At 65.0% G+C, this 55,033-nt stretch carries 56 protein-coding genes and 1 tRNA gene (2 of these 57 running past the window's edge); 34 read left to right on the top strand and 23 right to left on the bottom strand.

Going from position 1 to position 55,033, the window contains the following annotated elements:
• Nucleotides 1-3,639, top strand: partial view of an ATP-dependent RNA helicase HrpA gene (hrpA, locus tag V9K97_RS15420; protein ID WP_443303446.1) — the 3' portion only. 150 nt of this gene lie to the left of the window's left edge; only the last 3,639 of its 3,789 coding nucleotides appear in the window; its start codon lies off the left edge, out of view; the stop codon is at nt 3,637-3,639.
• A 66-nt stretch (nt 3,640-3,705) separates the two neighbouring features.
• On the opposite strand, the gene V9K97_RS15415 is transcribed toward hrpA, so the two are convergent.
• From V9K97_RS15415 to lptF, 6 genes are all read right to left on the bottom strand, one after another.
• Entirely contained in the window at nt 3,706-3,864 is a 159-nt protein-coding gene (locus tag V9K97_RS15415; protein ID WP_157614004.1) for a DUF3309 family protein, read from the bottom strand.
• 132 nt (nt 3,865-3,996) lie between these two features.
• Nucleotides 3,997-5,172: a pyridoxal phosphate-dependent aminotransferase gene (locus V9K97_RS15410; RefSeq protein ID WP_337319069.1), complete on the bottom strand. Its 1,176-nt coding sequence runs from the start codon at nt 5,170-5,172 to the stop codon at nt 3,997-3,999.
• Between the two features lie 31 nt (nt 5,173-5,203).
• On the bottom strand, nt 5,204-6,145 hold the full coding sequence (locus V9K97_RS15405) for a CysB family HTH-type transcriptional regulator (protein WP_337297562.1): 942 nt from the start codon (nt 6,143-6,145) through the stop codon (nt 5,204-5,206).
• Between the two features lie 63 nt (nt 6,146-6,208).
• On the bottom strand, nt 6,209-6,583 hold the full coding sequence (locus tag V9K97_RS15400) for a sirohydrochlorin chelatase (RefSeq protein WP_258506513.1): 375 nt from the start codon (nt 6,581-6,583) through the stop codon (nt 6,209-6,211).
• Nucleotides 6,584-6,599: 16 nt separating this feature from the next.
• Nucleotides 6,600-7,709, bottom strand: coding sequence for an LPS export ABC transporter permease LptG (lptG, locus tag V9K97_RS15395; RefSeq protein WP_258506511.1), 1,110 nt, complete (start codon nt 7,707-7,709; stop codon nt 6,600-6,602).
• On the bottom strand, nt 7,706-8,848 hold the full coding sequence (gene lptF, locus V9K97_RS15390; protein ID WP_258506510.1) for an LPS export ABC transporter permease LptF: 1,143 nt from the start codon (nt 8,846-8,848) through the stop codon (nt 7,706-7,708). The genes lptG and lptF overlap by 4 nt, the downstream gene beginning before the upstream one ends.
• 21 nt (nt 8,849-8,869) lie before the next feature.
• Here lptF and V9K97_RS15385 point away from each other — a divergent pair, with 21 nt between their 5' ends.
• The 4 genes from V9K97_RS15385 (at nt 8,870) to V9K97_RS15370 (ending at nt 12,604) form a co-directional block, all read left to right on the top strand.
• Nucleotides 8,870-10,405 carry a leucyl aminopeptidase gene (locus tag V9K97_RS15385; protein ID WP_337319066.1) on the top strand — a complete coding sequence of 512 codons (1,536 nt, stop codon included), beginning with the start codon at nt 8,870-8,872 and terminating at the stop codon, nt 10,403-10,405.
• Entirely contained in the window at nt 10,402-10,845 is a 444-nt protein-coding gene (locus tag V9K97_RS15380; RefSeq protein ID WP_337319064.1) for a DNA polymerase III subunit chi, read from the top strand. Before V9K97_RS15385 ends, V9K97_RS15380 begins: the two co-directional genes overlap by 4 nt.
• Nucleotides 10,845-11,258 carry a hypothetical protein gene (locus tag V9K97_RS15375; protein ID WP_337297559.1) on the top strand — a complete coding sequence of 138 codons (414 nt, stop codon included), beginning with the start codon at nt 10,845-10,847 and terminating at the stop codon, nt 11,256-11,258. Before V9K97_RS15380 ends, V9K97_RS15375 begins: the two co-directional genes overlap by 1 nt.
• A 140-nt stretch (nt 11,259-11,398) precedes the next feature.
• Nucleotides 11,399-12,604: a branched-chain amino acid ABC transporter substrate-binding protein gene (locus V9K97_RS15370; RefSeq protein WP_258506504.1), complete on the top strand. Its 1,206-nt coding sequence runs from the start codon at nt 11,399-11,401 to the stop codon at nt 12,602-12,604.
• 87 nt (nt 12,605-12,691) lie between these two features.
• On the opposite strand, the gene V9K97_RS15365 is transcribed toward V9K97_RS15370, so the two are convergent.
• The 5 genes from V9K97_RS15365 to V9K97_RS15345 all read right to left on the bottom strand — a co-directional run bounded on the left by V9K97_RS15365 (nt 12,692) and on the right by V9K97_RS15345 (nt 15,232).
• A complete protein-coding gene (locus V9K97_RS15365) occupies nt 12,692-13,084 on the bottom strand; it encodes a response regulator (protein ID WP_126745936.1) in 393 nt (130 codons plus the stop codon).
• A gap of 108 nt (nt 13,085-13,192) precedes the next feature.
• Nucleotides 13,193-13,549: a hypothetical protein gene (locus V9K97_RS15360; protein ID WP_258506501.1), complete on the bottom strand. Its 357-nt coding sequence runs from the start codon at nt 13,547-13,549 to the stop codon at nt 13,193-13,195.
• A gap of 186 nt (nt 13,550-13,735) precedes the next feature.
• Nucleotides 13,736-13,826: transfer RNA gene (locus tag V9K97_RS15355), tRNA-Ser, on the bottom strand.
• A 24-nt stretch (nt 13,827-13,850) separates the two neighbouring features.
• Complete coding sequence (locus tag V9K97_RS15350) at nt 13,851-14,780, bottom strand: SPFH domain-containing protein (protein ID WP_126745910.1); 930 nt, start codon at nt 14,778-14,780, stop codon at nt 13,851-13,853.
• A gap of 26 nt (nt 14,781-14,806) precedes the next feature.
• Nucleotides 14,807-15,232, bottom strand: coding sequence for an NfeD family protein (locus V9K97_RS15345; protein ID WP_337319062.1), 426 nt, complete (start codon nt 15,230-15,232; stop codon nt 14,807-14,809).
• 108 nt (nt 15,233-15,340) lie between these two features.
• Between V9K97_RS15345 and V9K97_RS15340 the strand changes: the two genes are divergently transcribed.
• Nucleotides 15,341-17,644: an arginine/lysine/ornithine decarboxylase gene (locus V9K97_RS15340; protein WP_258506496.1), complete on the top strand. Its 2,304-nt coding sequence runs from the start codon at nt 15,341-15,343 to the stop codon at nt 17,642-17,644.
• 42 nt (nt 17,645-17,686) lie between these two features.
• On the opposite strand, the gene V9K97_RS15335 is transcribed toward V9K97_RS15340, so the two are convergent.
• Both V9K97_RS15335 and fabI read right to left on the bottom strand, forming a co-directional pair.
• A complete protein-coding gene (locus V9K97_RS15335) occupies nt 17,687-18,538 on the bottom strand; it encodes a DNA ligase (protein ID WP_337319060.1) in 852 nt (283 codons plus the stop codon).
• Between the two features lie 54 nt (nt 18,539-18,592).
• Nucleotides 18,593-19,375 carry an enoyl-ACP reductase FabI gene (fabI, locus tag V9K97_RS15330; protein WP_157613990.1) on the bottom strand — a complete coding sequence of 261 codons (783 nt, stop codon included), beginning with the start codon at nt 19,373-19,375 and terminating at the stop codon, nt 18,593-18,595.
• Between the two features lie 37 nt (nt 19,376-19,412).
• Between fabI and V9K97_RS15325 the strand changes: the two genes are divergently transcribed.
• From V9K97_RS15325 to V9K97_RS15270, 12 genes are all read left to right on the top strand, one after another.
• Nucleotides 19,413-21,224 carry an extracellular solute-binding protein gene (locus tag V9K97_RS15325; RefSeq protein ID WP_337319058.1) on the top strand — a complete coding sequence of 604 codons (1,812 nt, stop codon included), beginning with the start codon at nt 19,413-19,415 and terminating at the stop codon, nt 21,222-21,224.
• A gap of 18 nt (nt 21,225-21,242) precedes the next feature.
• The gene (locus tag V9K97_RS15320; protein ID WP_126745904.1) at nt 21,243-22,280 is read left to right on the top strand and encodes a microcin C ABC transporter permease YejB; all 1,038 of its coding nucleotides are present in this window, start codon (nt 21,243-21,245) and stop codon (nt 22,278-22,280) included.
• 58 nt (nt 22,281-22,338) lie between these two features.
• On the top strand, nt 22,339-23,367 hold the full coding sequence (locus V9K97_RS15315) for an ABC transporter permease (RefSeq protein WP_337319055.1): 1,029 nt from the start codon (nt 22,339-22,341) through the stop codon (nt 23,365-23,367).
• Complete coding sequence (locus V9K97_RS15310) at nt 23,364-24,995, top strand: ABC transporter ATP-binding protein (protein WP_337319053.1); 1,632 nt, start codon at nt 23,364-23,366, stop codon at nt 24,993-24,995. The genes V9K97_RS15315 and V9K97_RS15310 overlap by 4 nt, the downstream gene beginning before the upstream one ends.
• Before the next feature lie 18 nt (nt 24,996-25,013).
• On the top strand, nt 25,014-26,213 hold the full coding sequence (locus V9K97_RS15305; RefSeq protein WP_337319051.1) for a YbfB/YjiJ family MFS transporter: 1,200 nt from the start codon (nt 25,014-25,016) through the stop codon (nt 26,211-26,213).
• Between the two features lie 182 nt (nt 26,214-26,395).
• Nucleotides 26,396-27,034, top strand: coding sequence for a ribosome maturation factor RimP (rimP, locus tag V9K97_RS15300; protein ID WP_258506478.1), 639 nt, complete (start codon nt 26,396-26,398; stop codon nt 27,032-27,034).
• 16 nt (nt 27,035-27,050) lie between these two features.
• A complete protein-coding gene (nusA, locus tag V9K97_RS15295) occupies nt 27,051-28,535 on the top strand; it encodes a transcription termination factor NusA (RefSeq protein ID WP_126745899.1) in 1,485 nt (494 codons plus the stop codon).
• Nucleotides 28,536-28,559: 24 nt separating this feature from the next.
• Nucleotides 28,560-31,514 (top strand): translation initiation factor IF-2, encoded by a 2,955-nt coding sequence (gene infB, locus V9K97_RS15290; RefSeq protein ID WP_337297551.1) that lies wholly within the window; start codon nt 28,560-28,562, stop codon nt 31,512-31,514.
• A gap of 21 nt (nt 31,515-31,535) precedes the next feature.
• Nucleotides 31,536-31,907: a 30S ribosome-binding factor RbfA gene (gene rbfA, locus V9K97_RS15285; RefSeq protein WP_126745896.1), complete on the top strand. Its 372-nt coding sequence runs from the start codon at nt 31,536-31,538 to the stop codon at nt 31,905-31,907.
• Between the two features lie 2 nt (nt 31,908-31,909).
• On the top strand, nt 31,910-32,866 hold the full coding sequence (gene truB / locus V9K97_RS15280; protein ID WP_258506474.1) for a tRNA pseudouridine(55) synthase TruB: 957 nt from the start codon (nt 31,910-31,912) through the stop codon (nt 32,864-32,866).
• Nucleotides 32,863-34,698 (top strand): translational GTPase TypA, encoded by a 1,836-nt coding sequence (typA, locus tag V9K97_RS15275; RefSeq protein WP_258506473.1) that lies wholly within the window; start codon nt 32,863-32,865, stop codon nt 34,696-34,698. The genes truB and typA overlap by 4 nt, the downstream gene beginning before the upstream one ends.
• Nucleotides 34,699-34,723: 25 nt before the next feature.
• Nucleotides 34,724-35,650, top strand: coding sequence for a DMT family transporter (locus tag V9K97_RS15270; RefSeq protein WP_337297549.1), 927 nt, complete (start codon nt 34,724-34,726; stop codon nt 35,648-35,650).
• A gap of 67 nt (nt 35,651-35,717) precedes the next feature.
• Here the strand turns inward: V9K97_RS15270 and V9K97_RS15265 are convergent, their stop codons facing one another.
• The 3 genes from V9K97_RS15265 to smpB all read right to left on the bottom strand — a co-directional run bounded on the left by V9K97_RS15265 (nt 35,718) and on the right by smpB (nt 37,189).
• Nucleotides 35,718-36,113 (bottom strand): COG4315 family predicted lipoprotein, encoded by a 396-nt coding sequence (locus V9K97_RS15265; protein ID WP_126745893.1) that lies wholly within the window; start codon nt 36,111-36,113, stop codon nt 35,718-35,720.
• Between the two features lie 128 nt (nt 36,114-36,241).
• Entirely contained in the window at nt 36,242-36,622 is a 381-nt protein-coding gene (locus tag V9K97_RS15260; protein WP_337319049.1) for a COG4315 family predicted lipoprotein, read from the bottom strand.
• A gap of 90 nt (nt 36,623-36,712) precedes the next feature.
• Nucleotides 36,713-37,189 carry an SsrA-binding protein SmpB gene (gene smpB, locus V9K97_RS15255; protein WP_157613979.1) on the bottom strand — a complete coding sequence of 159 codons (477 nt, stop codon included), beginning with the start codon at nt 37,187-37,189 and terminating at the stop codon, nt 36,713-36,715.
• Between the two features lie 62 nt (nt 37,190-37,251).
• Here smpB and V9K97_RS15250 point away from each other — a divergent pair, with 62 nt between their 5' ends.
• A complete protein-coding gene (locus V9K97_RS15250; RefSeq protein ID WP_126745891.1) occupies nt 37,252-37,701 on the top strand; it encodes a type II toxin-antitoxin system RatA family toxin in 450 nt (149 codons plus the stop codon).
• Entirely contained in the window at nt 37,698-38,033 is a 336-nt protein-coding gene (locus tag V9K97_RS15245) for an RnfH family protein (RefSeq protein ID WP_337319047.1), read from the top strand. The genes V9K97_RS15250 and V9K97_RS15245 overlap by 4 nt, the downstream gene beginning before the upstream one ends.
• Nucleotides 38,034-38,043: 10 nt before the next feature.
• On the opposite strand, the gene V9K97_RS15240 is transcribed toward V9K97_RS15245, so the two are convergent.
• Nucleotides 38,044-38,571: a DUF4124 domain-containing protein gene (locus V9K97_RS15240; RefSeq protein WP_258508444.1), complete on the bottom strand. Its 528-nt coding sequence runs from the start codon at nt 38,569-38,571 to the stop codon at nt 38,044-38,046.
• 180 nt (nt 38,572-38,751) lie between these two features.
• Here V9K97_RS15240 and guaB point away from each other — a divergent pair, with 180 nt between their 5' ends.
• From guaB to guaA, 4 genes are all read left to right on the top strand, one after another.
• Entirely contained in the window at nt 38,752-40,221 is a 1,470-nt protein-coding gene (guaB, locus tag V9K97_RS15235; RefSeq protein ID WP_337297545.1) for an IMP dehydrogenase, read from the top strand.
• 166 nt (nt 40,222-40,387) lie between these two features.
• A complete protein-coding gene (locus V9K97_RS15230; RefSeq protein ID WP_337319045.1) occupies nt 40,388-40,636 on the top strand; it encodes a type II toxin-antitoxin system Phd/YefM family antitoxin in 249 nt (82 codons plus the stop codon).
• 11 nt (nt 40,637-40,647) lie between these two features.
• The gene (locus V9K97_RS15225) at nt 40,648-41,067 is read left to right on the top strand and encodes a type II toxin-antitoxin system VapC family toxin (RefSeq protein ID WP_337319151.1); all 420 of its coding nucleotides are present in this window, start codon (nt 40,648-40,650) and stop codon (nt 41,065-41,067) included.
• 13 nt (nt 41,068-41,080) lie between these two features.
• On the top strand, nt 41,081-42,700 hold the full coding sequence (gene guaA, locus V9K97_RS15220; protein ID WP_258506458.1) for a glutamine-hydrolyzing GMP synthase: 1,620 nt from the start codon (nt 41,081-41,083) through the stop codon (nt 42,698-42,700).
• A gap of 412 nt (nt 42,701-43,112) precedes the next feature.
• Here the strand turns inward: guaA and V9K97_RS15215 are convergent, their stop codons facing one another.
• The 4 genes from V9K97_RS15215 to V9K97_RS15200 form a co-directional block, all read right to left on the bottom strand.
• Nucleotides 43,113-43,694, bottom strand: coding sequence for a protocatechuate 3,4-dioxygenase (locus V9K97_RS15215; protein ID WP_337319043.1), 582 nt, complete (start codon nt 43,692-43,694; stop codon nt 43,113-43,115).
• A 157-nt stretch (nt 43,695-43,851) separates the two neighbouring features.
• The gene (locus V9K97_RS15210; protein WP_337319041.1) at nt 43,852-44,478 is read right to left on the bottom strand and encodes a DNA-3-methyladenine glycosylase I; all 627 of its coding nucleotides are present in this window, start codon (nt 44,476-44,478) and stop codon (nt 43,852-43,854) included.
• Between the two features lie 32 nt (nt 44,479-44,510).
• The gene (locus tag V9K97_RS15205) at nt 44,511-44,798 is read right to left on the bottom strand and encodes a YciI family protein (RefSeq protein WP_337319039.1); all 288 of its coding nucleotides are present in this window, start codon (nt 44,796-44,798) and stop codon (nt 44,511-44,513) included.
• Nucleotides 44,799-44,834: 36 nt separating this feature from the next.
• On the bottom strand, nt 44,835-45,431 hold the full coding sequence (locus tag V9K97_RS15200; RefSeq protein ID WP_337297612.1) for a TetR/AcrR family transcriptional regulator: 597 nt from the start codon (nt 45,429-45,431) through the stop codon (nt 44,835-44,837).
• Nucleotides 45,432-45,709: 278 nt separating this feature from the next.
• Between V9K97_RS15200 and V9K97_RS15195 the strand changes: the two genes are divergently transcribed.
• Nucleotides 45,710-46,228 (top strand): 2'-5' RNA ligase family protein, encoded by a 519-nt coding sequence (locus V9K97_RS15195; RefSeq protein WP_337319037.1) that lies wholly within the window; start codon nt 45,710-45,712, stop codon nt 46,226-46,228.
• 19 nt (nt 46,229-46,247) lie between these two features.
• Here the strand turns inward: V9K97_RS15195 and V9K97_RS15190 are convergent, their stop codons facing one another.
• The gene (locus V9K97_RS15190) at nt 46,248-47,162 is read right to left on the bottom strand and encodes a LysR family transcriptional regulator (RefSeq protein ID WP_337319035.1); all 915 of its coding nucleotides are present in this window, start codon (nt 47,160-47,162) and stop codon (nt 46,248-46,250) included.
• A gap of 127 nt (nt 47,163-47,289) precedes the next feature.
• Between V9K97_RS15190 and V9K97_RS15185 the strand changes: the two genes are divergently transcribed.
• From V9K97_RS15185 to V9K97_RS15165, 5 genes are all read left to right on the top strand, one after another.
• Nucleotides 47,290-48,279: a 2Fe-2S iron-sulfur cluster-binding protein gene (locus V9K97_RS15185; protein ID WP_337319033.1), complete on the top strand. Its 990-nt coding sequence runs from the start codon at nt 47,290-47,292 to the stop codon at nt 48,277-48,279.
• Nucleotides 48,280-48,316: 37 nt separating this feature from the next.
• On the top strand, nt 48,317-49,576 hold the full coding sequence (locus V9K97_RS15180; RefSeq protein ID WP_337319031.1) for an aromatic ring-hydroxylating dioxygenase subunit alpha: 1,260 nt from the start codon (nt 48,317-48,319) through the stop codon (nt 49,574-49,576).
• Nucleotides 49,573-50,052 carry an aromatic-ring-hydroxylating dioxygenase subunit beta gene (locus tag V9K97_RS15175; protein WP_337319030.1) on the top strand — a complete coding sequence of 160 codons (480 nt, stop codon included), beginning with the start codon at nt 49,573-49,575 and terminating at the stop codon, nt 50,050-50,052. The genes V9K97_RS15180 and V9K97_RS15175 overlap by 4 nt, the downstream gene beginning before the upstream one ends.
• Nucleotides 50,053-50,082: 30 nt before the next feature.
• Nucleotides 50,083-50,403, top strand: coding sequence for a non-heme iron oxygenase ferredoxin subunit (locus V9K97_RS15170; protein ID WP_126745865.1), 321 nt, complete (start codon nt 50,083-50,085; stop codon nt 50,401-50,403).
• Nucleotides 50,404-50,513: 110 nt separating this feature from the next.
• Entirely contained in the window at nt 50,514-51,005 is a 492-nt protein-coding gene (locus tag V9K97_RS15165) for a RidA family protein (RefSeq protein WP_337319028.1), read from the top strand.
• A 4-nt stretch (nt 51,006-51,009) separates the two neighbouring features.
• Here V9K97_RS15165 and V9K97_RS15160 read toward each other — a convergent pair whose 3' ends face one another.
• Nucleotides 51,010-52,086 (bottom strand): DUF72 domain-containing protein, encoded by a 1,077-nt coding sequence (locus V9K97_RS15160; RefSeq protein ID WP_337319026.1) that lies wholly within the window; start codon nt 52,084-52,086, stop codon nt 51,010-51,012.
• A 62-nt stretch (nt 52,087-52,148) separates the two neighbouring features.
• On the opposite strand from V9K97_RS15160, the gene V9K97_RS15155 reads away from it, so the two are divergent.
• The 4 genes from V9K97_RS15155 to V9K97_RS15140 all read left to right on the top strand — a co-directional run.
• The gene (locus V9K97_RS15155; RefSeq protein ID WP_337319024.1) at nt 52,149-53,660 is read left to right on the top strand and encodes a sensor histidine kinase; all 1,512 of its coding nucleotides are present in this window, start codon (nt 52,149-52,151) and stop codon (nt 53,658-53,660) included.
• Nucleotides 53,657-54,295, top strand: coding sequence for a response regulator transcription factor (locus V9K97_RS15150; protein ID WP_337319022.1), 639 nt, complete (start codon nt 53,657-53,659; stop codon nt 54,293-54,295). The genes V9K97_RS15155 and V9K97_RS15150 overlap by 4 nt, the downstream gene beginning before the upstream one ends.
• A gap of 136 nt (nt 54,296-54,431) precedes the next feature.
• The gene (locus V9K97_RS15145; RefSeq protein ID WP_258506426.1) at nt 54,432-54,935 is read left to right on the top strand and encodes a GlcG/HbpS family heme-binding protein; all 504 of its coding nucleotides are present in this window, start codon (nt 54,432-54,434) and stop codon (nt 54,933-54,935) included.
• 2 nt (nt 54,936-54,937) lie between these two features.
• Nucleotides 54,938-55,033 carry the 5' end (the start) of an ankyrin repeat domain-containing protein gene (locus tag V9K97_RS15140; RefSeq protein ID WP_337319149.1) on the top strand. The gene runs 603 nt beyond the window's last position, so only the first 96 of its 699 coding nucleotides appear in the window; it begins with the start codon at nt 54,938-54,940; its stop codon lies beyond the right edge, outside the window.

The following is a 55,033-nucleotide window of genomic DNA, read 5'->3' as shown; positions in this document are numbered from 1 at the left end:
CCGCGCCGCATTGCGGCAAGCTCGGTGGCCAAGCGCATTGCCGAAGAACTGAAAACGCCGCTAGGCGATGTGGTCGGCTTCAAGGTGCGCTTTCAGGACCGGCTGAGCCGCGACGCGTCGGTCAAGCTCATGACCGACGGCATCCTGCTGGCGGAAACGCAGACCGATCCGCTGCTCAAGGCCTACGACACGCTGATCATCGACGAGGCGCACGAGCGCTCACTGAACATCGACTTCCTACTGGGCTACCTGCGCGAAATTCTTCCGCGCCGGCCCGACCTGAAGGTGATCGTGACCTCGGCCACCATCGATGCGGATCGCTTTGCGCAGCACTTTGCGTCGGGCAAGGGACCTGCGCCGATCATCTATGTGTCCGGACGCACCTTTCCGGTCGAGCAACGCTATCGGCCCTTTGAAGAGTCGCGCGAGCATGACCTGAACGACGCCATTGCCGATGGCGTTGACGAGCTCTGGCGCGATCCGCACAACGCGGGCGACATCCTCGTTTTTCTGCCCGGCGAGCGCGAGATCCGCGAGGCGGCTGACCACCTGCGCCGCCACCTGAGCCACCAGCCGCTGCTGCGCAACGCCGAGGTGCTGCCGCTGTTCGCACGGCTGTCGGGCCCCGAGCAGGACCGTATCTTCGACGGCCACACGGGCCGGCGCATTGTGCTCGCCACCAACGTGGCCGAAACCTCGCTCACCGTGCCGGGCATCCGCTACGTGATCGACACAGGCACGGCGCGCGTCAAGCGCTACAGCTTCCGCAGCAAGGTCGAGCAATTGCTGGTTGAGCCGATCAGCCAGGCCGCGGCCAACCAGCGCGCGGGGCGTTGCGGCCGTGTGGCCAACGGCATCTGCATCCGGCTTTACGACGAGAAGGATTTCGAAGGCCGGCCGCGTTTTACCGACCCCGAGATCCTGCGCTCCTCGCTCGCGGGCGTGATCCTGCGCATGAAGTCGCTGCGCCTGGGCGACGTGGCGCGTTTTCCGTTTCTCGAAGCGCCTTCGCCGCGCGCGATTGCCGACGGCTACCAGCTGCTGAACGAGCTCGGCGCGGTCGACGACGCCAACGAACTCACGGCCACGGGCGCCGAGCTGGCCAAGCTGCCGCTCGATCCGCGCGTCGGACGGATGATCCTGGAGGCGCGCACGCGTGGCGCGCTCGAAGAAGTGCTGGTCATCGCGTCGGCCCTCAGTGTGCAGGACGTGCGCGACCGGCCGATGGATGCGCAGCAGCAGGCCGACCAGGCGCATTCGAAATTCGACGACGAGAAGAGCGAGTTCAGCGGCTACCTGCGGCTGTGGAAATGGATTGCCGATGCGCGCGGTGGGCATGGCGATACGCACAAGCTGAGCAACCGCCAATACGAGCAGCTGCTGCGCCAGAACTTCATCAACATCCGCCGAGTGCGCGAATGGCGCGACATCCACTCGCAGCTGCTCACGGTCGTGACCGAGCACAAGTGGCGCATCAACGCGGAGCCGGCCGGCTACGAACCGCTGCACCTGTCGATGCTGGCGGGTCTGCTCGGCAACGTGGGCTGGAAGCTCGAAGACGACGAGGCATACCTCGGTGCGCGCGGCATCAAGTTCTACCGCCATCCGGGTGCGCACCTGAAGAAAAAGCCCGGCCGCTGGATTGTTGCGGCCGAGTTGGTCGAGACCACGCGGCTCTTCGGCCGAGGCATTGCCAACATCGAGCCGCAGTGGCTTGAACAGGTGGCCGGCCATCTGCTGAAGAAGCAACTGCTCGATCCGCACTGGGAGAAGAAGGGCGCACAGGTTTCAGCGCTCGAGCGCGCAACGCTCTATGGGCTGGTGGTCTACAGCGGGCGCCGCGTCGACTTCACCAAAGTCGATCCGGTGGCGGCGCGCGAGATCTTCATTCGCGAGGCGCTGGTTGGCGGGCAGTGGGAAAGCAAGTTTCCGTTCCTGGCGGCCAATCGCAAGCTGGTGCGCGAGGTCGAGGGGCTGGAACACAAGGCGCGCCGGCAAGACGTGCTGGTGGATGAAGAGCTGATCTTCGCCTTCTACGACGCGCAGTTGCCCGCCGACGTGGCGAGCGGCATCAGCTTCGAGAACTGGTACCGCCATGCCTCGAAGGAGCAGCCGCGCCTGCTGTACCTGACGCGCGAAGAGCTGATGCGCCACCAGGCGGCAGGCATCACCACGCAGTCGTTCCCGCCCACGCTGCGGCTCGGCGGTGTCGATTGCGCCGCGAGCTACCTGCACGAGCCGGGCGACGCGAAGGACGGTCTCACGGTCAGCGTGCCGCTTTTCGTGCTCAACCAGGTGAGCGAAGAGCGCTGCGAATGGCTGGTCACCGGCATGCTCAAGGACAAGATCCAGGCGCTGCTCAAGAGCCTGCCGCAGCGCCCGCGCTCCAGGTTGGTGCCACTGCCCGATTCGGCGGCAAAGCTGGCGGAAGAACTCTCGGCGCCCGAGGTGTTCGGCCACGGCTCGCTGACCGACGTGCTGCTCAAGCGCGTGCGCGATGCCACGAGCATCGACGTGAAGCGCGCCGACTTCAAGCTCGACATGCTGCCGCCGCACCTGTTCATGAACCTGCGCATCGTGGACGAGCATGGGCGCCAGCTTGGCATGGGGCGCAACCTGGGGGCGCTCAAGGCCGAACTGGGCGCGCAGGCGCGCGGTGCCTTTCAGGCGTTGGCGGGGCTCAACGTCAAGGCATCCGCGGAGCGAAAGCCGGCGGATGGTGCCGATGGGCGCGCGCAAGCCAAGGGCAACGCCGCCGCGCCGGCACAGGCCGCGCCGAGCTTGCCCGCCGGCCAGCGCTACACGAGCTGGAGCTTCGGCGAGCTGCCAGAACTGATGGAAGTGCGCCGCGGATCGCAGTCGCTCATCGGGTTTCCGGCGCTGCGCGACGAGGGCGATGCCGTCACCATCGAAGTGTTCGATGAGCCCGCCGTGGCCGCCGCAAAGCACCGCGCCGGCCTGCGCAGGCTGTTTGCGCTGCAGCTGAAAGACGCGCTCAAGTACCTCGAGAAGAACATCCCCGATCTGCAGAAGATGGCGGTGGCCTACATGCCGCTCGGCACATCGGAAGAGTTGCGCACGCAGATCATCGACGTGGCGATCGACCGCGCGTTTCTGCAGGAGCCGCTGCCCACTGACGAGTTTGCATTCAAGCGCCGGCTCGAAGAGGGCCGGGGCCGGCTCACGCTGATCGCGAACGAGGTGGCGCGGCTGGCATCGACCATCCTGGTCGAATACGCGGCAGCCGCACGCAAGATCAAGGACACCAAGATCCAGCCCGAAGCCGTGCAGGACGCCGCCCAGCAGTTGCAGCGCCTGGTGGGCAAGCGGTTCATTGCCGATGCGCCGTGGACGCAGTTGCAGCATTTCGCGCGGTACCTCAAGGCGATCGTGCTGCGACTCGACAAGCTCCGTGCCGACCCCGCGCGCGACGCCGCCAAGCTGGCCGAACTGCGCCCGCAGGAGCAGCGCTACTGGCGCCTGGTGGCGGAGCGCAAGGGCGTGGTGGACGATCGCATGCTCGAATTCCGCTGGCTGCTCGAAGAGCTTCGCGTGAGCTTTTTCGCGCAGGAGCTGCGCACGCCACAGCCAGTCAGCATCAAGCGGCTGGACAAAGCCTGGGCCCAGCTGCAGGCCTGATCGCAGGCCGCAAAAAAGAAGCCCGCTTGCGCGGGCTTCTTCAGGTGCGAGAAATTTCAGTGAGCGCTATATGCGTCCCATGAGCACCAGGATGATCACGATCACCAGGACGAGGCCCAGGCCACCGCTTGGCCCGTAGCCCCAGCTGCGGCTGTAGCCCCAGCTCGGCAGCGCACCGATCAGCAGCAAGATCAGAATGATCAGCAGAATGAACGAGAGGGACATGCTTTTCTCCTGGACGTTGTTGTTACGAGATCGATGCTCGTTGTCCCGGAGCGCAAAACACGACGGAAAGCCGCTCCTTCGGCGGTCAGGACTGTCCTACCGTTGGCGTCGGCCTTGAAGCCGCCTCAGCACTCAAAGGCGGGCGAGACGGTCCAGCGCGGAGATCAGCGTCTCGTCCTTCTTGGCGAAGCAGAAACGGACCACGCGCTGGTCGAAGCCGTTGCCGTAGAAGGCCGACAGCGGAATGGCCGCCACCCCGATCTCGCTGGTGAGCCACAGGCAGAAGTCGGCTTCGGAGAGATCGCTGACTGCCGAGATGTCGACGCACTGGAAGTAGCTGCCTTCGCTGCGCAGCAGCTTGAAGCGGGTCTTTTCGGCGAGCCCTGCGGCAAAAAGGTCGCGCTTGTGCTGGTAGAAGGCCGGAAGCTCGAGGTAAGGCTTCGGGTCGGCCATGTACTGCGCGAGCGCATGCTGCATGGGTGTGTTCACCGTGAACACGTTGAACTGGTGCACCTTGCGGAATTCCGCCATGAGCGGCGCTGGCGCCGCCACGTAGCCGACCTTCCAGCCGGTGACGTGATAGGTCTTGCCGAAGCTGCTCACGATGAAGCTGCGCGCCGCAAGGCCCGGGAAGCGGGCCACGCTTTCGTGCTGCGCACCGTCGTAGATCATGTGCTCGTACACCTCGTCGGCAATCACGAACACGTCGGTCGGCGCGAGCAGCTCTTCGAGCTTGCGCATTTCGGCCGCGGTCCAGATGGTGGCGCTCGGGTTGTGCGGCGTGTTGACGATGATCGCGCGCGTGCGCGGCGAGAGCGCCGCGGCAATCTTGTCGAAGTCGGGTCGGAAGGTACCCGGCGTGAGCGGCACGCGCACCACGCTGCCGCCTGCAAGCTCGATGTTGGGCACGTAGCTGTCGTAGCAGGGCTCCAGCACGATGACCTCGTCGCCCGCGCGCACCACGGCAAGAATGGCCGTGATGATCGCCTGCGTGGCGCCCGCGGTCACCGTGATTTCGGTGGCAGCGTTGTAGCTGTGGCCGTAGAGCGCGGCAATCTTGCCGGCAATGGCTTCGCGCAGTGCGGGAATGCCGGGCATCGGCGGATATTGGTTGTGGCCCGCGGCCATGGCGGCCGTCACGTCTTCGAGCAGCTTCGGGTCGCAGTTGAAGTCGGGGAAGCCCTGGCCGAGGTTCACCGCGTTCTTCTCGGTTGCCAGCGCGGACATCACGGTGAAGATGGTGGTGCCGACGGCGGGCAGCTTGGTGGTGATCTCCGGCGTGCGTGGGGCGGAAAGAACAGTGCTCATGGTCGTGGTCGGAAGCTGGGGCTGCTGAATATCAAAGATCGTAGTCTTGCTGATGCCCGCTCAGGGCCTTGGCAATCAGGTTGCGGTCGAGCCGGTCGGACAGCAACTCGGCAAACTTGAAGACGAAGTTGCGAAGGTAGGCACTGCGCTTGAACGCCACGCGTGCAATGTTCTGGCCGAACACATGGCCCATGGGGCGCACCACGAGGTCGGCATTCGACTCGTCGCGCACCGCCATCTCGGCCACGATGCCAACGCCCAGGCCCAGGCGCACATAGGTCTTGATCACGTCGGAGTCGATGGCCTCGAGCGCGATGCGCGGCGTGAGCTTTTTCTGCGCAAAGGCGTGGTCGATGCGCGTGCGGCCGGTGAACGACGGGTGGTAAGTAATGATGGGCTCGTGCGCCAGGTCTTCGAGCGAGATGCGCTCCTTGGCGGCCAGCGGGTGGTCTTTGGGGAGCACCAGCACGTGCTGCCATTCGTAGCAGGGCAGGGTCACCAGCTCTGCGTAGTCCGCGAGCGATTCGGTCGCAATGCCCACCTCGGCAATTTCGTCGATCACCATGCGCGCCACCTGGTCGGGCGAGCCCTGGTGCAGGCTCACGTTCACCTTGGGGTAAGCCTCGCGGAGCTTGGCCACCGGGACCGGCAGCACGTAGCGCGCCTGGGTGTGGGTGGTGGCAATGGAGAGGGTGCCGCTGTCTTGCGCGCTGAATTGCTCGCCGATGCGCTTGAGATTGCCCACTTCCCGCATGATCAGCTCGATGCTGGCAATGACGTGCTGGCCCGGCTCGGTGACCCGCTTGAGGCGCTTGCCATGACGGGCGAAGATCTCGACGCCGAGTTCTTCTTCGAGCTCGATGATGGCTTTAGACACCCCTGGCTGCGAAGTGTGGAGCGCCTTGGCCGCCTCCGTGAGGTTCAGGTTCCGCCGCACGGCTTCCTGAACAAACTTGAATTGGTGCAGATTCATATCAAATTCCGTCTTATTGCGGAATTCATTATGCCTTCGGAGTCTATCGAAATGCCCGGGAGTTCAAGATTTGGTTGCGATTCTGGCCAGCAGCTCGACCAGTTCAGGCTCTTCGCCCACGATGTTGGCAAGCTGGAATTCGACTTGGGGCCAAGTGCCGCGCAGGGCGTCGAGTTGCAGCGGAAGGTCTTCACGGGCGTGCTTGCCCATGCCCAGGAACAGCGGAACGACCCTGAGCGACTTGGCGCCGCTCGCAATCAACGCTGCCGACGCGGTGCGCAGGTCGGGCGTTGCCAACTCCATGTAGGCGCAAACCACCCGCGCCTGCGGATCGAGCGCCGTGACGCGCGCGGCCACGGCCTCGATGGGCTCGCGCCAGCGCTCGTCGCGCGAGCCATGGGCCAGGAGGATGATGCCCCTTGCATTCACCGTCGTCATGTCCGGCTTCCCGCTTCTATCTTCGAAGAACGAGCCAGCTGAATGCGGCAAGCGACATGACCGAATAGATCAGCCCCGGCGCAGCGGCGGTCAGCCATGGTGACCAGTTGCTCAGGTTGCCGAGATAGCCGAACACGTTGTTCAGCAGGAAAAAGCTGATGCCGATCATCACGCCGCCGAACACATAGGTGGTGATGCCGGTCTGGCGGAAATGCAGGTACGCGAAGGGCAGGGCGAGCACCACCATCACCAGGCACGAAAGCGGATAGAAGACCTTGCGCCAGAACTGGATTTCGTAGCGCTGGGCGGTCTGCCCGTTGGCTTCGAGGTGGCTAATGTAGTCGAACAGGTCGATGGTGCTCATGCGGTCGGGCCGCAAAAGGGCGACCGACACCATTTCGGCCGTGAGGGTGGTCGGCCACTCGATCTCTGGCACCCGGCTGGTCAGGATGTGTGCCTTGTTGGCGTCGCTGCGCGTGTCGTAGTCCTGCAGCTCGACATCCGACAAGACCCAGCGGTCGTCGAGGATCCGCGCGGAAGTTGCGAGCAGCTGCTTGCGCACATAGCCCTTTTCGTCGAACTCGAAGATGCGCGCATTCCGAAGGGAGCCGTCGCGCGAAATGGACAGCACGTTGACGGCGTACGACACGTTGTCGCGCTTTTCCTTGAGCCACGCGCCCGTGTTGCCGACCAGCGAGAAGGTGCCCTGGTAGCGCGACTTGAGCAGTTGGCCCGTGCGCTCGGACGCAGGCGCGATGTAGTCGCCGATGGCAAAGGTCAGGAAAACAAAACCCACGCCCAGCAGCAGCAGGGTGCGCAGCGCGCGCCAGGGGCCAAGGCCGCTGGTGCGAAGAATGGTGTATTCGGAGCTTTGCGCCAGCCGCGCCATCACGAAGATGCAGCCGATCAGCACCGTGATCGGGAGCAGCTCATAAAGGTGGCTCGGAATGAGCAGGGTCACGTAGACCAGTGCCTGCGCCGGGCCGTAGGCCAGGCTTTCGGGCTTGCCGATGGATTGCAGCTCATCGACAAAGTCGAAGAAAAAGAACAGGCTCAGGAAGCCGAGCGTCACGAAGGCCACGGCCTTCAGTGCCTCGACGTAGATCAGGCGTCGGATTGTTTTCACGTGGTCGGGTCGATCTTGTTGGGCTGGGACGGCAGGCCGCCGGCAATGACGCGTTCCGTCCTGCGCCGCCTGCCCCAGTTGTTATTGCGCAAGACCAGCCATGCCACGCCGATCAGCAGCACGCCGCCGTGAAGCAGCAGCATGAAGGAGCCCATGCCGTAGCGGCCCGAGCTGATCCAGCTTTGGCCGAGGTTGAGCATGTTGTAGTAGACGACGAAGGCGAACAGCGCAAACAGCAGGTTGCCGCTGCGCCCCACGCGCGGGTTCACGCTGGAGACGGTCAGTGCGAGCAGCACGAAGTTGATGGCGGCCAGCAGCATGCCGATGCGCCAGGCGAGTTCGCCGCGGTTCGCGTCGCCGGGCTCGCGCAGGAGCTGGAGCGTTGGCTTGGCGCGGGCCGGCGTGGAGTCGGTGGTAAACGAGTCGTTGCCGCCGGCGCGGGTGCCGTAGGTCTCGAACTCGCTGATCTTGAGGCCCGAGGTTGCCGTGGGCAGCAACGGGCGTTCGACCCGCTGGCCGTTGCTCAGCATGAGGTAGCGGTGCTCGCCCACGTTCTCGATGCGGCCGCTGCGCGCCGATGTGGTGATCTGCAGCCCCCGCTCGATGGCCCAGATGAACACGTTGGTGGCCGTGGCGCCGTCGGGCGTGTCCTTGTCGATGAAGAAGACGCGGATCCGGCCGGCCGACTCACGGAATTCGCCGGGCGTGACGCGTTCGATGTCGCTGCGCCTTTCGTACTGCGCGCGCATGCCGATGGTCTGCGAGTTGGCCCAGGGCCAGCCCAGCAGAGCCATGATGGCGATCAGAGCGAGCACCGGCCAGGCAAAGCGGAACAGCGGCTGCACGAAGTCGACCAGGCCTCGCCCGCTGGAGAACCAGATCACCATTTCGCTGTCGCGGTACATGCGCGACAAGGTGCCGACAATGGCAATGAACAGGCTCAGGCTCAGGATGGTCGGCATGTAGCCGAGCACCGTGTAGGCCATCACGAGGAACACTTCGGACGGGTTCACGCTGCCCTTGGAGGCGAGCCCGAGCGTGCGGATGAGCATCATGGTCATCACGATGGTGACCAGGACCACGAGGGTCGCTCCGAAGCTGCGCGACAGCTCCTTGCGTAGGGAAGAATGGAATAACATCGTTCGAGGAAAAAAAGGATTATGGACTTTCAGCTCAAGACCCTCACCGTCGCCCGCGCCGCGGCCGAAAAATCCGACGTTCTGATCGTGCTCGTCGGCAGCGCCCCCATCACCGCCAAGGACCCGCTTTCCGCCCTGATTGCCAGCGCGCGCAAGGCCGGCGACCTGCCCGACAAGGCCGGCAAGCTGCTCGCGCTCTACCATCCGGACGAGGTGGTGGCCTCGCGCGTGGTGCTCGCGGCCATTGGCGACGGCAAGCCCGCGTCTGTGCGCAGCGGCGTCATTGCGGCGGTCAATGCGGCCAAGGCCCATGCGCCCAAGCGGGTGGTGATGGTGTTTGCGCATGAAGCCGACGGCGCGGCGGTGGCCTGCGCCCTTGCCGCGGCGGCCGACGCCAGCTATGTCTACACCACGAGCAAATCGAAGGCTTCGAACGGCGACGGCGGGCGGTCCATCCGCAACCTCACGGTGGGTGTGAGCGATGCCGCGGCTGTGAGCAAGGCCTTCGATGAAGCCCGGGCCACGGTGTCCGGCATCGAATTTGCCAAGGAATGGGGCAACCGCCCGGGCAACTATTGCACGCCCACGCTGCTGGCTGACGCCGCGCAAGGCTTGGCCAAGCTGCCCCGCATCAAATGCGAGGTGCTGGGCCCCAAGGAAGTGCAGAAGCTCGGCATGGGCTCGTTCGCGGCCGTGGCGCAAGGCTCGGCCGAGCCGCTGCGCTTCATCGTGCTGCGCTACCAGGGCGGCCCGAAGGACCAGGCGCCCGTGGTGCTGGTCGGCAAGGGCATCACTTTCGACACCGGCGGCGTCTCGCTCAAGCCGGCGGCCGAAATGGACGAGATGAAGTTCGACATGTGCGGTGCGGCCAGCGTGCTCGGCACCTTCCGCGCGCTGGGCGAAATCCAGCCCGCCATCAACGTGGTGGGCCTGGTGCCCTCGTGCGAGAACATGAACGACGGCCGCGCCATCAAGCCTGGCGATGTGGTCACCAGCATGAGCGGGCAGACCATCGAGGTGCTGAACACCGATGCGGAAGGGCGCCTCATCCTGTGCGACGCGCTGACGTACGCCAAGCGCTTCGACCCCGCCGCCGTGATCGACATTGCCACCCTCACCGGCGCCTGCGTGGTGGCGCTGGGCGGCGTGCGCAGCGGCCTTTTCACGGCCGACGAAACGCTGGCCGCCGCGCTCCAGGCGGCCGGGGAAGAATCGCAAGACCGTTGCTGGCGCCTGCCGCTGGACGACGAATACGCCGACGGCCTCAAGAGCAACTTTGCCGATGTGGCCAATGTGGCGGGCCGTGCCGGCGGCGCCATTACTGCGGCCAAGTTCCTGCAGCGCTTTGCCGGCGATTTTGCGTGGGCGCACCTGGACATCGCAGGTACGGCCTGGAAGAGCGGGGCGGCCAAGGGATCGACCGGCCGCCCTGTGGGCCTGCTGGTGTCTTACCTGATGGAGCGCGCACGCAGCGGTGCGGCCAAGACAGCGCCCGCGCCGAAGGCCGCGCGCAAGAACGCCGGCCCCGCCGCGCGAAAGGCCCGGTCCGCACAGTGACGGAAATCGGCTTTCACTTCAATACGCCGGACAAGGTCAACTACGCCTGCCGGCTGGTTCGAAAGGCCGTGAGCGCGCGCGGGCTGCGCGTGGTGGTGGTGGGCGAGGAGCAGGTGCTAGAGGCCGTGGATGCCGCGCTCTGGCAACTCTCGCCGTCCGACTTCATCGCGCATTGCCGCGGCGATGCGCAGGCGCACATGGTGGCCCGTTCGCCGGTCATTCTTTCGGCCGAGGGCGCGGATGTTGCTTCGCTTCCGCACCGCGAGATGCTCGTGAACCTGGGGCCCGAGGTTCCGGCGGGCTTCGAGCGGTTCGAGCGCCTGATCGACATCGTGAGCGACGAAGCCACGGACCGGCAGATCGGCCGCTCGCGGTGGCGCCACTATGCCGACCGGGGCTACACCATCCAGCCGCACGATTTTGCGAGGAGCGCTTCCTGATGGCCAGCACGCTGCGTACACCGCCCCGGTTCGTTCCTACCCTGACCACCGTGCTCGATCTCCCGGCCGAGCCCGTGGCCGCCGAGGCCGGCAAGCCGCCTGTTCCCGCCAGCACGCCGGCACCGCCGGTCGACCTCGCCGAAGCCGTGGCGTTGCCCCCGGCCGAGCAGCGGTCCGACGCCGAAATCGTGCGTCTCGAAGAGCAGCTCTTGCATCGGGTGCTGCAGCGCGTGGACCTGTCTTTGGAAGAGCGTTTGAGCGACACGGTGTCGGCCGCCGTTCAACAGCAACTCGACTCGATGCTGCCTCGGCTGCGTGAAGAAATCGAGGCCGTTTTGCGTGCTTTGGTCATTGAAGCAATGGCCGCCGAACTCTCGGAAAACACAGGGTCTACGCCAGCTTCCGGAGCATAAAGCTTCAGCTAAACTGCGCCGCAGGTCGGTAGGCGTGAGGGTGCCGCTGGTCCGCGGCGCGAAACTTGCGAGGTCTGCGCGCCCGGATCACACGACCGGTTTCTTGTTTAGTTTTATTTATCCATGTTCTGGAGGTTCTCATGCAATTGAAATGGACTGCGGTCGCACTGGCTGCACTCACGCTTGTGGCTTGCGGCAAAAAAGAAGAAGCAGCTGCACCCGCCGCACCGGCGCCCACGGCAGCGGCCCCGGCACCTGCAGCGCCTCCGGCAGACGCACTGGTCGTCAAGATCGGCCACGTGGCACCCACCAGCGGTCCGATTGCCCACCTTGGCAAGGACAATGAGTTCGGCGCCCGGATGGCCATCGAAGACCTGAATGCCAAGGGCCTCAAGATCGGCGACAAGGTCGCCAAGTTCGAGCTGCTGCCCGAAGACGACGCAGGCGATCCGAAGCAAGGCACGGCAGTGGCCCAGAAGCTGGTCGACAGCAAGGTCAACGGTATCGTGGGTCACCTGAATTCGGGCACCACCATCCCCGCTTCCAAGCTCTACAGCGACGCCGGCATTCCGCAGATTTCGCCTTCGGCAACCAACCCCAAGTACACGCGCCAAGGCTTCAAGACCACGTTCCGCGTGGTGGCCGACGACACGCAACTCGGCGGCACGCTGGGCAAGTACGCTGTCGAAACGCTCAAGGGCAAGAACATTGCCGTGATCGACGACCGCACGGCCTACGGCCAGGGCGTTGCCGAAGAATTCGAAAAGGCAGCCAAGGCTGCCGGCGCGACCATCGTCGGCCACGAGTTCACCACCGACAAGTCGACCGACTTCAACGCCATCCTGACCAAGCTCAAGGCTGCCAAGCCCGACGTGCTGTTCTTCGGCGGCATGGACGCCGTTGGCGGCCCGATGCTCAAGCAGGTCAAGCAGCTCGGCCTGAACGTCAAGTTCATGGGCGGCGACGGCCTGTGCACCGGCGAACTGCCGAAGCTGGCTGGCGATGCCATCGGCGAAGAGATGGTGGTTTGCGCCGAAGCCGGCGGTGTCGATGGCGACTTCAAGCAGCCGCTGGAAGACTTCAAGGCCAAGTTCAAGACCAAGAACGGCGTGGACGTGCAGATCTATGCACCGTACGTGTACGACGCGGTCAACGTGCTGGCCGAAGCCATGGTCAAGGCCGGTTCCGCCGACCCTGAAAAGTACCTGCCGGAAGTCGGCAAGGTGCAATACAAGGGCGTGACCGGCCCGATCGCCTTCGACGAAAAGGGCGACATCAAGAACGGCGCGCTGACGCTCTTCACCTACAAGGGTGGCGTGCGTACGCAAATCGCCGTGGTGCGCTGATCGGCTTCACCGCATGGCGCAGCAATGCGCAAAAAAGAAAAAGGGCCTTCGGGCCCTTTTTTATTGCCTGCCGCCTTACGCCGGTAATCAGGTGAGGGCAGCGTGGCCCGAGGGCCGGTCGGTGTTGCAGTATTCGATGAAGGCGTCGAGATCCCGCGATTTGTCGAAGACCGCGTCGGCGCCCAGTGCCTCGCAGCGGGCGCGGATGTCGGCCGTGACGTAGTTGCTCAGCACCACCACGCGCTGGCCGGGTCCGCGGGTCTTGCAGCCCGAGAGCACACCAAGGCCGGAGCCTTCCTTCAGGAACAGGTCGATGATGAGAAGCTGCCAGTCATGGGGATGGGCGGCAAGCCAGGCGAGCGCGGCCGACTCGGTTTCAGCAAACCCGACGACCTGTCCATTGACAAGGTCCTCGAGGGCCGGAACCAGGTTGTCTCTGATCGTCTTGTTGTCCTCTACGAGGAACGTGATGAGGGCCATGCCGTGGTTTCGCTTTGAGAACCAATAGCGTAGCGTGCCGGATGAGTCCGCAGCGTAGGAGAAGGGATAAGGCGCAATCCATTCGGCCGGGACGGACCGAAAAGACGGTCAGTCCGACGCGCCAGCTCGAATCCTTGCCTTGAGTTCTTCCGCCTCGGCCTGGCTTTCGTCCCGCTCGGCAGTGGCTTCGAGCCGCTTTTCGATTTCTTCGCTCAAGGCCGCGTTGACCTCGGCCAGTGTTTCCGCCGACTTGGCCAGCTTTTCCTCGAGCTGGCTGGTGTGCTCGATGGCCTGGGCCACGTCGCCCACCTGTACTTCTTCAGGCAGCCCCTGTTCGAGAACCGTGTTCACGACCGCAAGGTTGTCCGATGCCCGCTGCACGTCTGCGGCAACCGCTTCGGTCTTCTCCAATGTCTGTTCGAGTGACGTGTCGCCACGCGATGAAGTTTGTTGCTGTCCGGCCATCCGGGCTCCTTTAGCAGGCGTGAAAAGTAAGACCTTTGGATGGTACCGCCAGACGACCTCGGTTGGCGGTGCCGGGCGCGTTGCTGGAGTACAACGGCGCCCACAAAAAAGCCCAAGGTGCCTTGGGGCAACTCGGGCTTTCTTCTTTTTCTGCATGTTCGTGAACGGTTACGAACAATCAATCTCTGGCGGAGCAGGCGGGATTCGAACCCGCGGAGGGCTATTAACCCTCACACGCTTTCCAGGCGTGCGACTTAAACCGCTCATCCACCGCTCCTGAGCCCTCGATTGTAGCAGTCGCTCAGGCCGGATTTTGCGGTTTGCCGGCCTGGACCATGCGCATGGCCGAGGCGATGAGCGCCGCCGTTTCGCTCATGTTGCTCGGCACGATCAGCGTGGTCTTGGAATCGGCCGCCACCTTGCCGTAGGCATCGACGGCGCGCTCGGCCACCTTGAGCTGCACGGCCTGTTCGCCGCCCGGCTGGCGAATGGCCGCAGCCACGCGCTCGATGGCGTCGGCCGTGGCGGTGGCCACCGCCGTGATCGCGGCCGCCTCGCCCTGGGCGTTGTTGATCTGGGCCTGTTTTTCGCCCTCGGAGCGGGCAATGAAAGCCTCGCGTTCGCCGGTGGCGATGTTGATCTGCTCCTGCCGGCGGCCCTCGGAGGCGGCGATGAGCGCGCGCTTGCCGCGTTCGGCGGTGATCTGCGCCTGCATGGCCAGCAGAATTTCCTTGGGCGGCGTCAGGTCCTTGATTTCGTAGCGCAGCACCTTCACGCCCCAGTTGAGCGCCGCCTCGTCGATCGCCGCAACCACTTGCGCATTGATGACGTCGCGTTCCTCGAAGGTCTTGTCGAGCTCGAGCTTGCCGATCACGCTGCGCAGAGACGTTTGCGCCAGCTGCGTCACGGCCACGATGTAGTTCGACGAGCCATAGCTCGCGCGCATCGGGTCGGTCACCTGGAAGTACAGGATGCCGTCGACCTGCAGCTGGGTGTTGTCCCGCGTGATGCAGATCTGGCTGGGCACGTCGAGCGGAATTTCCTTCAGGCTGTGCTTGTAGGCGACCCGGTCGATGAAAGGGATCAGGAAGTTGGGGCCGGGCGTCATGGTGCCGTGGTACTTGCCCAGGCGCTCGCGCACCCATGCGTTCTGCTGCGGTACGAACTTGACCGACTGGCTGATGAAGATGATCGCAATGACCAGGATGATGATGGGAACCGAAAATTCCATGATGTTTCTCCTCTTGAATTCTGTGTTTAGGTCTTTTCGACCACGAGGCGGCTGCCGATGACTTCGACCACGCGGTGCTCTCCGGCCGACGGGACGCGGCCCGCGCGCTGCACCACCATCCACTGGGCGCCACGATAGCGCACGGTGGCGGTGCCATCGGGGCTCCATGCCTCCACGTGGATGATTTCGCCGATGTCCATGTTCACGTCGCGATTTGCCTCGGTGGGCGGGGCGGCCGGCCGCCTGCGCTGCACGGCGTACCAGACCAGCACCGCACCCACGCCGACCACGGCCGCCACGACCAGCTGCGTGACCATGCCCATGCCCAGGTGCGCGGCAATGGCTGCGGCTGCAAAGCCGGTGGCCAGCAGCAACAGGTAGACCGTACCCGAGAGCAATTCGAGCACGATCGCGGCTCCCGCTATCAGCCACCAGATGGTGGAATTCGCCATGTCTTCTCCTCTTTGATGGACGCTCGACATTCTGAGTCAAAAGCTCACGCAATCCTTCATCCGAATTCCGTACACTTCGCGCCTCATTGCCTGTCCGGAGCCCTGCTCATGAAATTTCGCTTCCCCATCGTCATCATCGACGAGGACTTCCGCTCCGAAAACACCTCGGGCCTCGGTATTCGCGCGCTTGCGCAGGCCTTCGAAAGCGAGGGCTTCGAGGTGCTGGGCGTCACGAGCTATGGTGACCTGAGCCAGTTTGCCCAGCAGCAAAGCCGTGCCAGCGCGTTCATCCTGTCGATCGACGACGAGGAATTCACCGTGGGTCCCGACCTGGACCCGGCCGTGCTCAGCCTGCGGAACTTCATTGGCGAAGTGCGCCGCAAGAACGCCGATGTGCCGATCTATATTTACGGCGAAACCAAGACTTCGCGCCATATTCCGAACGACATCTTGCGCGAGCTGCACGGCTTCATCCACATGTTCGAGGACACGCCGGAGTTCGTGGCGCGCCACATCATCCGCGAGGCCAAGAGCTACCTCGAAGGCGTGCAGCCGCCGTTCTTCAAGGCGCTGATCGACTACGCCGAAGACGGTTCGTACTCGTGGCACTGCCCGGGCCACTCGGGCGGCGTGGCGTTCCTGAAGAGCCCGGTGGGCCAGATGTTCCACCAGTTCTTCGGCGAGAACATGCTGCGCGCCGACGTCTGCAACGCGGTGGAAGAACTCGGCCAATTGCTCGACCACACCGGCCCGGTGGCGGCCAGCGAGCGCAATGCAGCGCGCATCTTCAACGCCGACCATTGCTTCTTCGTGACCAACGGCACCAGCACCAGCAACAAGATGGTGTGGCACCACACGGTCGCGCCCGACGACGTGGTGGTGGTCGACCGCAACTGCCACAAGTCGATCCTGCACGCGATCATCATGACTGGCGCGATTCCGGTGTTCATGAAGCCCACGCGCAACCACTTCGGCATCATCGGCCCCATTCCGAAGAGCGAGTTCGAGCAGAGCGCCATCAAGGCCAAGATCAAGGCCAACCCGCTGCTCGCCGACGTGGACCCGAACAAGGTCAAGCCGCGCGTGATGACGCTCACCCAGTCGACCTACGACGGCGTGATCTACAACACCGAGACCATCAAGAACATGCTCGACGGCTACGTCGACACGCTGCACTTCGACGAGGCGTGGCTGCCGCATGCGGCCTTCCACCCGTTCTATGGCGCCTACCACGCCATGGGCAAGCGCCGCGTGCGCCCGAAGGAATCGCTGGTGTTTGCCACCCAGTCGACCCACAAGCTCTTGGCGGGCATCAGCCAAGCCAGCCACGTGCTGGTGCAGGACTCGCAGAACCGTGCGCTCGACCGCGACCTGTTCAACGAGGCCTATCTCATGCACTCGTCGACCAGCCCGCAGTACGCGATCATCGCGAGCTGCGACGTGGCCGCCGCCATGATGGAGCCGCCCGGCGGCACCGCGCTGGTGGAAGAGAGCATTCTCGAGGCGCTCGACTTCCGCCGCGCCATGCGCAAGGTGGAAGAAGAGTTCGGCAAGGACGAATGGTGGTTCAAGGTCTGGGGCCCCGAAAAGCTCGTCGACGAAGGCATCGGCCGCGCCGAAGACTGGATCATGACGGGCGAGAAGAACGGCAAGCCGAGCAAGAGCAAGAAGTCGCCGCGCAACTGGCACGGCTTCGGTGAGCTGGCCGATGGCTTCAACATGCTCGACCCGATCAAGTCGACCATCGTGACGCCCGGGCTGGACCTCGAGGGCAACTTTGCCGAAACGGGCATTCCCGCGAGCGTGGTGACCAAGTTCCTTGCCGAGCACGGCGTGATCGTCGAGAAGACCGGGCTCTACAGCTTCTTCATCATGTTCACCATCGGCATCACCAAGGGCCGCTGGAACACGCTGCTCACTGCCCTGCAGCAGTTCAAGGACGACTACGCGCGCAACCAGCCGATGTGGCGCATCCTGCCCGAGTTCTGCCAGCAGCACCCCGGCTACGAGCGCCTGGGCCTGCGCGACCTGTGCCAGCACATCCATCAGCTGTATGCGCGCTACGACGTGGCGCGCCTCACGACCGAGATGTACCTGAGCGACCTGACGCCGGCCATGAAGCCCAGCGACGCCTTTGCCCACATTGCGCACCGCAAGACCGAGCGCGTGGAAATCGACGAACTCGAAGGCCGTATCACCACCAGCCTGATCACGCCGTACCCGCCGGGCATTCCGCTGCTCATTCCGGGCGAAGTGTTCAACAAGAAGATCGTCGACTACCTCAAGTTCTCGCGCGAGTTCAACCTGCAGTGCCCGGGCTTCGAGACCGACATCCACGGCTTGGTGGCGCGCATCGACGAAACCGGCAAGAAGCGCTATTACGCCGACTGCGTGGCCGCGCCGAAGAAATAACAAAGAGCCGAGGAAGCACGCGGCACGCTCGGCGTGCTGCGTTCAAGAGGGCAGGTCGATCCGCGCCCGCATGAAACGGGCGAACCTCGGCAGGCCGCTGGCGTTCATGCCATTGAAGCGGTAGGTCACCCAGCTGCCGACCGCGGGCGGATTGTCGCGCTCGGCATCGGTCAGGCCGGTGCCGAGCTTGAAGCGCTTGCCTTCGGGCGTTTCGACCAGCAGCGCACCCAGCCGCCCGCCGTGCCTGCCTTTGCCCGGCACATGACCCACCACGCGGGCATCCGCGTCTTCATGGGGCTTTACCTTGAGCAGGTCGTTGTTGCGTTCCGCGCGATAGAGCGATCCGCCCCGATGCAGCATGAGGCCTTCGCCGCCCATCTTCACCGTCTTGTCGAGCAGTGCCTGCAGGTCCGCATGCGTGGTGGCCCGCTCTTGTGGCACGGCCACGATCCAAGGGGCATCGGTGATCGGCAGCAGCTTGCGCAGCGCCGCCAGCCGCGCGGTGAAATCACCGCCCTGGCTCGGCAGGTCGAACACCATGAAGCGCATGCTGTGCCAGGCGCCGTCGTTGGGCGTCTGGCTGCGCGCGGTAGAAACGGCGTGCGCAAACTGGCCCCGGCCGGCCCACAACTCGCCGTCGAGCGGCTGCTTGGGCAGCGGCGCGGTAAACCAGGCGGGCGCCGCCACCGGCTCGCCGCCGCGCGTCCAGAGGCGCTTGCCGTCCCAGTAGCCGCGCACCCCGTCGTACTTTTCGCTGACCCAATAGTCGGCCAGCGACATGCCGGGGCGATAGACCTCGGCCAGCATCAGCGCCGGAGCGACGGCGCGCGCTGCGGCCGCATTGGCCGCCAGCGCGCCGATCCCGGCGAGCAAGAGGGAACGTCGGGTTAGCAAGAACTCGTTGCCAATCGATGAAGGAATGTTCTGTCGAAGCCGGGAGCCAGTCCCTTATTCGGCCATTCCCGCCACGACGTTGCTGAAGCCGCCATCCACGTAGGTGATTTCGGCCGTGACGCCGCTGGCCAGGTCGCTCAGCAGAAAGGCGGCCACGTTGCCGACTTCTTCGATCGTCACGTTGCGGCGGATCGGAGAGGCGTCTGCCACGGCGGACAGCATCTTGCCGAAGCCCTTGATGCCGCTGGCCGCCAGCGTCTTGATCGGGCCGGCGCTGATGCCGTTGACCCGCATGCCCTTGGGACCAAGCGAAGCCGCGGTGTAGCGCACCGAAGCTTCGAGCGAGGCCTTGGCCAGGCCCATGGTGTTGTAGTTGGGCAGCGCGCGTTCGGCGCCCAGGTAGGTCAGCGTCAGCAGCGCCGACTTGTCGTTCAGGTAGGGCAGGGCTGCCTTGGCCATGGCCGGGAAGCTGTAGGCGCTGATGTCGTGCGCAATCTTGAAGCCCTCGCGCGAGAGCCCTTCGAGAAAGTCGCCCGCGATGGCTTCGCGCGGTGCAAAGCCGATGCTGTGCACGAAACCGTCGAACTTGGGCCAGGTCTGCGCCAGATCGGCAAAGAGCTTGTCGATCTGCGCGTCGTCGCCCACATCGCAGTCAAAAATCAGCTTGGAGTCGAAATCGGCGGCGAATTCGGTGATACGGTCCTTGAACCGTTCGCCGACATAGCTGAAGGCGAGCTCGGCGCCTTGTTCGTGGCAGGCCTTGGCGATGCCGTAGGCAATGGAGCGATTGCTCAACACGCCGGTGATCAACAGTTTTTTGCCGGAAAGAAAGCCCATGAAGTTGCCTCGTGAAAATCTTGGGCAGAATTCTCGCATGCGGTTTACCTGGGCTTGGTTATTGACGTTGTGCGCTGTTCCCGCATGGGGAGCGCACGGATATGCACTTTGGGACGACCTGAAATACGCGCCCAGCTTCCAGTCGTTCGACTACGTCAACCCCGATGCACCCAAGGGCGGCGAGCTCCGGCTCGTGAGCAACCAGCGCTATTCGACCTTCGACAAGTACAACCCCTTCACCATCAAGGGCGCGCCGCCGGCCTACCTGGACGGCCTGCTGTTCGACTCGCTGCTGACCGGATCGATGGACGAAACCGCCTCGGGCTACGGTTTGCTGGCCGAAGACGTCGCGGTTGCACCGGACCGCCTCAGCGTGACGTTCCGGCTGCGCCCGGAGGCCCGCTTCCACAACGGCATGCCCGTGGAAGCCGCCGATGTGAAGCACAGCTACGACACGTTGATCGGCCCCTTCACCTCGCCCGGGTACAAGACCATGTTGCAGGAGGTGGAGGGCGCCGACGTGCTGGACGCCCGCACGATCCGCTTCCGCTTCAAGACGCCAAACCGCGAATTGCCGTTGATCGTGGGCGGACTGCCGGTCTTCAGCCGTGCCTGGGGCATGGAGAACGGCAAGGCCAAGCCTTTCGACCAGGTGGTGATGGACATTCCGATCGGCAGCGGGGCCTACAAGATCGGGCCCGTGCGCTTCGGCAAGGACATCACCTATGTGCGCGACCCCAACTACTGGGGGCGCAATCTGGCGGTGAACCGCGGCGCGCAGAACTTCGACCGCATCACCATCAAGATCTACAAGGACAACACGGCCCGCCTCGAGGCGTTGAAGGCCGGGGAGTTCGACATGATGAGCTTCTATTCGGCGGGTGACTGGGCGCGCCGCGTCACGGGCAAGCGCTTCGACTCCGGTGAGCTCATCAAGCGGGAGTTTCCGCACAAGAAGCCTTCCGGGTTCCAGAGCTTCGTGCTGAACAGCCGCCGCGACAAGCTGAGCGACCCGCGCGTGCGCGAGGCGCTGGGCCTGGCGCTGGACTATGAGTGGATGAACCGCCAGATGTTCTACAACGGCTATCCACGCGTGAAGGACCTGTTCGGCAACACCGACTGCGAAGCCCAAGGCTTGCCGTCCGCCGAAGAGAAGGCGCTGCTCGAGCCCTGGCGAGGCAAGATCCCGGAGGCGAGCTTCGGCCCGATGTATGCCCCGCCCACCACCGAAGGCGCCGGGCAGTCGCTGCGCAACAACCTTCGGCGCGCCCGCGACCTGCTGAAAGCCGCCGGCTGGGAATACCGGGACGGCGCACTGCGCAACGCCAAGGGCGAGGCGATGACGCTGGAATACTTGGACAGCAAGGAAGGCGGCGTGCGCACGGTGTCGCCCTGGATGCGCAACCTCGAAAAGCTCGGCGTCTCGCTGAACTTCGCGCCGGTCGACTTCGCGCTCTACCAGGAGCGCCTCGACCGGTTCGAGTTCGACATCACCACCATCAACTTTCCAGGCACCAACAATCCGGGCCAGCAGCTTCTCGAGATCTTCGGCAGCAAGGCCGCCAAGACGGAGAGTTCGGGCAACTACATGGGCGTGTCCACGCCCGCGGTCGATGCGCTGCTGAAGAAAATCGTGGAAGCCGACAGCAAGGCCGAACTATTGCCCGCGTGCCGCGCACTGGACCGGGTGGTCATGCACAGCCACTACCTGATTCCGCAATGGACGCTGACGTCGCACCGCGTCGCCTACGACGACCGCCGGCTGGCGTTCAAGGCCCCGATGCCGCCGTATGCCGGTGCCGAAGCCTGGGTCATGGGAACCTGGTGGGCCAAGCCGCAGAAACAATAGAAGAGAAGGAAACGAACCGTGCTCTCCTATGTACTCAAGCGGCTGTTGCTGTTCATTCCCACGCTGCTGGGCGTTTTGCTCGTCACTTTCCTGGTGATCCAGTTCGTGCCCGGAGGGCCGGTAGAGCAATACCTGGCCGAGGCAAAAACCGCGGGCGCCGGTGGTGGTGGCGGTTTTGAATCGGGCGGCGGTTCCTACCGGGGCAACCAGGGTGTCGACCCGAAACGGCTCGAACAGATCAAGGCGCTCTACGGCTTCGACAAGCCGCCGCATGAGCGCCTCTGGCAGATGCTCGGCCAGTTCGCGCGCTTCGACCTCGGCAGGAGCTTCTTCCAGAACAAGGATGTATGGACGCTGATTCTGGAGAAGCTGCCGGTGTCGATCAGCCTGGGCCTATGGACGTTCTTCATCAGCTACGGTGTTGCGGTGCCGCTGGGCGTCGCCAAGGCGGTCAGGGCGGGAACGCGCTTCGACCTGATCAGCACGCTCATCGTGCTCATCGGCTATGCCATTCCGGGCTTTGTGCTCGGGGTGGCGCTGCTGGTCATTTTTGGCGGGCAGCTTCAGTGGTTTCCATTGCGAGGATTGACCTCGTCCAACTGGGATGAACTGAGTTGGGGCGCACGCATCGTCGACTACCTCTGGCACATCACGCTGCCTGTCACCGCCATGGTGCTCGGCAGCTTTGCGGTAACGGCCATGCTCACCAAGAACGCCTTTCTCGAAGAAATCCGCAAGCAATACGTTCTCACCGCCCGCGCCAAGGGGCTGGGTGAGCGGCAGGTGCTGTGGAAGCATGTGTTCCGCAATGCGCTCATCCCGATCATCACCGGCTTGCCGTCGGCCTTCATCGGCGCATTCTTCGCGGGCTCGCTGCTCATCGAGACCCTGTTCTCTCTCGACGGGCTGGGCCTGCTTGGCTATGAGAGCGTGATACGGCGCGACTACCCGGTGGTGCTTGGCACCCTGTACCTCTTCACGCTGATCGGCCTGGTGACCAAGCTGATTTCCGATCTCTGTTATGTCTGGGTGGACCCGCGTGTCAAATTCGACTGAAAGCGCGATGTCCGTCGCGGTGCCGGCTGGCCAGAATGCCAAGGCGGTACCCACTAGCATGGCGCATGTTTCTCCCAGCCGCCGTGCGTGGATACGCTTCAAGCGCAACCGCCTTGGCTACTGGAGCCTGGTGATCTTCACCGCGATGGTGGTGCTGAGCCTGTTTGCCGAAGTGCTGTCTACCGACAAGCCGCTGGTTCTGCGCTATGAGGGCCGCACCTATTTCCCGGTGCTGCGCGACTACTCCGAGAAAACATTCGGCGGCGATTTCGAGACGCCGGCCGACTACCTCGATCCCTTCATTCGCGAGCGCATCACGCAAGGCGGTAACTGGGCGATCTACGCGCCCAATCCCTACGGCCCCAAAACGCTCAACTACTTCGCCAAGGCGCCAAGTCCGGCGGCTCCCACGGGCGACAACTTCTTTGGCACGGATGACCGCGGGCGCGACCTCCTGGCACAGCTGATCTACGGTTTTCGCGTGAGCGTGCTGTTCGGGCTGGCGCTCACCGCCATCGGCACGGTGCTTGGCGTGATCGCAGGCGCGGTGCAGGGCTATTTCGCCGGAAAGGTCGACCTGGCGTTCCAACGCTTCATCGAGATATGGAGTTCGATGCCCGAGCTGTATCTGCTGATCATCTTCAGCGCGATCTTCGCGCCCAGCGTTGCGTTGCTGCTGATCCTGCTCAGCCTGTTCGGGTGGATGGGCCTGGCGGACTACGTGCGCGCCGAGTTCCTGCGCAACCGGCAGATGGACTATGTGCGTGCCGCCCGCGCCCTGGGCGTCGGCAACCTGCAGATCATGTGGCGCCACATCCTGCCCAACAGCATGGTGCCGGTCGTCACCTTCCTGCCGTTTCGCATGAGCGCGGCCATCCTGGCGCTGACCTCGCTCGACTTCCTTGGCCTGGGTGTGCCGCCGGGCACGCCGTCGCTCGGCGAGCTGCTGAGCCAGGGCAAGGCCAACATCGATGCCTGGTGGATTTCGCTTTCCACTTTCGGGGTGCTGGTCGTCACGCTGATGCTGCTGACGTTCATGGGCGATGCACTGCGAGATGCGCTCGATCCACGAAAGGCCGACAAATGAGCGAAATGCCCCATCAGCCGCTGCTCGACGTAAAGGGCCTGCGCGTCGCCTTCGGTGGCAAGAGCGTGGTGCACGGCGTCGACTTCCGCATCGCCGCGGGCGAAAAGCTCGCACTTGTCGGCGAATCGGGCTCGGGCAAGACTGTCACGGCCCTGTCGCTGCTGCGGCTGGCGCAGAACGCCGAAGTGACCGGCTCCGCCAAATTGTTCGACGCGCGAAGCGGCTCGAATGCGCGCGACCTGCTGTCGATTCCGGAGCGTGAACTGCGCGGCATCCGCGGCAAGGAGATCGCGATGATCTTCCAGGAGCCGATGACGGCGCTCAATGCGCTCTACAGTGTGGGCGACCAGATTGCCGAGGTGCTGGAACTGCACGAAGGGCTTTCCGCGCGGGAAGCGCAGGCGGCTGCCGTCCGGTTGCTTGCCGACACCGGAATTCCCGAGCCGGAGCGCCGGGCGAGGTCGTTTCCGCACCAGCTTTCGGGCGGCCAGCGCCAGCGCGCCATGATTGCCATGGCGCTCGCCTGCAAGCCACGCCTGCTGCTGGCGGACGAACCGACCACTGCGCTCGACGTCACAGTGCGCGCGCAAATCCTCGACCTGCTTGCCGACCTTCAGCGCAAGCACGGCATGGCCGTGCTGTTGATCACGCACGACCTCAACCTGGTGCGCCGGTTTGCCGACCGCGTCGCGGTGATGGAAAACGGCCACATCGTCGAGCATGGCGCTGTCGGCACCGTGTTCGAAGCGCCGCAGCATGCCTACACGCGCAAGCTGATCGACAGCCATCCGGAGCGCGACGTCTCCGCGGTGGCCGTGGGCGCGGGTGCGAAGCCGGTGCTCGAGGCCACAGGCCTGCGGGTGAGCTATCCGGTGTCCAGGCCGGGCATTGCGGGCTGGTTCCGCAAGGGTGAATTCATCGCGGTGGAGAACGCCGATTTCCGCATAGCGCCCGGCGAAACGCTGGGCGTGGTCGGCGAATCCGGTTCGGGCAAGTCCACGCTGGCGCTGGCCGCGCTCGGGCTGTTGAAGTACCGCGGCGCGCTGAAGGTGGACGGCAAGGGGTGGGCGGTCGACCGCGCGTCCGACCTGGCCCTGCGCCGGGTCATGCAGGTGGTTTTCCAGGACCCGTTTTCTTCGCTCTCGCCCCGCATGACGGTTGAGCAGATCGTAGGGGAGGGGTTGCGAGTGCACGCACCCGAACTGGGCACGGTGCAGCGGCGGGCGCGAGCTCTTGCAGCATTGGCCGACGTGGGGCTGAGCGAGGCGCAGTTTCCGTCGTTGCTCGACCGCTATCCGCACGAGTTTTCGGGCGGGCAGCGGCAGCGGCTCGCAATTGCGCGCGCATTGATCGTCGATCCGCAACTGCTGGTGCTCGACGAGCCCACCAGTGCGCTCGACGTCACGATCCAGAAGCAGGTGCTGGGATTGCTCCAGCGCCTGCAGCGCGAGCGTGGCCTGAGCTATTTGCTCATCACGCACGACGTCGAGGTGATCCGCGCCATGGCGCACCAGGTCATCGTGATGAAGGACGGCGCCATCCTCGAAACCGGCCCGGTCGAGCGCGTGCTAGATACACCCGAGCACCCCTATACAAAGAAACTGGTGGCCGCCGCGCTGCTGGAATAACAACGGAACTGAAGAAAAATGTCGGGAGTCGGACAAAACCGGCGCGGTGCCTGGCGCGCGGCGCTGGCCTGCATGGTCACTTTGGCTGTGGCCATGGGCCTGGGTCGTTTCGCCTTCACGCCCATGCTGCCGATCATGCTGCACGAGGGAAAGCTGCAGCTCGAGGCCGGAGGCGTGCTGGCTTCACTCAATTACCTGGGTTACTTTTTGGGCGCGGTCAGTTGCGCGGCCATCGGCGTCAAGGCCAAGAGCATGGTGCGCGGCGGGCTGGCCGCCACGGCGGTGCTGCTGATCGGCATGGGCGTGCTCCACAGCTTTACCAGTTGGGGCATCCTGCGCACGGCCGCCGGCGTGATGAGCGCCTGGGTTTTCGTCTTTGCATCGGGGTGGGGCCTCCGGCGATTGGCCGAAACCAATTCCCCGGCTCTGGCCGGCGTGATCTACACGGGGCCGGGCATTGGCATTGCCATGACAGGCCTGCTCGGCGGCGCATTGGGCCGCTGGGGTTCGGAAGCGGGATGGATCGGTCTGGGCGTGCTCGCGGTGGTGCTGGTGGCGCTGATCTGGCGGATATTTGATGACGGCGACCTGCCCGCCGCCAGCGGTTCCACGGCGGCACCTCCGGCTGCAGCCGGGCCGGCTGCTTCGGCGTCGGCGCGCAGCGACGCGATCTGGCTGGTTGCGCTGTATGGCCTGGCCGGCTTCGGCTACATCATCACCGCGACGTTCCTTCCGGTGATCGCCCGCCAGGCCCTGCCGGGTTCGCCCTGGCCCGACTTCTTCTGGCCGCTGTTCGGGCTGGCCATCATTCCAGGCGCGCTGATCGGCGCCCGCGCGCCCGTCCACTGGGACAACCGTTTGCTGCTGGCCGTGGCCTACGCGCTCCAGGCGCTGGGCGTGGTGCTGTCGGTCGCATGGCCGACGATCACGGGCTTTGCCCTTGGGAGCCTGCTGCTCGGCATGCCGTTCACGGCCATCACGCTTTTTGCCATGCGAGATGCCCGCCGCTTGCGGGGAAATGCCGCGGCCGGGCTGATCGGCTACGCGACGGCTTCCTATGGGGTCGGGCAGATCATCGGGCCGCTGTTTGCGGCGCCGCTGGCCCAGCGGACCGGGTCTTTCCAGCTGCCGCTGCTGGTGGCCGCCGCCGCATTGGCGCTTGGTTCCGTGCTGTTTGCGCTGGTCTGGTTCAGATCCCGGCGCCGGCAGGCGTTTTGAGCCGCTCCAGCCACTTCATTTATCACAGGAATAGCATATAATTCGAGGCTCACGACCAAACGGGCGGGTACCAACCGCCCGTTTTTTTTGGTCTATGCATTTTCAATGCGTGGCATCCGTGGCGGGCGGGTGGCGCGTACAAGCATTTCGCACAGGCATTTTTACAAGGCGTTTTCGAACACGTGGCATTGCAGCAGATTGTGGAACAAACCGTAGCCGGACTCGGCTACGACCTGGTCGAGATCGAACGGTCGGCCGGGGGATTGCTGCGCGTGACGATTGATTTGCCCTGGACGGCCCCCACATCGGAAGCTGTGGCTGCCGGTATTCCCGAGCCTTTCGTGACCGTCGAAGATTGCGAAAAGGTCACGCGGCAGCTGCAATTTGCGCTCGAGGTCGATGGTGTCGATTACAAGCGGCTCGAGGTTTCCTCGCCGGGTATTGACCGTCCGCTGCGCAATGAGCAGGATTTCGAACGTTTCGTGGGCGAGATCATCGACATCACGCTCAAGGCGCCGATGGGTGCCGCGGCGGCGGGGCAGGTGTCTGCTACCCGCAAGAAGTTTCGCGGCACGCTGGAGCGCGTGGAAGGGGCCAACGGAGCCCCGGGCTGGCAAATCGTCTGGAGCGATGCGCCCGAGCCCAAGCCGGGTCAAAAAGTGAGCAAGAAGCGCGCGCCTGCAACGTTGCATGCGCTCGGCTTCGTGCTGGACGAGCTGCGCGATGCGCGGCTTGCGCCGATTGTGGATTTCAAGGGCCGCAAGGCCAAAACCCAACCGGGTTTTTCGGATATTGACGACGGAACGAATGTTCCGGACTGACTAGAGGAGTGGTGGCATGAATCGCGAAATGTTGATGTTGGTGGATGCGATCTCGCGCGAGAAGAACGTCGAGCGCGACGTGGTTTTCGGCGCGGTCGAGTCCGCACTGGCGCAGGCCACCAAGAAGCTCCACCAGGGCGACGTGGACATCCGCGTCTCGGTCGACCGCGACAGCGGCGACTATGAAACCTTCCGCCGCTGGCACGTCGTTCCGGACGAGGCCGGCCTGCAGCTGCCCGACCAGGAAATCCTCCTGTTCGAAGCCCGGGAAGAAATGCCCGACATCGAAGTCGACGAATACATCGAGGAAGCGGTTGAATCCGTGCCCATCGGCCGTATCGGCGCCATGGCGGCCAAGCAGGTCATCCTGCAGAAGATCCGCGACGCCGAGCGCGAGATGCTGCTCAACGACTTCATGTCGCGCGGCGACAAGATCTTCGTGGGCACCGTCAAGCGCCTGGACAAGGGCGACATCATCGTGGAGGCCGGCCGCGTCGAAGGGCGCCTGCGCCGCAGCGAGATGATCTCCAAGGAAAACCTGCGCAACGGCGACCGCGTGCGGGCCATGATCATGGAGGTCGACCTGACACTGCGCGGCGCGCCGATCATCCTATCGCGCTCGGCGCCCGAGTTCATGATCGAGCTGTTCCGCCAGGAAGTGCCCGAAATCGAACAAGGCCTGCTCGAAATCAAGAGCTGCGCCCGCGACCCGGGTTCGCGCGCCAAGATCGCCGTGCTCTCGCATGACAAGCGTGTCGACCCCATCGGCACCTGTGTCGGCGTGCGCGGCACGCGTGTCAACGCCGTCACCAACGAGCTCGCCGGCGAGCGCGTCGACATCGTGCTGTGGAGCGAAGACCCAGCGCAATTCGTGATCGGCGCCCTGGCTCCGGCCAACGTATCGTCGATCGTGGTCGACGAGGAAAAGCACGCCATGGACGTGGTGGTCGACGAGGAAAACCTCGCCATCGCCATCGGCCGCGGCGGCCAGAACGTGCGCCTGGCTTCTGACCTCACCGGCTGGAAGATCAACATCATGGACGCCAACGAGTCTGCGCAAAAGCAGGCCGTCGAAACCGATGCCAGCCGCAAGCTCTTCATGGAAAAGCTCGACGTCGACGAGGAAATCGCCGACATCCTGATCTCCGAAGGCTTCAACAGCCTCGAGGAAGTGGCCTATGTGCCGATCTCCGAAATGCTGGAGATCGAAGCTTTCGACGAAGACACCATCAACGAGCTGCGCACGCGCGCCAAGGATGCGCTGTTGACCATGGAAATCGCCAAGGAAGAGGGCGTCGAGACCGTCTCGCAGAATCTGCGCGACCTCGAAGGCCTCGACCCCGAGCTGATTCCCAAGCTGGCCGAGGCGGGTGTGCACACCCGCGACGACCTCGCCGACCTCGCGGTCGATGAACTCACCGAGATCACCGGCCACAGCGCCGATGACGCCAAAGCCCTCATCTTGAAAGCCCGCGAACATTGGTTCGCCGGCCAAGAGTGATGGTCATGGAGGCACGAAACCAATATGTCCAGTACCACTGTCGCCGAGTTCGCGAACGAGCTCAAGAAGACTCCCGAAACCTTGCTTGACCAGCTCAAGAGCGCAGGCGTGCCCAAAGCGGCACCCACCGATGCACTCACCGAGGCTGACAAGCAGCGCCTGCTCGGCTTTCTCAAAGCCAGCCACGGCACCGCCGAGCCCGAGCGCAAGAAGATCACGCTGACGAAAAAGTCGACCAGCGAGATCAAGCAGGCCGACGCCACCGGCCGCGCCCGCACCATCCAGGTCGAAGTGCGCAAGAAGCGCACCTTCATCCAGCGTGACGACGGCCACCCGGCCGTGCCCGAAGCGCAACCTGTGGCCGAAGCGCCCGCCGCGGCACCCGCCGCACCCCGCATCGACGAGGCCGAATTGGCCCGCCGCGAGGAAGAGGCGCGCCGCCAGGCCGAGCTGATCCGCCGCCAGGAAGAAGAACTGGCCGAGAAGCGCCGCCTGCGTGAAGAAGCCGAAGCCCGCGAACGCGAACAGGCCGAAAAGGCCGAGCGCGCCGAACAGGCCGAGCAGGAAGCCGCCCGCGTCGCCGCCGAGAAAAAGGCTGCTGCCGAAGCCGCCGCCGCGCCCGCCAAGGAAGCGGCCAAGCCGGTGGCAGCACCTGCGGCCGCCGCAGCCGCTGCCGCGGAGCAGCAAGCTGCAGACACCAAGCTGGCCGCCCAGACCGCCGCCACGCAAGCCAAGGAAGACGCGAAGGCCAAGGCCGCCGCTGAATCGAAGGCCCGTGCCGACGAGGAAGCCGCCCGCGCCAAGGACCTCGACGAGCGTCGCCGCAAGGCACTCGCCGAAGCCGAAGCCATTCGCGCCATGATGAACGCACCGGCCCGCGTGCTGGTGCCGCACAAGGCGCCCGAGAAGCCGCAGCCCGAAAAGGCCGCGGTCAAGGGCACGCTGCACAAGCCGGCCGCGCCCGCGGCTCGCCCCGGTGCGCCCGCCGCAGCCGGAGCTCCCGCAGCGCCTGGCGCCGCCGGTGCCGGCAAGGAAGTCAAGTCGGCCAAGCTCTCGTCGAGCTGGGCTGGCGATCCTGCCAAGAAGAAGGAAATCAAGACCCGCGGCGATGCCAGCGGTGGTGTCGGCCGCGGCAACTGGCGCGGAGGCCCGCGTGGCCGCCGTGGCAGCAATGACCGTGGAGGCCACGAAGAGCATGTGCAGGCCGCACCGGTCGAGGCGCGCATTCTTGAAGTGCACGTGCCCGAAACCATCACAGTGGCCGAGCTCGCGCACAAGATGGCCGTCAAGGCGCAGGAAGTCATCAAGCAGCTCATGAAGCTGGGCCAGATGGCGACCATCAACCAGTCGCTCGACCAGGACACCGCCATGATCCTGGTGGAGGAAATGGGCCACAACGCGGTGGTTGCCGCGCTGGACGACCCGGAAGCCTTCACCGACGAGGACGTGGGCGCGCAAACCGCCGAAGCGCTGCCGCGCGCACCGGTCGTGACCGTCATGGGCCACGTCGACCACGGCAAGACCTCGCTGCTGGACTACATCCGCCGTGCCAAGGTTGCCGCGGGCGAAGCCGGCGGCATCACGCAGCACATTGGTGCGTACCACGTGCAAACCGAGCGCGGCATGGTGTCGTTCCTCGACACCCCGGGTCACGAGGCCTTCACGGCCATGCGTGCCCGCGGTGCGCAGGCCACCGACATCGTCATCCTGGTGGTGGCGGCCGATGACGGCGTCATGCCGCAGACCAAGGAAGCCATCAAGCACGCGAAAGCTGCCGGTGTGCCGATCGTGGTTGCCATCAACAAGATCGACAAGCCCGACGCCAGCCCGGACCGCGTGAAGCAGGAACTGGTGGCCGAAGAGGTCGTGCCTGAAGAGTACGGCGGCGACGTGCCGTTCGTGCCGGTGTCCGCCAAGACGGGCCAGGGCATCGACGACCTGCTCGAACAGGTGCTGCTGCAGGCCGAAGTGCTGGAACTCAAGGCGCCGGTGGATGCCGCCGCCAAGGGCCTGGTCATCGAAGCCCAGCTTGACAAGGGCCGCGGCCCGGTCGCAACCGTGCTGGTTCAGTCCGGCACGCTCAAGACCGGCGACGTGGTGCTGGCCGGCTCGACCTATGGCCGCGTGCGCGCCATGCTCGACGAAGACGGCCGGACCATCAAGACCGCGGGTCCGTCGATCCCGGTCGAGATCCAGGGCCTGACCGAAGTGCCGCAAGCGGGCGACGAGTTCATGGTGATGAGCGACGAGCGCCGTGCGCGCGAAATTGCCACCTACCGTGCCGGCAAGTTCCGCAACACCAAGCTGGCGAAGGCCCAGGCCGCGAACCTGCAGAACATGTTCACCGACCTTTCGGCCGGCGAAGTGCAGACGCTGCGCATCATCATCAAGGCCGACGTTCAGGGCTCGCAGGAAGCGTTGGCCCAATCGCTGCTCAAGCTGGCGAACGAAGAGGTCAAGGTGCAGATCGTGTACGCCGGCGTCGGCGGCATCAGCGAAAGCGACATCAACCTCGCCATCGCCTCCAAGGCCATCGTGATCGGCTTCAACGTGCGTGCCGATGCCGGTGCGCGCAAGCTGGCCGAAGGCAATGGCGTGCAGCTGAACTACTACAGCATCATTTACGACGCTGTGGACGAGATCAAGGTTGCGATGTCGGGCATGCTGGCACCGGAGCGCCGCGAGGAAATCATCGGCTCGGCCGAGATCCGCACGGTGTTCGTGGCCTCGAAGATCGGTACGGTCGCGGGTTCGTACATCACCTCGGGTTCGGTCAACCGCAGCGCGCATTTCCGCCTGCTGCGCGACAACGTGGTGATCTACACCGGCGAAGTCGACTCGATCAAGCGCATGAAGGACGATGTTCGCGAAGTCCGCGAAGGCTTCGAGTGCGGTATCAAGCTCAAGAACTACAACGACATCAAAGAGGGCGATCAGCTCGAGTTCTTTGAAATCAAGGAAATCGCCCGTACGCTGTAAGCGTTCGACGCGAGAGAGTCCATGCCGAAAAGAAAAGCCGCCGCCCCCAACCGCGCGTTCAAGGTTGCCGATCAGATCCAGCGCGATCTGACGGAGCTGATCGCGCGCGAGTTGAAGGATCCGCGCGTGGGCATGGTCACGATCCAGGCGGTCGAGGTCACGCCCGACTATGCGCATGCGAAGGTGTTCTTCAGCGTGCTCACAGGCGACGTGGACGAAACCACCGAAGCGCTGAACCAGGCCGCGGGGTTCCTCCGCAATGGTCTGTTCAAGCGCCTGCACATCCACACCGTGCCAACGCTGCACTTCCTGTTCGACCGCACCACCGAGCGTGCGGCCGACATGAATGCGCTCATTGCGCAGGCCGTCGCTTCGCGTTCGAAAGACGACTAGCCATGAACGCGCCACGCACAAGGGTGCAGCGGCGCCCTGTGCATGGGGTGTTGTTGCTCGACAAGCCGCTGGGACTTTCCAGCAACCAGGCCCTGCAAAAGGCCAAGTGGTTGCTGCGCGCCGAAAAAGCGGGCCATACCGGCACGCTCGATCCACTCGCGACCGGTGTGCTGCCCCTGTGCTTTGGCGCAGCCACCAAGTTCAGCCAGTTGCACCTCGACGCAGACAAGACCTACGTGGCCACAGCCCGCCTTGGCGTGAAGACCGCCACCGCGGACGCCGAGGGCGAGGTCATCGCCGAGCGCCCGGTGCACGTCACGCCTGAAGACCTGGCCCGTGTCGAGGCGCAGTTCACCGGCCCGATCCGCCAGGTTCCGCCGATGCACAGCGCGCTCAAGAAAGACGGCAAGGCGCTGTACGAATACGCGCGCGAAGGCATTGAAATAGAGCGTGCGCCACGCGACGTGGTCATTCATCGGCTGAGCATCACGCGAACGGACGAAACCGCCCTGCGGATCGTTGCCTCGGTGAGCAAGGGCACCTACATTCGCACCTTGGGTGAAGACATCGGCGAAGCCCTGGGTTGCGGCGCGCACCTGACCTCGCTGCGCCGCACGGCAACCGGCGGCTTCGGCGAGGCGCAGTGCGTCACGCTCGAGGCGCTCGAGGCCATGGGCGAGGAAGAGCGCCTGGCACAACTCCTGCCTGCCGAATCCCTGGTGGACGGCCACAGCCGCGTCATGCTCGGCAACGAAGATGCGGCACGTTTTCTCTCGGGCCTGCGCCGCCGCGGCAGCTGGGCCGATGCCGACGAGGTGGCGGTGTTCGGCATCGAACCGCCGGCCTTCCTGGGAACGGCCCACATCACGGCCAACGAATTGATTCCGGGGCGCTTGCTGAACCCCATCGAAATCCAGCAAATTCTTTTGAACGCACAACAGACCGAAGCGACACCATGAGTACCAAGCAAATCCGCAATATCGCCATCATTGCCCACGTGGACCATGGCAAGACCACGATGGTCGACCAGCTGCTGCGCCAGTCGGGCACCTTTGCCGAGCACGAGAAAGTGGTCGACACGGTGATGGACAACAACGCCATCGAAAAAGAACGTGGCATCACCATCCTGGCCAAGAACTGCGCCGTGACCTGGGAAGGCACGCACATCAACATCGTCGACACCCCCGGCCACGCGGACTTCGGCGGTGAAGTGGAGCGCGCGCTGTCCATGGTCGACGGCGTGGTGCTGCTGATCGACGCACAAGAAGGCCCGATGCCCCAGACCCGCTTCGTGACCAAGAAGGCGCTGGCCCTCGGCCTCAAGCCGATCCTGGTCGTGAACAAGGTCGACAAGCCGGGCGCCAACCCCGACAAGGTGGTCAACGCCGCCTTCGACCTGTTCGACAAGCTCGGCGCGACCGACGAACAGCTCGACTTCCCCGTGGTCTACGCCTCGGGCATCAACGGCTGGTCGTCGCTGGAAGAGGGCGCTCCTGGTGAACAGTGGGGCCCCGACATGTCGGCCCTGTTCAACACCATCCTGAAGCACGTTCCGTCGCAAAAGGGTGACCCGGACGCGCCGCTGCAGCTGCAGATTTCCGCCCTCGACTTCTCGACCTTCGTCGGCCGCATCGGCGTGGGCCGCATCAGCCAGGGCACGCTCCGGCCCATGACTGACGTGCTGGTCATGGAAGGTCCGGACGGCAAGACCGTCAAGGGCCGCGTCAACCAGGTGCTGACTTTCCAAGGCCTGGACCGCGTGCAATCGACTGAAGCCGGCCCCGGCGAAATCGTGCTGATCAACGGCATCGCCGACATCGGCATCGGCGTCACCGTGACCGACAAGGACAAGCCCGCGCCGCTGCCCATGCTCAAGGTCGACGAGCCGACCCTGACCATGAACTTCTGCGTGAACACCAGCCCGCTGGCCGGACGAGAAGGCAAGTTCGTCACCAGCCGCCAGATCTGGGACCGCCTGCAGAAGGAGCTGCAGCACAACGTTGCGCTGCGCGTGAACGAAACCGACGAAGAAGGTATTTTCGAAGTGATGGGCCGCGGTGAACTGCACCTGACCATCCTCTTGGAAAACATGCGCCGCGAAGGCTACGAAATGGCCGTGTCGAAGCCGCGCGTGGTGTTCCGCACCGTGAACGGCGAGAAGCACGAGCCCATCGAGCTGGTCACGGCCGACATCGAAGAACAGCACCAGGGCGGCGTGATGCAGGCACTGGGCGAGCGCAAGGGCGAACTGGTCAACATGGAACCGGACGGCCGCGGCCGTGTTCGTCTCGAGTACCGCATTCCGGCGCGCGGCCTGATCGGCTTCACGAACGAGTTCCTGAACCTGACGCGCGGCTCGGGCCTCATCAGCAACATCTTCGACAGCTACGAACCGCACAAGGGTGACATCGGCAGCCGCAAGAACGGCGTGCTGATCTCGATGGACGACGGTGAAATCTTCACCTACGCCCTGGGCAAGCTGGACGACCGCGGCCGCATGTTCGTGAAGGCCAACGATCCGGTGTACGAAGGCATGATCGTCGGCATCCACAGCCGCGACAACGACCTCGTGGTGAACGCCACGCGTACGAAGCAGCTGACCAACTTCCGCGTGAGCGGCAAGGAAGATGCGATCAAGATCACGCCCCCGATCGACCTCACGCTGGAATACGGCGTCGAGTTCATCGAGGACGACGAGCTGGTCGAAATCACGCCCAAGAGCGTGCGCCTGCGCAAGCGTTTCCTGAAGGAAAGCGACCGCAAGCGCGCCAGCCGCGAAACGGCGAGCTGATCGCCGGCACCGACACCGACCACCGATGCTGCGCCTGACGCACGGAGGGGCCGTGTGGATGATGGTCGCCGTGACCCTGATGTGGGCCACGGCGGGCGTCGTCACGCGGCACCTTGCGCAGGCGCACAGTTTCGAGATCACCTTCTGGCGCAGCCTCTTCACGCTGCTTGCGCTGCTGGTGATCTTGCCGCTTTGGCGGGGCCGGGCGGTGTTTTCGCAGATACGGCGCGGCGGCCGCGCGCTGTGGATTTCGGGCGTCTGCTGGACGGTGATGTTCACCGCCTTCATGGTGGCGCTCACGCTGGCTTCCACTGCCAGCGTGCTGGTGACCATGGCGCTCGGGCCGTTGTTCACGGCGTTGGCCGCGCGCATTTTCATCGGCCACCGGCTGCCCGTTCGAACCTGGCTCGCCATCGTGGTGGCCGGGCTCGGCATTGCGTGGATGTACGGCACGCAGCTGGTGCAGGGCGGGGCGGCGGGCGGATCGCTGCTTGGAACCCTGGTGGCGCTTTGCGTGCCACTGGCCGGTGCCACCAACTGGACGGTGGTTCAGCATGCGAATGCCAAGGGGCAAGACATCGACCTGGTTCCCGCGGTGCTCATCGGCGCGGCGCTCAGCGCGCTGTTCACACTGCCCTTTGCGCTGCCTTTTCAGGCGAACGCGCACGACCTCGGCCTGCTTGCCTTCCTGGGCGTGTTCCAGTTGGCAATTCCGTGCGTGCTTTCGGTGCTTTGCGCGCGGGTGCTGAAGGCGCCTGAGGTCGCCTTGCTCGCGTTGCTCGAGGTGATCTTCGGCATTGCGCTGGCGTGGCTCGGTGCCGGCGAAACGCCCGCGCCCAGTGTGCTGACCGGTGGCGCGCTGGTCATTGGCGCACTGGTGTTCAACGAGCTGCTCGCATTGCGCGGACGGCGCACCACGGCGGCGGACAGCGTGCTGCCCAGCGCGCACTAGGCGAACCCTAAAAAGAAAAAGGCCCCGACTTTCGCCGGGGCCTTTTGCATTCAGCGGATGGCTGGCCTCAGGGGCGGGCAACCTTCCAGGCGCCGTTCAGGACGCCATCGCCGGTCTTGTCGCCCGGCTTGCTGTCCTTCGTCCAGTAGTAGAGCGGAGAACCCTTGTAGGCCCACTGCCTCTTGCCGTCTTCGCGCACGATGATGGTGTAGCCGCCCATGGGCTTGGCGGTTTCGGCCACGGGGAGCGGCGGCCAGTTGGCGGCGCACTGGGCGTTGCAGGCGGAGGTGCCGGCGCCGGGCGTATCGCGGGCGAAGGTGTAGAGCGTCATGCCGTTCGGTCCGACGAGCACGCCGTCGGCGGTGCGAGTGGGGGTGTCGGGTGCGCTGGCGGTCTTGTTGGACATGCCACCGCAGCCGGCGAGCAATGCCGCCGCGAGGATCGAGGCGCTGAGCAATTTCATGCAGTTTCTCCTTCAGTTGAAAAATCGCGAACACAAGCCAGTTGGATGCGCGAGCCGGCAGTTTATGCCGGCCTCAAGGCAAATCGCGGTAGGCGGGCGTCGCGAGTTCAGCAAAACATCACGTGCACTCAGGGCTTGGCGGTTTTCCAGGCCCCGCCAACGCCGTCGCCGGTCTTGTCGCCCGGCTTGGTGTCCTTGGCCCAGTAGTAGAGCGGCCAGCCCTTGGCAGCCCACTGCTTCTTGCCGTCGTCCCGCGTGACGAGGGTGAAGTCGCCGGCCGGCTTGTCGGCGTCCGTGGCCATGAAGGGTGGCCAGTTGGCCGCGCAGCCCCCATTGCATGCCGACTTGCCGCTGCCAGCCGTGTCCTTGTCGAAGGTGTAGAGGGTCATGCCGTTCGGGCCGACCAGCGCGCCGCCCGCGGGCTTGGGCTGGGCGAGAACGGGAAGTGCGAGCACGCTGCCGAGCAGCGCCGCGGCAAGGCCGGCGGAAGAAACGCGAAGAGGCGACATGGAAGACTCCTGGTTCGGTGCACCGACCATCCGGCGGCACCGCATAAACACCCGCAGTGGCGTTTTATTCCATGCCGCGCAAAAAAGAAACTAGCGGCTGCGGCTTTTCATGGCGCGCTCCACCTCGCGCTTGCCTTCGCGGTCCTTGATGGTGTCGCGCTTGTCGTGCTCGGCCTTGCCCTTGGCGAGCGCAATCTCGCATTTGACCTTGCCCGCCTTCCAATGCAGGTTGAGCGGCACCAGCGTGTAGCCCTTTTGTTCAACCTTGCCGACCAGCCGGCGGATTTCTTCCTTGTGCAGCAGCAACTTCTTGGTGCGGACGGAGTCAGGATTGACGTGGGTCGACGCGCTCTTGAGCGGGTTGATCTGCAGGCCGACAACGAACAGCTCGCCGTCGCGGATCACCACGTAGCCGTCGGTCAGCTGCACCTTGCCTTCGCGCAGGGACTTGACTTCCCAGCCCTCGAGGACGATGCCGGCCTCGAAGCGTTCTTCGAAGAAATAGTTGTACGCGGCCTTCTTGTTGTCGGCAATGCGGGAGGAGGTATCTTGTTTCTTGGTGGCCATGGCTCGGAAAGATGGGGACGCATGGCTTCAATACAATCCGTCGCGCACGCTGTCCCGATTCTATGAAAACCGTCAACAAGTCCGTCCTCATCTGGTACAGCGCCGAAGAGATGTACGCGCTCGTCACCGATGTGGAGAAGTATCCGCAGTTCCTGCCCTGGTGCGACAAGGCCCGGGTCATCGAGGAAGACGAGGCCGGCATGACCGCCGAAGTCGGCCTGGCTTTTGCCGGCCTTCACCAGAGCTTCACCACCCGCAACAGCCACGTACCGGGGCGCGAAGTGCACCTCAAGCTGGTCGACGGGCCGTTTTCCAACCTCGACGGCATCTGGAAGTTTGCGCCCGTGGGCGAGCCCGGCGACCGGGCCTGCCGGGTCGAGCTGCACATGAGCTACGGCTTCAGCAACTTTGCGCTGCAGGCGCTGGTGGGGCCGGTGTTCGACACCGTTGCCTCCAGCCTGGTCGAGGCTTTCGTGAAGCGCGCCGAGCAGGTCTACGGCAAGGAAGGATGATCGAAGTCACGCTGAGCTGCTCGCCCGCGCCGCGCGAGGTGTTCGAGCAAGTGCTGCGGCTGCCGCCCGAGGCCACGGTGGACGATGCCGTGAAGGCCAGCGACCTCGCGCAGCGCTTCCCGCAAATGGATTGGCGCCAGGCCATGACGCCCGGAATCTGGGGCAGGGAAGTCGAATGGAACCAACCGCTCAAGGACGGCGACCGCATCGAGTTATGCCGGCCCTTGGCGGTGGACCCCAAGGTGGCGCGCCGCGAGCGCTTTCAGCGGCAGGGCGCGCGGGGTACCGGCCTTTTTGCAAACCGCCGCAAGGGCGGCAAGGCCGGCTACTGAGTCTTCGAGACTACTTGCAGTCACTCTGGATGATCGACTGAAGGCGCTTCTGCTCGGCGGCGCGAGCGGCATCGTCCATGATTTCGCGCTCGCCCTTGGCGTTGACCTTGGCCACGCGGATGCCGCTATCGAACGTGGCCTTGCCCTGGCGTGCGCGCTCGCAGTTCTCGGCCTTGATCTTGGCGTTTTTCTCAGCCTCGGCGGCCTGCTTGGCTTTTTCTTCAGCCTGTGCCTTCTTGGTCTTTTCCTCGAGCTCCTTGTCGACCGCCGGCGGCTTGGGCGCTGCGGCGGCTTCGCGGGCCTTGGGGGCGGCTGCCTCGTCGGAGGCGGCACCCTCGGCGGGAGCCGAGCCAAAACCGGTGCGGGCCGGGGGCGGCGAGCCTGCGCGGCGCAGGATGTTCTTCTCGGGAATATCGGGCGGCGGTGCCTGGTCGCTGAAGACCTTCTTGCCGCTCTTGTCGATCCATTGCCATTGCGCGCTGGCCGACAGCGGCAGCAGGCAAACACATCCCAGTACGAGCCAATGCGCGAATTTCATGCGGCGAGTTTAGCTGGGCCTTACGTTTTGCAACACGAAAGGCCCACGCTTTCCACGCCGCCGAGTTGGGAATTGGCGACGTTTGACGCTCTCGCAACCCGCGCCGATATCGGTCGAAGCCCCCTCAGGGGGCGGGTAAGTACCGGGCATCGTTACAATCCGTCTTTTGGAGCTTCACCCATGCGCCTTCTCGGCAAAGCGCTCACCTTCGACGACGTGTTGTTGGTGCCAGCGTTCTCCCAGGTCCTGCCCAAGGACACCTCCCTCGCCACCCGCTTCTCCCGCAACATCGCGCTCAATCTGCCGCTGGTTTCCGCCGCGATGGACACCGTGACCGAGGCTCGCCTCGCGATCGCCATTGCGCAAGAAGGCGGCATCGGCATCGTGCACAAGAACTTCACCGCGGCCGAGCAGGCTGCGCAGGTTGCCAAGGTGAAGCGCTACGAATCCGGCGTGCTGCGCGACCCGGTGGTGATCACACCCACGCACACGGTGCTGCAGGTCATGCAGCTGTCCGACGAGCTGGGCATCTCGGGCTTTCCGGTGCTCGACGGCGGCAAGGTGGTGGGCATCGTCACGGGGCGCGACCTGCGCTTCGAGAGCCGCCTGGACGTGCCGGTGAGCGAGATCATGACGCCGCGCGAAAAGCTCATCACGGTGCCCGACGGCACCACCCTTGCTGAAGCCAAGGCGCTGCTCAACAAGCACAAGCTTGAACGCCTGCTGGTCATCAACAGTGCGTGGGAGCTCAAGGGCCTGATCACCGTCAAGGACATCACCAAGCAGACCAGCTTTCCCAATGCGGCGCGCGACCCGAGCGGCCGCCTGCGCGTGGGCGCGGCAGTCGGCGTGGGTGCGGGCACCGAAGAACGCGTCGAGGCGCTGGTCAAGGCCGGCGTCGATGCCATCGTGGTCGACACCGCGCATGGCCACAGCGCCGGCGTGATCGAGCGCGTGCGCTGGGTCAAGAAGAACTATCCGCAGGTCGACGTGATCGGCGGCAACATTGCCACCGGCGACGCAGCGCGTGCGCTGGCTGACGCCGGCGCGGACGCCGTCAAGGTCGGCATCGGCCCGGGTTCTATCTGCACCACGCGCATCGTTGCCGGCGTGGGCGTGCCGCAGATCATGGCCGTGGACAACGTGGCCACCGCGCTGCAGGGCACCGGCATTCCGCTGATCGCCGACGGCGGCATCCGCTATTCGGGCGACATCGCCAAGGCCATTGCCGCGGGCGCAAGCACCGTGATGATGGGTGGCATGTTCGCGGGCACCGAAGAAGCCCCCGGCGAGATCGTTCTGTTCCAGGGCCGCAGCTACAAGAGCTACCGCGGCATGGGCTCCATTGGCGCCATGCAGCAGGGCAGTGCCGACCGCTACTTCCAGGAGTCGACCACCGGCAATCCCAATGCCGACAAGCTGGTGCCTGAGGGCATCGAAGGCCGTGTGCCGTACAAGGGCTCGATGGTTTCCATCGTGTACCAGATGTCGGGCGGCTTGCGTGCCAGCATGGGCTACTGCGGCTGCGCCACCATCGAAGAGATGAAGAACAAGGCCGAGTTCGTCGAGATCACCACCGCCGGTATTCGTGAGAGCCACGTGCACGACGTGCAGATCACCAAGGAAGCGCCGAACTACCGCGCCGAGTGATTGTGGCCCCCACGCTCCCCCACTGCGTGTGGGTCGCTGCCCCCCGAGGGGGCCGCAGGCCGGCTTGGGGCGGCCCGGCGCCCGCCTAAGCTCATTCTGGCCAGATCTTGAAAGTCAGGCCAGATTGGGATTAGAATTTGGGCCAGATTCAAACTTTCTGGCCCAAATGCAATCCATCGGCATCGCCGAAGCCAAGAACAACTTCTCTGCCCTGATCGACATGGTCGAAAAGGGCGAGGAGGTTCGCATCACCCGCCACGGCAAGGAGGTGGTGCGCATGCTGCCGGTGCGGCGCAAGCCCGTCATCACCGACGAGCAGATCGAACGCGAACTCGGCCAGATCGACGTGCTGCACGCCAGCATCAAGCCCGGCCAGCCCGTGCGCGCGTTGCTCGACGAAGGGCGCCAATCGTGACAGCCTTCGTCATGGACGCTTCCGTCACCGCCGCCTGGCTGCTGCCCGACCACGCCAGCGAACACACCCGCAAGCTCTACGCCGCCATTCGCCGCGACGAGGTGGAGCCGCAGGCGCCCAACGCCTGGCAATGGGAGTGCGCCAACATCCTTGCCAACGGCGTTCGCAGCGGCCGCATTCCTCCTTCGGCCGTCGAAGGGCTGTGGAGCGTGCTCGATGCCATCCGCCATCGCGTCGAACTGCACGAACTCGCGCCGGCGCAACACAAGGCCGTGCTCGCCGTGGCCATCGATGTGGGTGTCTCGCTCTACGACGCGGGATACCTCTGGCTCGCACGATCACTCAATCTCCCGCTCGCCACCTTCGACGAGCAACTCATCCAGGCTGCGCCCAAGGCGGGCGTCAGGCTGTTCGACATTTCAACGCTCTGACCGAGTCTTCTCCATGCAACACGACAAGATCCTCATTCTCGATTTCGGCTCGCAAGTCACGCAGCTCATCGCACGCCGCGTGCGCGAAGCACACGTGCTCAGCGAAGTGCACCCTTGCGACGTGACCGACGAATGGGTGCGCGAATACGCAGCCGACGGCCACCTCAAGGGCGTGATTCTTTCGGGCAGCCACGCGAGCGTGTACGAAGAAACCACCGACAAGGCCCCGCAAGCCGTGTTCGACCTGGGCGTGCCGGTGCTCGGCATCTGCTACGGCATGCAGACCATGGCGCACCAGCTCGGCGGCAAGGTCGAGGGCGGCCACAAGCGCGAGTTCGGCTTTGCGTCCGTGCGCGCCCATGGCCACACCGCGCTCTTGAAAGACATTGCCGACTTCACCACGCCCGAAGGCTTCGGCATGCTCAACGTGTGGATGAGCCACGGCGACAAGGTCACCGAGCTGCCGCCCGGCTTCAAGCTCATGGCCAGCACCGAGAGCTGCCCCATTGCCGGCATGGCCGACGAGGCGCGCCGCTACTACGCGCTGCAGTTCCACCCCGAAGTCACGCACACCGTACAGGGCAAGGCGATCATCGATCGCTTCGTGCTCGGCATCTGCGAGGCGAAGCCCGACTGGGTCATGCGCGACCACATCGCCGAAGCCGTGCAGAAGATCCGCGAGCAGGTGGGGGATGAAGAAGTCATCCTCGGCCTCTCGGGCGGCGTGGATTCGAGCGTGGCTGCCGCGCTCATCCACCGCGCCATTGGCGACCAGTTGACCTGCGTGTTCGTCGACCACGGCCTCTTGCGCCTGAACGAAGGCGACATGGTCATGGAGATGTTCGAAGGCAAGCTGCACGCGAAGGTGATTCGCGTCGACGCCAGCGACCTGTTCCTCGGCAAGCTTGCCGGCGTGAGCGACCCTGAAGCCAAGCGCAAGATCATCGGCGGCGAGTTCGTTACCGTGTTCAAGCAGGAAGCCGCCAAGCTCAAGGCGGGCGATGGAGGCCACAAAGGCGCCACCTTCCTCGCGCAAGGCACCATCTACCCGGACGTCATCGAATCGGGCGGTGCCAAGAGCAAGAAGGCCGTCACCATCAAGAGCCACCATAACGTGGGCGGCCTGCCCGAGCAGCTCGGCCTCAAGCTGCTCGAGCCGCTGCGCGACCTCTTCAAGGACGAAGTGCGCGAACTGGGCGTGGCACTCGGCCTGCCGCCGGAGATGGTGTACCGCCATCCGTTCCCCGGCCCGGGCCTGGGCGTTCGCATCCTCGGCGAAGTGAAGAAGGAATACGCGGACCTGCTGCGCCGCGCCGACGCAATCTTCATCGAGGAGCTGCGCAACTTCAAGGACGACGCCACCGGCAAGACCTGGTACGACCTCACGAGCCAGGCATTCACCGTGTTCCTGCCCGTGAAGAGCGTGGGCGTGATGGGCGACGGCCGCACCTACGACTACGTGGTCGCGCTGCGCGCCGTGCAGACCAGCGACTTCATGACCGCCGACTGGGCCGAGCTGCCTTATGCGCTGCTCAAGAAGGTGTCGGGCCGCATCATCAATGAGGTGCGCGGCATCAACCGGGTGACGTACGACGTGTCGAGCAAGCCGCCGGCAACGATCGAGTGGGAGTGAGGCTCGCTTCTCCATAAAAAAGCCGCTGCTCCCAGCGGCTTTTTTTTGTTCCTAGTTGCGCTTCCAGGGGTTCCACCAGCGCCGGGAAGGTTGCCACGGTGCGAGTGGCCGGGTGTCCAGGTCGTAATTCATGGGTGGTACATCGCCGCGAAGCTTTCGTACCTTCACCTCAAGGGCATGGGCGATGCCGCGTGCATGCCGGTCTCCGCGAAGCGCGCGCCTGCGCCACTCTGCCGCCTGCGCGGCCAGGGCATGCTGATCTGAGTCGTCCAGTTCCACCATGCCGGCATTGTTTATTTTTGCCGATCGCCGGCTGTAGGCGGATGGAGTACGCGCTTGTACGAAAAGATACAAACGCCCGCCTTTTTGCGACAGCGCGTTCAGGCGGCGCTGTCGCCAAGCCCGGGCGCACTCAAGCCGCGACCACGATCGGAAAACGTGCCCGCAGCCCGTCCGCCCCGCGCTCGAAAGGCACCGTGATAGCGTCCCTCGCAGCTTGGGGAAGGTTGCGCCAGAGAAAGTCGCGCGCGTTGCCCGGGTCGCCGGCCACGTAGAGCTGCGTGGTCAGCAGTTCACGCGTGCCCAGCTTCACCTTGACGTGAATGTGCGGCGTCCGGCCGCTGTAGGGCACGGGCCGGATGGTGCGGAAGCGGTAGCTGCCGTCCTCGCCGACTGCCACGCGGCCAAAGCCTTGAAAGGCCGCATCGGCGCGATCACCGTCGCCGGGGTGGTGGTAATGGCCGTTTTCGTCGCATTGCCAGATCTCGATCTGCGCGCCGCGCAGCGGCTTGCCGTCCAGGTCGGTCACCGAGCCGTCGACCCACGCGGGCTGGCCACCGCGGTAGTTCAGCGTGCCGTTGCGCAGCAGGTCGTTGTCGGAATCGCTCGGCAGGCGGACGGGATAGAACGGCCCTTCGGTTTGCGATGGCGTGGCCATTCGGGCCGCTGCGGGCTGGGCACGGGCACCCAGCCAGAGCGCGGGAAAGACGACCATTGCCGCGGCAACGGTGCGCCGTGGAAGGCCGGCCGCACGGCCAGCCCGTTCGGACGGTGCTCGATCCGGTGCGGATTCGACCCGGACAGATCCTGGTTCTGGCGTGGCGTGCATGGCTTGTCAGAGCCGCGGCGCACGCGCGAGTTCCGCGCCTTTGTCAATCGGCGATTGGGCGTGCTCGCGGCTTTTGGAACGCGCTGCGACCACGCGCCGCCTTTGCCCGGACCACACACCCTTGCGCATGGTCGTTGATGAGGCCCATGGCCTGCATGAAGGCGTACACGGTCGTCGGCCCGACGAACTTCCAGCCGAGCTTCTTCAATGCTTTGGAAAGCGCGATGGAAGCCTCCGAGGTCGAAGCGCTCTGCGGTTCCGCAAGCGAGTCGGCATCGGGCTCATGGCTCCAGAAGAAGGCCGCCAGCGAGCCGTGGCTCGCGACCAGTTCTTGCGCACGGGCGGCATTGTGGATCACCGCCTCGATCTTGCCCCGATGCCGGACGATGCCCGCGTCTTGCAGCAGGCGCTCGACGTCTTTCGCGGTGAAGCGGGCCACCTTGTCGAAGTCGAATCCGTGGAACGCCGCGCGGAAGTTTTCCCGCTTGGCAAGGATGGTGCGCCAACTCAGGCCCGACTGGAAACCTTCCAGGCAGAGCTTCTCGAACAAGCGGCGGTCGTCGGCTACCGGAAAGCCCCATTCAGTGTCGTGGTAGGCAAGGAATTCGGGCGCGGTTGCGCACCAGCGGCAGCGTGGTTGGCCGTCTGGGCCGTTGATCAATGCAGTCATCGGGTGGCTGTGGCTGTAGGTGTGTAGGGATATCAGCCCAGCAGAAAGCCGAGCCGCTCGTCGGCGCGGGCCGGCGCAATTTCCATGATCTCGGCGCTCACGACCTTCTCGGCAACGAACGGATCGGCATCGACCCGCGCCTGCAACTCGTCCATGGTCGTGCGGTGCGCGAGCACGGCACCCCCCAGGTTGGGCTTGAGGCTGCCGGCGAGCATGAACACGCCGTCGTCGAAACCGCGCTGCAGCCATGCCTTGTGGCCTTCCATCCACTGGGCTGCATTCGCCTTGTTGCTTGAGAACTTGAGGAGCACGATGAACATGGGTTTTTCTTTTTGCAGAGATGATGAACCTGGAGGTCAGCGGTTGCTGGTGGCTGGCTTGCGCGCGCAGGACTCGAGCCACTCGCACAGCTGCCGCACTTCCTGCTGCACGAAGGACTTGTCGCGAAAGGCATTGGCCAGCACGGCCACGCCCTGGCTCCGGGCGAGCAGGTGCATGGCGAGCGCATCGGCATCGGCCTTGCGGCCCAGCAGCGCGAACTGCTTTCGCAGCCAGACGCGGAACAGGGTGAACAGGCCGTTGGCCTGCTTCAGCGAGGGATGGTCCAGCTTGGCGAGTTCGGTAGACAGCGTGCCCACCGGGCAGCCGTGCCGCATGATGAGAGATTGGTTGGCAACCAGGATGTGAATGAAGCTTCGGATGCGGCTTGTGGGATCAGGACCGCATGCTTCCCATTGCGCCAGCATGCCGCGCGTCTGGCCAAGGCGCGCGGCAATGACCGCATCCAGAATTTCGTCCTTGGTCTTGAAGTGATGATAGAAATTGCCGCGCGAAATGTTCACCACCTTCGCAATGTCGGCGAACGAAGTGGCCTCGAAACCTCGCGTGTAGAACAGCTGGTCCGCAGCATCCACGATCTGCTCGCGTGTGGTCTTGTCGGCCATGGCGGTCATCTGCAATCCGGTATCTCCTGCAACTAGGACGGCTGTCCTAAACGGCGCGGAGAATAGGGTAGCCGCTCTGATTCGTCAAGAACGCAAATCGCCTGGCCGATGCGGGTGCTTTCGGTAAGCTATGGGCCTAGCAGCAGTCCGAATCTCCGGGGGAAGACGCTCTTATTTTTTCCATGCCCGAACAGCTTCTTCTCCCAGGTATCGACCCTCCGCCGCCGCCCCTGCGCCGTGCTCGCGGCACAGCGCCCCGCAAGGAGCGCCTGCCTCGCTCGCTTTTCATGGCGATCTTTCCGTACGCTGAAGACGCCGCTTCGATTGCCGCGCTGGGCGCGCGCCTCAAGGACCGGCATGCACTGAAGGGAAAGCTGACCGAGGCGCATCGCCTGCACGTCACGCTGCATCACCTCGGCAGCTATCCGGCGGCAGTGCCGCGCAAGCAGGTGCAGGCCGCCATCGATGCGGCAGCGAGCGTGGCGCCTCCGTCTTTCGATGTGGTGTTCGACGAGGTCATGCGGTTCGACAAGAGCAAGGCATTCGTTTTGTGCGGCAGCGAAAGCGGGACATCAGCGCTGGCAGCCTTCAGGCAGCGTCTTGGCGAAGCGCTGGCCGATGCGAGCTTCAAGCCCGATCACGGCTTCACGCCTCACATGACCCTGGCCTACACGCCCACAAAGGTCGAGCGGCATCCGATCGAGCCGGTCCGGTGGAGGGCGGATTCGTTCGCCCTCATCGAAAGCCACGTGGGCGAGAGCATCCATGAGGTGCTCGGTCAGTGGCCCGCGGTCCGGCCCGCCTGAAGCTCTTCGCCGCCGCGCTCTAGTCGCTGTCCGCAAAATTGTCGAACAGCAATCCGCGCAGCCACTGGTTGCCCGGGTCGCGATGCACCTTCGCGTGCCAGAACAGGTTGATTGCAATCTGCGGCAGCGGCACCGGATGAGGGCGCCAAACCAGCCCGAAAGGCTCCGCAATGCTCTGCGCCAGCCGCTCCGGCACGGTGGCGATCATCTCGCTCGACCGCAGGATGTGGCCGATGGCCACGAAGTGCGGCACCCTGAGCCGAATGTGCCTTTGAATGCCTTGCGCTGCCATCACGTCGTCGGCCTTGCCGTGGCCCGTGCCGGCGGCCTGCACCAGAACGTGGTCGGCCGCGCCGAAGTCCTTGAGCGACACGCTGCGCTTGCGCGCCAGCGGATGAGCACTTGAGAAGAGGCACACATAACGCTGCAAGAACAGCCGGCGCTGAAACACGCCTGCCTTGAGCTGCGGCAGCAGACCGATGGCAATGTCGACGTGGCCGGCCTCGAGCTCATCGCGCAGGCTGGCCGCGGCGTTGTTGCGCACCGTGCTGATCGTCACGCCCGGCGCCGTGCCAGACAGCGTTTCCATGAGCTTGGGTGTGAAGTAGATCTCGCCGATGTCGGTCATCGCCAGCGTGAAGCTGCGCGTGCTGGTGGCGGGGTCGAACACCACCTGCTGGTTCAAGGCGGAGTGCAGGGCGCCCATCGCATAGGCCACCGGCTCGGCCAGCTGCAGCGCGAAAGGCGTGGGCTCCATGCCGCGCGCCGTGCGCAAGAAGAGCTCGTCGCCCAGCAGCTTGCGCAGCCGCGCCAGCGCATTGCTGATGGCCGGCTGCGAAAGGCCGAGCGATTCGGCCACCGCCGAGACGCGCTTCTCGGCCAGCATGCGGTCGAACACCAGCAGCAGGTTGAGGTCGATGTCCTTGAGTTGCATGCAGACCTTTATTCATATCGGTGATGTGGTCGATTCACCGGATTCTATTGGTCAATTTGCATTCGCCGCGCATCATCCGCTCCAGAGACAGGCCGGTCTCTTGAGCCGGCGCAAAGAAAAGCCCACGATGGACCTGCACATTCACCCGATTGCCCGCACGCTCGAAGTCCGCCCCGGTGCGAACCTGCTCGAAGTGCTGCGCGAGCACCATGTGCCGGTGTCTTACAGCTGCATGTCGGGGCGCTGCGGAACCTGCCGCTGCAAGGTGGTGGCTGGCCAGGTGCTCGACGCCGGGCAAGACGCGATCCGCCCCGACGGGCAGGGTGAGCGTTACGTGCTGGCTTGCCAGAGCACGCTGACCGAAAGCTGCACCATCGAGATTCCGGAGCCCGACGAGGTGGTGGTGCATCCGCCGCGCATCCTTAAGGCGACCGTGACCGGCATCGACGTGCTCACGCACGACATCCGCCGCCTGCGGCTCAAGCCGAACAAGCCGCTGGAGTTTTCACCGGGCCAGTACGCGCAATTGCAGTTCGCGCCCGACCTGGCGCGGCCGTATTCCATGGCCGGATTGAGCCGCGACGCGGAGCTTGAATTTCATATCCGCAAGGTGCCCGGCGGGCGCGTCACTGCGCACATCTTCGAACAGTTGCGCATGGGCGATTCGGTGCGGGTGAGCGGCCCGCTCGGCACGGCCTACCTGCGCACGAAGCACCGCGGGCCGATGCTCTGCGCGGCCGGTGGAACGGGGCTTGCACCGATTCTCTCCATCGTTCGGGGCGCGATTGAGGCCGACCTGATGCAGCCGATTCACCTTTACCTCGGCGTGCGCTCCGATGCCGACGTGTACGGGCTCGCCGAACTCACCGAACTGCAAGCGCGGCATCCGGGACTGAAGGTGCATGTGGTGGTCGTTACCGGCCCCGCGAGCAAGAACCAGCGCCAGGGCCTCATCACCGATGCCATACGCGCCGACGGGCCCGGCAGCCTCGACGGCTGGCGTGCCTACCTCTGCGGTTCGCCGCCGATGGTCGAGGCCGTGACCCAGCTGGTGCATGCGCGCGGCCTCGCACCCGAGCAGACCCATGCCGATGCCTTCTACCTGCAAGGCACCTGAAGAACAGAGACAGACGGACAAGAAAAGGAGACCCGCGATGAGCACGCAAGATGTATTTCCGATCGAGCTGCGATGGGAAAGCGAAAAGACCAGCCGCATTCCCTTCATGGCCTACACCGACGAGGCGCTGCACAAGAAGGAGCTGCAGCGCTTCTTCTACGAAAAGCACTGGTGCTACGTGGGCCTGGAAGCCGAGATTCCGAACCCGGGCGACTTCAAGCGCACGGCCATCGGCGAGCGCTCCGTCGTCATGTCGCGCGACGAAGCGGGCGCCATCCACGTGTTCGAGAACGTCTGCGCCCACCGCGGCATGCAGTTCTGCCGCGAGCGCCACGGCAACAGAAAGGAGTTCGTCTGTCCGTACCACCAGTGGAACTACACGCTCAAGGGCGACCTGCAGGGCGTGCCATTTCGCCGCGGCGTGAAGCAGGACGGCAAGGTCAACGGCGGCATGCCGGCCGATTTCAAGACCGAGGAGCACGGCCTCACCAAGCTCAAGGTGGCCTCGCGCGGCGGTGTGGTGTTCGCATCGTTCGACCACGACATCGAGCCCTTCGAGGACTTTCTCGGCTCCGACATCCTTGGCTACTTCGATCGCCTGTTCGACGGCCGCAAGCTCACCATACTCGGCTACAACCGCCAGCGCATTCCCGGCAACTGGAAGCTGATGCAGGAGAACATCAAGGACCCATACCACCCGGGCCTCCTGCACACATGGTTCGTCACCTTCGGGCTCTGGCGTGCGGACAACAAGTCGGAGCTCAAGATGGATTCGCGTGGCCGCCACGCCGCGATGATTTCCACCCGCGGCAGTGCCGGCAAGGCCGCGCAAGTCACGCAGGTGTCGAGCTTCAAGGAAAGCATGCAGCTCAAGGACCCGCGCTTTCTGGACATCGTGCCCGAGCCCTGGTGGGACGGACCCACGGCGGTGATGATGACGCTGTTCCCGAGCCTCATCCTGCAGCAGCAGGTCAACAGCGTGTCGACGCGCCACATCCAGCCCGTGGGGCACGACGCCTTCGATTTCGTCTGGACGCATTTCGGCTTCGAGGACGACACCGAGGAGATGACCGAGCGGCGCCTGCGCCAGGCCAACCTGTTCGGACCGGCCGGTTTCGTTTCGGCCGACGACGGCGAGGTGATCGAGTTCTCGCAAGAGGGCTTCGAGCAGAAGCCCTACCACCGCACCCTGGCCGAACTGGGCGGGCGCGAGGTCGAGAACACCGATCACATGGTCACCGAAACATTGATCCGCGGCATGTACCGCTACTGGCGTGAAGTGATGGAGGCGGCATGAACCTCGACGCCAACACCTACCTTGAACTGTCGCGCCTGTACGCGGCCTATGCGCATGCCGTCGATTCGGGCCAGTGGGACTTGTGGCCCGCCTTCTTCATCGAGCAATGCAGCTACAGGCTGCAGCCGCGCGAGAACCATGAGCGCGGGCTTCCGCTTGCCACGCTGTCTTTCGAGAGCCGGGGCATGCTCGAAGACCGGGTCTACGGCATCAAGGAAACGCTGTTTCACGACCCGTACTACCAGCGCCACGTGGTAGGCCTGCCGCTGGTGCACAAGGTCGATGCCGACGGCACGATTCACAGCGAGGCCAACTACGCGGTGTTCCGCACCAAGCTCGACCAGGCCTCGACGGTGTTCAACGTCGGCCGCTACATCGACACGGTGGTTGCGACCCCTGACGGACTGAAGTTCGCGACACGTCTTTGCGTGTTCGACAGCGAGATGATCCCCAACTCGATCATCTATCCCATCTGAGCCCCCCAAGTTTTCGAAGGCATCCACCCTATGACCACAGTGACATGGATCGACGCGGCGTCGGTCGACGAGGTTCCCGCCGACGACGTGGTGGGCATCGAAGTGCAGGGCAGGGACATTGCCCTGTACGGCACCGAAGACGGCATTCACGCGACCGACAACATCTGCACCCACGGCCACGCGCGACTTTGCGACGGATTCCTTGAGGGCCACGAGATCGAATGCCCGCTGCACCAGGGCCGCTTTGACGTGCGCACCGGCAAGGCCATGTGCGCGCCGCTCACCGAGGACCTGCGCAGCTATCCGGTGAAGATCGAGGGCGGGCGGGTGTACCTCGCCATCGAGCAGTAGGCGCTCCGCCAAGCCGTCTGTTGCGCATCGGGTCTGGGCAATCTGTATCTGTTGCGCCAAACGCGGATGGCGACAATGAGGCCATCGTTTGATGGAACCATGGAAACCGTATGACCGCGCAGACCCGAGACCAGATTGCCGACCGAATTGCCGCCGAGCTGGGCCACAGCTTCGAGGGCGAGCTTGTTGCCGGCGGCAACTACATCCCTGTGGTGCGCGACGGAAACACCCTCTACACCAGCGGCCAGGTGCCGCGCGTGGAAACCACCGTTGTCGTCACCGGCCGCGTGGGCGACCAGGTGTCGCTCGCCAAGGCCCGCGAAGCGGCGCAAATCTGCACCTTGCGCTGCCTCACGCTGCTGCGGCGCGAGCTCGGTTCGCTCGACGAAATCGGCAAGCTGCTGCGCGTGGGTGTGTTCGTGCAGTGCACCGCCGACTTCACGCAGCAGAGCGAAGTGGCCGATGCCGCATCGGAGCTCCTGCACCGCGTGTTCGGCGATGCCGGCGTGCATGTGCGCACGGCAGTGGGCGTGTATGCGCTGCCCAAGAACGCAAGCGTCGAGCTGGAGATGACCGTCGTCGCCAGGCCCGCCGCCAGTTGATGCGCTAGCGCTTCGGCAGGTCGACGATGTCGCGCGCCAGCGAGGCAATCGTGAGCGGCGCGCACCCTTCGGCGTTGTTGCTCACGGTGACATAGGCGCGCTGGCCTGCGCCAGTGGTGCCTGCAATCACCTTGGCCAAAGCCGCGCGCGTTTCCGGATCGGGGTCGACGATCTTGTCGAACGGCCCATAGAGTTTTTCCGCATCTTCATAGCCGAAGCGGCCGTGCCGGCGATGCAGGTTCCAGCGGCACACCAGCGGCCCGTGCCACAGCGCGCGCAGCATCGGCAACTGGTCTTCGATGGGCGGCATCTTGGCGTGCAGGCCCATGCAGAAGGTCGCGCCCGTGCTGCGCAGCATGTCGGCGAAGGCAGGGCACAGCAGCTGGGGGTCGCGCACCTCCACGGCAATGACCGCGTCCGGGGCCGCCTGCTGCAAGCCGGGCAGGGCCTGCAGCATGTCGCCGATGCAGGTGAGCAGTGCGGGCTGGTCGGCCAGCAGTTGCGAAGGAATCGGGCTCAGCTGGAACACCAGCGCACCGATGCGGTGGCCGAGGCCCTCGAGCGCGGGCTGCACGAATTCCTGGATGGCGATCTCGCTGTTCAGAAACACCGGGTTCACCTGCGTGCCACGGCCGCTCTCGTCGCGCACCGTGGCGTCGGTCACCAGGCTCGGCGCCTTCACCACAAAGCGAAAGTCGTCCGGCACCATGGCCGCATAGCGCGCGTACTGGCTTGCCGTAAGCGCGCGGTAGAAGTTGCGGTCCAGGCTCACGGTGCGAAAGAGCGGGTGTTGCGCCAGCGCGGCGAGCCCGTTTTTCGAGAGCACCGATTCGGCGTATTCGCCGTCCCACACCAGGTTGGCCCAGCCCGGATAGCTCCATGAAGAGGTACCGAGCCGAAGCGCCGGCGGAAGCGCCGCGGCCAGCTCGATGAGTGCCGGGTCGGCCGCCATCGCCGCCACAGTGCCGCCGCGTGGTTTCTTCTTTGCGGGCGGCTCGGTCTCGGGCTCTTGCGGCGCCGCTGGTGGCGCCTCGGGTGGGCGCGGAAGATCGGGGAAAAGGGAATCCTGCACTTCAGCCATGTCTGGGGCCGCATTCTCGGCCAACATCGGCCGGCCTTGCCGCGGCGGGCACAATTCGCGCCATGAAACAGTGGTTGCGTACGCAGGTGGGCTGGTGGCTGGCATGGCTGGCCCTTACGGCCGTGGGCGCGGTGTGGCTCGCGCGCGCAGAGCTGGCCCAGCTGCAGCAGGCTTTCGAAGCCGACGTGCGCATTGCGCACCGCCTCATGAGCCAGCAGATGGTGCAATACGACGCGGTGCTGGCCACGCTGGCGCTGCTTGAAACCGGCAGCGGCGCAGATCGCCCGGAGCAGCGACTCTCTTCGGTCTATCCGTCGATCCTGCGCGTGCAGCGGCGCGCGGGGGACGAACCTTGGCCCGACGAGAAGCATGCGGGCGCCTTGGCCGCAGCAGAAGCCCAGTCGCGCAGCCAACGACGCGCCGAACTGGCCGCCGTCGATCTTGCGCAAGGCCGATACCAACTCGTGATCGGCGCCACACCCGTGAGCTATTCGCTCGAAATCGACCTGGCCGGCTCGGTGCCGTGGCGCGACTGGCCGATGAATCCCAAGCAAAGTCCGGTGCGCGTGAGCCTGCAGCGCGGCGCGCAGCAGTTTGTTCTGCAACCTGGGCAGGCGGCGCAAGCGGCCGAAGGGGGCATTGGCGGCTGGCGCTTCGGCCTCACCAAACCGCTCGCGTCTCCGAGCCAGCCTTTCGACCTTGTGGCCGAGCGCCGCGTGGGCTGGGCCGAACTGCCATGGCGCGGCATTGCAGGCTGGGCCGCGGCTGTGGCGTTGCTGCTCGCCGGCTTGTGGGCCGCCCAGCGCCAGCGCATTGCGCGCCGCCGTGCCGAAGAGCTGCTGCGCCTCGGCCAGGTGGCGCGGCTCAATGCGCTGGGCGAACTCTCCGCGGGCTTGGCGCACGAGCTGAACCAGCCGCTTACGGCCGTGCTGGCCAACGCGCAGGCCGCGCGGCGGCTGCTGGACGACGATCCACCCGAGCTTGCTGCGGCAAGAGACGCCATGGGCCAGGCGGTGGAGCAGGCGCGGCGCGCGGCCGGCGTGGTCGGCCGGCTGCGCCGCGTGATCGAGCGCCCGGAAGCCGGCGGCGACGTCAAGCCGCTGGTGCTGCAGGAGGTGGTGCGCAGCGCCATGCACCTGCTGGCGCCGGAGTTTGCGCAACGCGGCGTTGCCGCGCAGTTCGACGCCACGGCCCAGGCGCCGGTGCGCGTGAAGGCCGAAGCCGTGGCGCTCGAGCAGATCGTGCACAACCTGCTGATGAACGCTTTGCAGGCGCTCGACCTGGTGCCCGTGTCCGAGCGGCGTCTTGCGGTTTCGGTCGGCCGCAACGGCCAGGAGGGCGTGCTGACCGTGACCGACAACGGGCGCGGCATTTCGCCCGAAGCCATGCCGCGTCTTTTCGAGCCCTTCTTCAGCACGCGGGAAGGCGGTTTGGGCCTTGGCCTGAGCCTCAGCGAAACGCTGGCGAGCGGCATGGGCGGGAGCCTGAGCGCGGCCAATGCGATGCCCCGCGGTGCGCGCTTCACGCTGCTGCTTCCGCTGGTGGCGGCATCGAGCAAGGAGCGCGAGGCATGAACAGCACGGCCCCGCATTCACCGTTATCACCGCTCATTCATCTCATCGACGATGACCAGGCGGTGCGCGACAGCCTCTCGCTCTTGATCGGCACGGTCGGCCTGCGGGTGCAGGGCTGGGCCGATCCGCAGGCCTTCATCGACAACTTCGACCGCGCGAGCGTGGGTGCGATCGTGCTCGACGTGCGCATGCCCGGCATCAGCGGGCTCACCGTGCTCGACCGGCTGGTGGCGCAGGGCGTCGACCAGCCCGTGATCATGCTCACGGGGCACGGCACCGTCGAGATGTGCCGCCGCGCCTTCAAGGCCGGCGCGGCCGAGTTTCTCGAAAAGCCGGTGGACGACGAGCAACTGCTCGAAGCCCTGCAGCACGCCGTGCGCCAGCATGTGCGCTCGCGCGAACGCGCGCAGGCCGACAACGCCGCGCGCGAGCGGGTGGCGCAGTTGTCGGAGCGCGAGCGCGAGGTGCTCGCCTTCATCGTGCGGGGGCTGACCAACAAGGAGATTGCGCGCATGCTGGCGCTGTCGCCCCGCACGGTCGAGACGCACCGGGCCAACCTGTTTGCCAAGCTCGACTGCGATTCGCTCGCGCAGCTGATTCGCTGCTACGCCGTGCTGGTGGCCGGGGACGCCTGAACCCGGCCGCTCCGTAGTTCTACGGAGCGCCGGGCGTAGCCGTACGAATGGCCGCGGCGGCCGGTGTTTTCTACAGTGGCGCAGCCGTCGGCAATGCGCCGGCGCAACCACCCGCATCCACTGGAGAAATCGAAAAATGCGTTCCACCCTTCGCCTTGGCGGCCTCGCCATCCTGCTTGCCGCATCCGCCGTACAGGCCCAGACCACCGCGCCCGCGGTGCGCACCGAAAAGAACATCTCGCTCGCGCTGGCCAACCAGATCGCGGCCGAAGCCGTGGCTGCCTGCGCCGCCAATGGCTACAACGTGGCAGCCACCGTGGTCGATCGCGCCGGCACCGTGCGTGCCGTGCAGCGCGCCGACAACGCCGGTCCGCACACGCTGGCTTCGAGCGAGCGCAAGGCCTGGACCTCGGCATCGGCCAAGAACGCAACGCAGGCCATGATGGAGGGCTCGCAGAAGAACCCGGCCGGCGCCAACCTGGTCTACCTGCCGGGCGTGCTGCTGCTGGGCGGCGGCGTGCCGGTGAAGTCGGGCAACGAAGTGATCGGCGCCGTGGGCGTAGGCGGTGCGCCTGGCGGCCATCTGGACGAGCAGTGCGCCAATGCCGCGCTGGACAAGGTCAAGGGCCTGCTGGGTTGATGATGATGAAGCGCGGCATCTGGTCCGGGGCTCTGGCGGTCGCGCTCGGCATGGGCGCGGTGCTTGGCGCGCAGGCCCAGGTGCAGCCGCAAGCGGCC

Origin of the sequence: Variovorax sp. CCNWLW186, assembly GCF_037203865.1 — a bacterium.
GTDB lineage: Bacteria > Pseudomonadota > Gammaproteobacteria > Burkholderiales > Burkholderiaceae_C > Variovorax.
The sequence above is the reverse complement of the archived record's forward strand: the minus strand, read 5'-3'. Positions and strand labels throughout refer to the sequence as shown.

Excerpts from the sequence above, each read along its gene's own strand:
- V9K97_RS15370 (WP_258506504.1), top strand. The coding sequence starts at position 11,399 with ATGCAATTGAAATGGACTGCGGTCGCACTGGCTGCACTCACGCTTGTG.
- V9K97_RS15185 (WP_337319033.1), top strand. The coding sequence starts at position 47,290 with ATGGACCTGCACATTCACCCGATTGCCCGCACGCTCGAAGTCCGCCCC.
- V9K97_RS15315 (WP_337319055.1), top strand. The coding sequence starts at position 22,339 with ATGGCGCATGTTTCTCCCAGCCGCCGTGCGTGGATACGCTTCAAGCGC.
- V9K97_RS15375 (WP_337297559.1), top strand. The coding sequence starts at position 10,845 with ATGGCCAGCACGCTGCGTACACCGCCCCGGTTCGTTCCTACCCTGACC.
- V9K97_RS15360 (WP_258506501.1), bottom strand. The coding sequence starts at position 13,549 with ATGGCCGGACAGCAACAAACTTCATCGCGTGGCGACACGTCACTCGAA.
- V9K97_RS15365 (WP_126745936.1), bottom strand. The coding sequence starts at position 13,084 with ATGGCCCTCATCACGTTCCTCGTAGAGGACAACAAGACGATCAGAGAC.
- V9K97_RS15265 (WP_126745893.1), bottom strand. The coding sequence starts at position 36,113 with ATGAAATTGCTCAGCGCCTCGATCCTCGCGGCGGCATTGCTCGCCGGC.
- V9K97_RS15225 (WP_337319151.1), top strand. The coding sequence starts at position 40,648 with ATGGACGCTTCCGTCACCGCCGCCTGGCTGCTGCCCGACCACGCCAGC.
- V9K97_RS15200 (WP_337297612.1), bottom strand. The coding sequence starts at position 45,431 with ATGACCGCCATGGCCGACAAGACCACACGCGAGCAGATCGTGGATGCT.
- smpB (WP_157613979.1), bottom strand. The coding sequence starts at position 37,189 with ATGGCCACCAAGAAACAAGATACCTCCTCCCGCATTGCCGACAACAAG.
- V9K97_RS15145 (WP_258506426.1), top strand. The coding sequence starts at position 54,432 with ATGCGTTCCACCCTTCGCCTTGGCGGCCTCGCCATCCTGCTTGCCGCA.
- V9K97_RS15270 (WP_337297549.1), top strand. The coding sequence starts at position 34,724 with ATGCTGCGCCTGACGCACGGAGGGGCCGTGTGGATGATGGTCGCCGTG.
- V9K97_RS15340 (WP_258506496.1), top strand. The coding sequence starts at position 15,341 with ATGAAATTTCGCTTCCCCATCGTCATCATCGACGAGGACTTCCGCTCC.
- V9K97_RS15160 (WP_337319026.1), bottom strand. The coding sequence starts at position 52,086 with ATGGCTGAAGTGCAGGATTCCCTTTTCCCCGATCTTCCGCGCCCACCC.
- V9K97_RS15415 (WP_157614004.1), bottom strand. The coding sequence starts at position 3,864 with ATGTCCCTCTCGTTCATTCTGCTGATCATTCTGATCTTGCTGCTGATC.
- V9K97_RS15165 (WP_337319028.1), top strand. The coding sequence starts at position 50,514 with ATGACCGCGCAGACCCGAGACCAGATTGCCGACCGAATTGCCGCCGAG.
- V9K97_RS15260 (WP_337319049.1), bottom strand. The coding sequence starts at position 36,622 with ATGTCGCCTCTTCGCGTTTCTTCCGCCGGCCTTGCCGCGGCGCTGCTC.
- V9K97_RS15215 (WP_337319043.1), bottom strand. The coding sequence starts at position 43,694 with ATGGTCGTCTTTCCCGCGCTCTGGCTGGGTGCCCGTGCCCAGCCCGCA.
- V9K97_RS15350 (WP_126745910.1), bottom strand. The coding sequence starts at position 14,780 with ATGGAATTTTCGGTTCCCATCATCATCCTGGTCATTGCGATCATCTTC.
- fabI (WP_157613990.1), bottom strand. The coding sequence starts at position 19,375 with ATGGGCTTTCTTTCCGGCAAAAAACTGTTGATCACCGGCGTGTTGAGC.
- V9K97_RS15170 (WP_126745865.1), top strand. The coding sequence starts at position 50,083 with ATGACCACAGTGACATGGATCGACGCGGCGTCGGTCGACGAGGTTCCC.
- V9K97_RS15245 (WP_337319047.1), top strand. The coding sequence starts at position 37,698 with ATGATCGAAGTCACGCTGAGCTGCTCGCCCGCGCCGCGCGAGGTGTTC.
- V9K97_RS15175 (WP_337319030.1), top strand. The coding sequence starts at position 49,573 with ATGAACCTCGACGCCAACACCTACCTTGAACTGTCGCGCCTGTACGCG.
- V9K97_RS15400 (WP_258506513.1), bottom strand. The coding sequence starts at position 6,583 with ATGACGACGGTGAATGCAAGGGGCATCATCCTCCTGGCCCATGGCTCG.
- truB (WP_258506474.1), top strand. The coding sequence starts at position 31,910 with ATGAACGCGCCACGCACAAGGGTGCAGCGGCGCCCTGTGCATGGGGTG.
- V9K97_RS15210 (WP_337319041.1), bottom strand. The coding sequence starts at position 44,478 with ATGACTGCATTGATCAACGGCCCAGACGGCCAACCACGCTGCCGCTGG.
- V9K97_RS15190 (WP_337319035.1), bottom strand. The coding sequence starts at position 47,162 with ATGCAACTCAAGGACATCGACCTCAACCTGCTGCTGGTGTTCGACCGC.
- V9K97_RS15230 (WP_337319045.1), top strand. The coding sequence starts at position 40,388 with ATGCAATCCATCGGCATCGCCGAAGCCAAGAACAACTTCTCTGCCCTG.
- typA (WP_258506473.1), top strand. The coding sequence starts at position 32,863 with ATGAGTACCAAGCAAATCCGCAATATCGCCATCATTGCCCACGTGGAC.
- V9K97_RS15195 (WP_337319037.1), top strand. The coding sequence starts at position 45,710 with ATGGCGATCTTTCCGTACGCTGAAGACGCCGCTTCGATTGCCGCGCTG.
- V9K97_RS15155 (WP_337319024.1), top strand. The coding sequence starts at position 52,149 with ATGAAACAGTGGTTGCGTACGCAGGTGGGCTGGTGGCTGGCATGGCTG.
- guaB (WP_337297545.1), top strand. The coding sequence starts at position 38,752 with ATGCGCCTTCTCGGCAAAGCGCTCACCTTCGACGACGTGTTGTTGGTG.
- V9K97_RS15150 (WP_337319022.1), top strand. The coding sequence starts at position 53,657 with ATGAACAGCACGGCCCCGCATTCACCGTTATCACCGCTCATTCATCTC.
- V9K97_RS15310 (WP_337319053.1), top strand. The coding sequence starts at position 23,364 with ATGAGCGAAATGCCCCATCAGCCGCTGCTCGACGTAAAGGGCCTGCGC.
- rbfA (WP_126745896.1), top strand. The coding sequence starts at position 31,536 with ATGCCGAAAAGAAAAGCCGCCGCCCCCAACCGCGCGTTCAAGGTTGCC.
- V9K97_RS15385 (WP_337319066.1), top strand. The coding sequence starts at position 8,870 with ATGGACTTTCAGCTCAAGACCCTCACCGTCGCCCGCGCCGCGGCCGAA.
- V9K97_RS15305 (WP_337319051.1), top strand. The coding sequence starts at position 25,014 with ATGTCGGGAGTCGGACAAAACCGGCGCGGTGCCTGGCGCGCGGCGCTG.
- V9K97_RS15180 (WP_337319031.1), top strand. The coding sequence starts at position 48,317 with ATGAGCACGCAAGATGTATTTCCGATCGAGCTGCGATGGGAAAGCGAA.
- V9K97_RS15325 (WP_337319058.1), top strand. The coding sequence starts at position 19,413 with ATGCGGTTTACCTGGGCTTGGTTATTGACGTTGTGCGCTGTTCCCGCA.
- V9K97_RS15250 (WP_126745891.1), top strand. The coding sequence starts at position 37,252 with ATGAAAACCGTCAACAAGTCCGTCCTCATCTGGTACAGCGCCGAAGAG.
- V9K97_RS15240 (WP_258508444.1), bottom strand. The coding sequence starts at position 38,571 with ATGAAATTCGCGCATTGGCTCGTACTGGGATGTGTTTGCCTGCTGCCG.
- guaA (WP_258506458.1), top strand. The coding sequence starts at position 41,081 with ATGCAACACGACAAGATCCTCATTCTCGATTTCGGCTCGCAAGTCACG.
- nusA (WP_126745899.1), top strand. The coding sequence starts at position 27,051 with ATGAATCGCGAAATGTTGATGTTGGTGGATGCGATCTCGCGCGAGAAG.
- lptF (WP_258506510.1), bottom strand. The coding sequence starts at position 8,848 with ATGTTATTCCATTCTTCCCTACGCAAGGAGCTGTCGCGCAGCTTCGGA.
- infB (WP_337297551.1), top strand. The coding sequence starts at position 28,560 with ATGTCCAGTACCACTGTCGCCGAGTTCGCGAACGAGCTCAAGAAGACT.
- V9K97_RS15205 (WP_337319039.1), bottom strand. The coding sequence starts at position 44,798 with ATGTTCATCGTGCTCCTCAAGTTCTCAAGCAACAAGGCGAATGCAGCC.
- V9K97_RS15405 (WP_337297562.1), bottom strand. The coding sequence starts at position 6,145 with ATGAATCTGCACCAATTCAAGTTTGTTCAGGAAGCCGTGCGGCGGAAC.
- V9K97_RS15345 (WP_337319062.1), bottom strand. The coding sequence starts at position 15,232 with ATGGCGAATTCCACCATCTGGTGGCTGATAGCGGGAGCCGCGATCGTG.
- V9K97_RS15410 (WP_337319069.1), bottom strand. The coding sequence starts at position 5,172 with ATGAGCACTGTTCTTTCCGCCCCACGCACGCCGGAGATCACCACCAAG.